Below are 54,886 nucleotides of genomic sequence, written 5' to 3'. Positions count from 1 at the left end.
GCACCGGCACCAGCGAGGCGACGGTCGTGCGCACCGCCCGCCTCCTGGGCTACCCCGGCTACCGCGACCTGCGCCTCGCCCTGGCCGGCCTCGCCGCCCAGCAGCAGTCGGGCCGCGCGCCCACCATCACCCCCGGCATCTCGGTCGACGACCCGATCGCCGACGTGGTCGCCAAACTCGCCTGCGAGGAGCGGCAGACCCTCGCGGACACCGCCGCCGGCCTGGACACCGCCCAGCTCGGGGCCGCCGTCACCGCCGCGGCCGCCGCCCGCCGTGTCGACGTGTACGGCATCGGCGCCTCCGGACTGGTCGCCCAGGACCTCGCCCAGAAGCTGTTGCGGATAGGGCTGATAGCCCACGCCCACGGCGATCCGCACCTCGCCGTCACCAACGCCGTCCAACTGCGTTCCGGGGACGTGGCGATCGCCATCACCCACTCCGGTTCCACCGGTGACGTCATCGAACCACTGCGGGTCGCCTTCGAGCACGGCGCGACCACCGTCGCCATCACCGGGCGGCCGAACAGCGCCGTCACCCAGTACGCCGACCACGTGCTGACCACCTCGACCTCCCGGGAGACCGGGCTGCGCCCCGCCGCGATGTCCTCGCGGACCAGCCAACTGCTGGTCGTGGACTGCCTCTTCGTGGGCGTGGCGCAGCGGACGTACGACACCGCGGCACCGGCGCTCGCGGCGTCGTACGAGGCACTGGCGCACCGGCACCGCAAGTAGCCCGCAGGCCCGGCGGGTTCCGGGTCGCCGCGGGCTCGTGTGGCCGGTCGCGCAGCCACCCGAGCCCGGGACGGACATCTCACCGCACCCAGAAAGAGCCGCTCCCTCATGACCTCCACCCCCGGCCCCCGCGACCTCCTCACCGAACTCTCCGCCCTCACCACCGAGGCGTTCCGTCCCGAGTTCGCCGACATCGACCTGCTGCCGACCCTGGACCTCGCCCGCCTGATGAACGCCGAGGACGCCACCGTGCCCGCGGCGGTCGCCGGGTGCCTCCCGCAGATCGCCTCCGCGATCGACGCCGTCGCCGAGCGCATGGGGCGCGGCGGGAGACTCCTCTACGCCGGTGCGGGCACCGCGGGCCGGCTGGGCGTCCTGGACGCCTCCGAGTGCCCGCCCACCTTCAACACCGACCCGGCGCAGGTCGTCGGCCTGATCGCGGGCGGTCCGCGGGCGATGCTGACCTCGGTCGAGGACGCCGAGGACTCCGGGAAGCTGGCCAGGGCCGACCTCGACGCCCTGGGGCTGACCCCGGACGACAGCGTGGTCGGCGTCTCCGCCTCCGGCCGCACCCCCTACGCCGTCGGCGCAGTGGAACACGCCCGCGCACGCGGTGCCCTGACGATCGGGCTGTCGTGCAACACGGGCAGCGCGCTCGCGGCCGCGGCCGAGCACGGCATCGAGGTCGTGGTGGGCCCGGAACTCGTCACCGGCTCCACCCGGCTGAAGGCCGGAACGGCGCAGAAGCTGGTCCTCAACATGCTGTCGACGATCACGATGATCCGGTTGGGCAAGACCTACGGGAACCTGATGGTCGACGTCCGCGCCTCCAACGACAAGCTGCGCGCCCGCTCCCGGCGGATCGTCGCCCTGGCCACCGGGGCCGGGGAGGACGAGGTCGAGGCGGCGCTGGAGGCCGCCGGCGGCGAGGTGAAGATCGCCGTCCTGGCCCTGCTGGCCGGTGTCGACGGCCCGACGGCCGCCCGCCTTCTGGTGGAGTCCGGCGGCCGGCTGCGTGCCGCGCTGGCCGCGGCGAGGGGCTGAGCCGCACGCTCTCAGGGTGCGCATCCATCCCCGTGAGACGGCCGCCGCGATCCTCCCGCTGGTCGGCGGCACCGCCAACATCACGTCCGTCGCCCACTGCATGACCCGCCTGCGCCTGGCGCTCGCCGACCCGTCGCTCGTCGACGAGGAGGCGCTGCGGGCCGTGCCCGGAGTGCTCGGCGTGGTGGCCGACGCAGGCTGCCAGGTGGTCCTGGGCCCGGGGACGGTGGCGGCGGTGACGGCGCAGGTCGAGGCGCTGACCGCCCCGGCACCCGGAGGCGCGGCTGTGCTGCCCCCGGCGGTGGGCGAGTCGGTCGCGGCGGGGACGGGGACGGCACGGGGCGGGGTGCCGGCCCGGCCGGGGACGGCGCCCGCGCTGGCGGCGCGCGGCGCACGGCTGCGGGAGCAGCGGCGGCGGCGCAACGCCACCCCGCTCAAGCTCGCCCTGCGCCGCGTCGCCGACGTCTTCGTGCCGCTCATCCCGGCTCTGGTCGGCTGCGGCATCCTCGCCGGCCTGAACGGGCTGCTGGTGAACGCCGGCCTGCTGCCGGGCCTGACCCCGGCGCTCGCGGCGGTGGCGTCGGCGTTCATGGCGCTCGTCGCGGTGTTCGTCGGGCACAACACGGCGAAGGAGTTCGGCGGCACCCCGGTGCTGGGCGGCGCGGTCGCCGCGGTGGTCGTCTACCCCGGCGTGGCGAAGGTGACGGTGTTCGGGGTGGCCCTCTCCCCCGGTCAGGGAGGCGTCCTGGGCGCCCTGGCGGCGGCGCTGCTCGGGACGTACGTGGAGAAGTGGTGCCGGGGCCGCTTCCCGGACGCCCTCGACACGCTCCTCACCCCCACCGTGACGGTCCTGGTCGCGGGCCTGGCCACGCTCTACGGCCTGATGTACGCCGCCGGGGCGGTCTCCACCGCGATCGGCACGGGGGCGACCTGGCTGCTGTCGACGACCGGCGCCGTCGCGGGCCTGGTCCTGGGCGGCCTCTTCCTCCCCCTCGTCATGCTGGGCCTGCACCAGGCGCTGATCCCCCTCCACGCCACCCTCATCGACGAGCAGGGCGCCACCGCCCTCCTCCCCGTGCTGGCGATGGCGGGCGCGGGGCAGGTCGGCGCGTCCCTGGCGGTCTACGTCCGGCTCCGCCACGACGCCTCCCTGCGCGCGACCATCAGGTCCGCGCTGCCGGCCGGACTGCTGGGCGTGGGCGAGCCGCTGGTCTACGGGGTGTCCCTGCCGCTCGGCCGCCCCTTCCTGACGGCGTGCGCGGGCGGGGCGGCCGGGGGTGCCTTCATCGGCCTGTTCGCCATGCTCGGCGACCGGGTCGGCGCCACGGCGATCGGACCGTCGGGCTGGGCCCTGTTCCCGCTGCTGGCGGGCAACCGCGGGCCGGCGGAGACGGCGGCCATCTACGCGGGCGGTCTGCTGACCGGGTACGCGGTGGGCTTCGTGGCGACGTACGCGCTGTTCCGGCCGGACGGGGCCGCCCGCACCACGAGGGACGCGCACCGGACCGGAAGCGGTGGTGGCCGTGGTCCGCGGTCGCGCACACTGGCCCCATGAACCATGCCCAGCTGACCGCCCTCGGGCGCGCCCTCCGGCTGCTCGGGGAGCACGGGGAGTCCCTGTCCGCCGACACGCCGGACGCCCGGCTGCACGAGGTCGGGGCGGATCTGCGGCGGGCCCTGGACCTGCTGGAGGACGGCCTCACGGGTGCCGCCGCCCGCACCCGCTGCGCCGAGCACCCGACCGGCCCCGTCGACGAGAGCGCCCCCGACCTGTGCCTGCTGTGTGAGACGCGGCGCCGTGCCGCCCGCCGCTCGGAGGTCAACGGTGCCTACGCCCGGCCCCGGCAGCCGGCCGGGGCCGTGGAGCGGGTCCCGACCCGCTACGGCGTCCGCGGCGACCGCCCGCAGCCGCAGCAGCGCTGGCTGCCGGAGATGTGGAACGGGCGCGAGTGGCAGCTGTGCGGCACACCGCGCCACGACCGCCGCGAGGCCGAGCTCTACCTGGCCGCGCAGCGGCGCGGGCCGCGGGCGGCGACGGCGTACCGGCTCGTGCACGAGTTCACCGACTACGAGGTGCTGCGGGTGTGGGGCACGCCCGTGAAGGTGGACATCGAGCCCATGGGCAGCCCGTGACGGCGGCAGCCCTGGCGCCGCACGCCGCCGTCCCGCCCGGTCCGGCGCCCGGCGCGGCCGGGACCGCCGGCGCTTCGCCCGCGTCCCGCTGCCGTGGGATGGCGCCGCCCCGCCGGGAAACAGCGGACGGCCGGGGCGCGGGACGCGCCCCGGCCGTCGCCGGACCCGTGACGGGTCAGCTGAGCGTCTTCAGCGCGGCGGCGTCGTACGGCTTCAGCTCGTCGTAGCGGCCCGCCAGCACCTTCTGCGCCCACAGCGGGTCCTGGAGGAGCGCCCGGCCGACGGCGACCAGGTCGAACTCGTCGCGCTCCATCCGGTCGAGGAGGTTGTCGAGGTCGCCCAGCTCGGCACCCTGGCCCTGGAAGGCCTTGATGAAGTCGCCGTCCAGGCCGACCGAGCCGACGGTGATGGCCGGCTTGCCGGTCAGCTTCTTCGTCCAGCCGGCCAGGTTGAGGTCGGCGCCCTCGAACTCCGGCAGCCAGTAGCGCCGGGTGGAGGCGTGGAAGGCGTCGGCGCCGGCCGCGGCGATCGGGGCCAGGATCGCCTCCAGCTCCTGCGGAGTCCCGGCGAGCCGGGCGTCGTAGGCCTCCTGCTTCCACTGCGAGTACCGGAAGATCACGGGGAAGGACGGGGAGACCGCGGCCCGCACGGCCGCCGTGACCTCGGCGGCGAAGCGGGTGCGGGCGACCGGGTCGCCGCCGTAGGCGTCGGTCCGGCGGTTGGTGCCGGACCACAGGAACTGGTCGATCAGGTAGCCGTGGGCGCCGTGGATCTCCACCCCGTCGAACCCGATGCGCTCGGCGTCGGCGGCGGCCCGGGCGAAGGCGTCGACGACGTCGTCCAGGTCCTGCTGCGTCATCGCCCGGCCGGTGCCCTCGGTGCCGTCGAGCCGCAGCCCGGACGGTCCGACGGCGGGGGCCTCCGGGTACGGCGCCCGGCCCGGCTTGCGCACCATGCCGATGTGCCACAGCTGCGGGACGATCGTGCCGCCCGCGGCGTGCACGGCGTCGGCGACCTTCGCCCACCCGGCGAGCTGCTCCGTACCGCTGAACCGCGGCACCCGGTCGCTCTCGCCGGCCGACTCGTGCCCGACGTAGGTGCCCTCCGTCACGATGAGCCCGACGCCCGCGGCGGCACGGCGGGCGTAGTACGACAGCACGTCCTCACCCGGGACACCGCCGGGGGAGAACATCCGCGTCATCGGCGCCATGACGATGCGGTTGGGCACGGTCAGGCCGTTGAGGGAGACCGGTCGGGAGAGGATCTCGGCGGCGCGCGAGGCGGCGGCGTCGGGGGTGGAGGTCACGTGGGGCTCCTCGTGGGGCGACAGGCAGACCGAACAGTATGTGCACGCGCATTGTTGCACCTGCTTAAGTGAACGGAAGTATCGGCGACCCGCATTCCGCCCCCACACCTCCCTGCGCTGTGATCCGTGCCACTCACCCGTCCGTCGCGGGGGCAAGGTCCTGGCAGCGCCCTCCCCCTCCCGCCCCCCGGGAGCCTTCAGGAGGGCGCGGGCCCGAGCCGCTCAGGCGGTCGCGCGGGGACGGCGGGTGGTCCGGCCCCGGCCGCCGGCCCGGGCCGGACGGCCCCTCACCCGGACGGTCGCGAGCGCTGGTGGACGGTCCGGGGCGGTGGTGCGCTGGTGACATCGCCCCGCGTTCACCAGGAGGTCCCGCCATGACCCGCCCGTTCCGCCCCGCCCGCGTCCTCGCCGCGCCCGTGGCGGTGGGAGCCCTGCTGGCCATCGGGGCCTGCTCGAACGGCGACGACGAGACCACGAGCGCGCAGGCCACCGCCTCCCCGGCCGCGGCCACCTCCCGGGCCGCCGCACCCGCCGCCCGGGCCACGTCCTCCGCCTCGGCCTCCGCCCCCCTCACCGAGGCCGGGGCGAAGGCGGCGCTGATCACCGAGGCGGACATCGAGGGGGACTGGCAGCAGGTGGACGACGCCGACCAGTGGAAGGACGACCTGGTCGCCGGGAAGGTCGACGTCGACGCCTTCCTCACCGCCAAGGCGGACGCCGCCGACTGCCAGCGGCTGCTGGACGGCCTCTACAGCGAGGACCTGCTCGGCAAGCCCTCCGGCGCATCCGCGCTCACCGGCTTCGAGGAGGGCGACTCCCGCCTGCTGTACCAGGTCGCCGCGTACGACAAGAAGGCTCTGGACGACTCGATGAAGTGGCTGGCGTCCCTGCCCGACACGTGCGACCAGTTCACCGCGACCGACTCCCGGGGCGGCACACGCACCGTGCAGGTCATCGAGACCTCGCTGCCGAAGGAGGGCGACGCACGGCAGGGGCTGGAGGTGACGGTCCAGGGCACGGCCGACGGGGAGCCCACCACCCTCACCCTCGACGTCGGCGTCGTGCGCGTCGGCAACAACGCGATCACCGTGACGGCAGGCGGCCCGGACGGCGGCGACCAGGACTCGGTGAACGCCGCGGTGCAGCAGGGAACCGGGCGGCTCCAGGACGTCCTGGCCGGCCGCACCCCCGCCGCGTCCCCGACGCCGGGCGAGTGACACCGCCTCCCGAACCCCCGAACCTCCCGGAACGCCCGAGGGCGGCACCCCCCTGCGGGGAGTGCCGCCCTCGGTCCGAAGGACGGTCGACCGGCCGGAGGCCGATCAGAAGTCCATGTCACCGCCCGGCATGCCGCCGCCGGCCGGGGCCGCGGCCTTCTCCGGCTTGTCGGCGATGACGGCCTCGGTGGTGAGGAACAGCGCGGCGATGGAGGCGGCGTTCTGCAGGGCAGAGCGGGTCACCTTCGCCGGGTCGATGATGCCCTCGGCGATCATGTCGACGTACTCGCCGGACGCGGCGTTCAGGCCGTGGCCGACCTGGAGGTTGCGCACCTTCTCCACGACGACGCCGCCCTCGAGACCACCGTTGACGGCGATCTGCTTCAGCGGGGCCTCCAGGGCGAGCTTCACGGCGTTGGCGCCGGTCGCCTCGTCACCGTCGAGCTCCAGCTTCTCGAAGACCTGGGAGGCCTGGAGCAGGGCGACGCCACCACCGGCGACGATGCCCTCCTCGACGGCCGCCTTCGCGTTGCGGACGGCGTCCTCGATGCGGTGCTTGCGCTCCTTGAGCTCGACCTCGGTGGCGGCACCGGCCTTGATGACGGCCACGCCGCCCGCGAGCTTGGCCAGGCGCTCCTGGAGCTTCTCGCGGTCGTAGTCGGAGTCGCTGTTCTCGATCTCGGCGCGGATCTGGTTCACCCGGCCGTTGACCTGGTCGGAGGAGCCGGCACCGTCGACGATGGTGGTCTCGTCCTTGGTGATGACGACCTTGCGGGCGCGGCCCAGGAGGTCCAGGGTCGCGTTCTCCAGCTTGAGGCCGACCTCCTCGGAGATGACCTCGCCGCCGGTGAGGATGGCGATGTCGCCGAGCATGGCCTTGCGGCGGTCGCCGAAGCCCGGGGCCTTGACGGCGACGGACTTGAAGGTGCCGCGGATCTTGTTGACGACCAGGGTCGACAGGGCCTCGCCCTCGACGTCCTCGGCGATGATCAGCAGCGGCTTGCCCGACTGCATGACCTTCTCCAGCAGCGGGAGCAGGTCCTTGACCGAGGAGATCTTGGAGTTGGCGATCAGGATGTACGGGTCGTCGAGCGACGCCTCCATCCGCTCCATGTCGGTGGCGAAGTACGCCGAGATGTAGCCCTTGTCGAAGCGCATACCCTCGGTGAGCTCCAGCTCCAGACCGAAGGTCTGGGACTCCTCGACGGTGATGACGCCTTCCTTGCCGACCTTGTCCATGGCCTCGGCGATCAGCTCGCCGATCTGGGTGTCGGCGGCGGAGATGGAGGCGGTGGAGGCGATCTGCTCCTTGGTCTCCACGTCCTTGGCCTGCTCCAGCAGGGCGGCGGAGACGGCCTCGACGGCCTTCTCGATACCGCGCTTGAGGGCCATCGGGTTGGCGCCGGCGGCCACGTTGCGCAGACCCTCGCGGACCAGCGCCTGGGCCAGGACCGTAGCGGTCGTCGTGCCGTCACCGGCGACGTCGTCCGTCTTCTTCGCTACTTCCTTGACCAGCTCGGCGCCGATCTTCTCGTACGGGTCCTCGAGCTCGATCTCCTTGGCGATGGAGACACCGTCGTTGGTGATCGTGGGGGCGCCCCACTTCTTCTCGAGGACGACGTTGCGGCCCTTGGGGCCGAGGGTCACCTTGACGGCGTCCGCGAGCTGGTTCATGCCGCGCTCGAGGCCGCGCCGCGCCTCCTCGTCGAACGCGATGATCTTGGCCATGTGAAGTGGTCCCTCCAGGACTGGGGGTGATTCCTTCGGACCGCGCCCGCGCCCGCGACGGACGGCTCGCCGACCTCGTGGTTCCTTGCCCCACCCGGCCTGCGGGCCTCACCGACCCGGTCCTTCGCTGTCACTCTCACCTTCAGAGTGCTAACGCCAATGATTAGCACTCGCCCGGTCCGAGTGCAAGGCGCGCCCGCGAAGCGGGCCCGTTGCGGGGTGGCGGCCGGGTGACGGGGGGCCGCCCGTGCCCGCCGGGTGCGGGCGGCCCACGGGCAGGCCGGCGCGTGCGGACAGCGCGAAGGGCCCGCACCCTGCGGGTGCGGGCCCTTCGTCCTGAAATGTTCAGGCGGTGACGCGAACCATGTCGGCCTGCGGACCCTTCTGGCCCTGCGAGATCTCGAACTCGACCCGCTGGCCCTCTTCCAGGGTGCGGTAGCCGTCCATCTGAATCGCGCTGTAGTGGACGAAGACGTCCGCACCACCGTCGACCGCGATGAAGCCGTACCCCTTCTCCGCGTTGAACCACTTGACGGTGCCCTGAGCCATGCCTAACTCCCCTATTACTGGCCCTTGCACAGATCCGCACTTCGCGAATCCGGGTCAGACCTCACCCCCCAGTCGTCGGGGGCGTGCGCCGGAACGCGTCGACCGCGGCTGAATGTATCTGCCCAACTGCCGTCTGCAACAGGTCAATCGGACGAGAATTCTGGACGGACGCCGTCCGGAATGTGCCGAGAATTCGGCTGAATTCAGGTCAAGTCGGGCGGGGCGAAAGGCGCAAAAGGCGCGTTTGCGGCGCATAGTTTGGCTGCTTCTTGACGGACCGACGGCAGGATCCGATGGCCCCCGAACTCTCGGATCGGGAGCGCGTTCCCCAACTGTACCGTGCTCAATCACGCAGAATTGCCCCCTCCGCTTCTCTCACGGAGAGGGCAATCCGGTGAACTCTTCGTCATCTCGTCACCGAGAGCAACGAGATCGCGCGCGAGGACGCGCGCCCGGTCAGCCGCCGGCGACCGCCGGGATGATCGACACGCCCGCCCCCTCCGGCGTGGGCGTCTGCAGTCCCTGCTCGAAACGGACGTCGTCGTCGTTCACGTACACGTTCACGAACCGGCGCAGCTTGCCCTGGTCGTCCAGGACCCGGGCGGAGATCCCGGTGTGGTTCTTCTCCAGGTCGGCGATGACCTCGGCGAGGGTCCCGCCGTCGGCGGCGACCTCGGCCCGGCCTCCGGTGTAGGTGCGCAGGATGGTGGGGATGCGGACGGTCACGCTCATGCGAGGCCAGCCTCTCGGAAGGAGTCCAGGTTCGGGCGGATGGTGGCGGTGAGACCGGTACCGGCCACCGCGTCGAGGGTCTTCAGGCCGTCGCCGGTGTTGAGGACGACGGTGGTCTTCTCCGGGTCGAGGACGCCGCTCTCGATCAGCTTCCTCGTCACGCCCACGGTCACACCGCCCGCGGTCTCGGCGAAGACCCCCTCGGTGCGGGCCAGCAGCCTGATGGCGTCGACGACCTGCTCGTCCGTGACGTCCTCCACGGCACCGCCGGTGCGGCGCGCGATGTCCAGGACGTAGGGGCCGTCGGCCGGGTTGCCGATGGCCAGCGACTTGGCGATGGTGTCGGGCTTCTGCGGGCGGACGACGTCGTGACCGGCCTTGAAGGCGGTGGACACCGGGGAGCAGCCCTCGGCCTGGGCACCGAAGATCTTGTAGGGCCTGTCCTCGACCAGGCCCAGCGCGATCAGCTCCTGCAGACCCTTGTCGATCTTCGTGAGCTGCGACCCGGAGGCGATGGGGACGACGATCTGGTCCGGCAGCCGCCACCCGAGCTGCTCGCAGACCTCGTACGCGAGCGTCTTGGAGCCCTCGGCGTAGTACGGCCGCAGGTTGACGTTGACGAAGCCCCAGCCCTCACCGGCCGGGTCGCCGATCAGTTCGCTGCAGAAGCGGTTGACGTCGTCGTAGTTGCCCTCGATGCCGACGAGCTCGCCGCCGTAGACGGCGGCCATGACGACCTTGCCCTGCTCCAGGTCGTGCGGGATGAAGACGCAGGAGCGGAACCCGGCGCGGGCCGCCGCGGCGCCCACGGCGCCGGCGAGGTTGCCGGTGGAGGAGCACGACAGCGTGGTGAAGCCGAAGGCACGCGCGGCCTCCAGCGCCTGGGCGACGACGCGGTCCTTGAAGGAGTGCGTCGGGTTGCCGGAGTCGTCCTTGACGTACAGCCCGCCGGTCACGCCCAGCTCGCGGGCCAGGTTGTCGGCCTTGACGAGCGGGGTCCAGCCCGGGTTCAGGTTGGGCTTGCCGGCCACGTCCGCGGGGACGGGCAGCAGCGGCGCGTAGCGCCAGATGTTCGCCGGGCCCGCCTCGATCCGCTTGCGCAGCTCGTCGGCACCGTAGGACGAGAAGTCGTAGGCGATCTCCAGCGGGCCGAAACACTCCTCGCAGGCGAAGAGGGGACCCAGCGGCACGCGGTGGCCGCACTCGCGGCAGGAGAGGGCGGCGGCCGGCCCGAGGTCGACGGCGGTGGAGTCGGTGGAGGTTGCAGCGGTCTGCACAGCCATGTGAGGCGAGGCCCTTTCTCCTCATCTTCCTCACGGCGCATCTCGCCGTGAGACGGAATTGGCACCTTCCCTGGCCGGGAGCCCCGCGCGAACGAGTCCGGTGATCAGGGGGGTTGCCGGGGCTTCGTCGGGCCGTGTCCCTCTGCCCCTCTGGATGAGCGGTATGCGGTTGTGAACGCGTGGTGGCCCCCGACATGCGATGGTCATCAGCGTTGTTCAAGACTGTAACCGAAGGCCAGGACAGTTGAGATAGTCGTCCGAACCGCGAGATGGATCACCCGGTTACCAGGCGTGATCACAACAGTGAGGAGCCGCAGGCTGTGCTGGAAGAAGTCGAGCGCTGGCTGAGCACCCGCTCCTGGTCCGTGACCGATCGTCCCCTTCACAAGATCCTGGCCGCCAAGCAGCGGACGGGCCAGTCGGTGTCCGTCGTGCTGCCCGCCCTCAACGAGGAGGAGACCGTCGGCGACATCGTCGCCGTGATCCGCCACGACCTCATGCAGCAGGTCCCGCTCGTCGACGAGATCGTCGTCGTCGACTCGGGGTCCACCGACCGCACCTCCGCCGTGGCCGCGGCGGCGGGCGCCCGGGTCGTCCACCGCGACGACATCCTGCCGCGCATCCCGGCCGCGCCCGGCAAGGGCGAGGTGCTCTGGCGCTCGCTGCTGGTCACCCGTGGGGACGTCGTCTGCTTCATCGACGCCGACCTGAAGGAGTTCTCCTCCGACTTCGTCTCCGGCATCGTCGGCCCGCTGCTCACCGACCCCGGCATCGACCTGGTCAAGGGCATGTACGACCGCCCGCTGGGCGGCGCGGCCGGGCAGGGCGGGCGGGTCACCGAGCTGATGGCACGCCCGCTGCTGAACATGCACTGGCCGCAGCTGGCCGGATTCGTGCAGCCCCTGGGCGGCGAGTACGCCGCCCGCCGGACCCTCCTCGAACAACTCCCCTTCCCCGTCGGATACGGCGTGGAGCTGGGCATGCTGGTCGACTCCCTGCACCTGGTGGGGCTCGACGCCCTCGCCCAGGTGGACGTCGGGGTGCGCAAGCACCGCCACCAGGACGGCCAGGCGCTGGGCCGGATGGCGGCGGCCATCTACCGCACCGCCCAGCTGCGCCTGGCCCGCGGCCACCTGGTCCGCCCCGCCCTCACCCAGTTCGAACGCGGCGAGGACGGTTTCGAGCCCCGCACCTACTCCGTGGACACCGAGGAGCGCCCACCGATGGTCGAGATCGCCGAGTACGCGTCACGCAAGGTGGCGTAGCAACTCCGGAGAGCATCGAAATCCACCGGTTGTATACGGAATTGCCCGCATGGCCGGTGTGACTCATCCGTACGTTTGAGCGTTTCCGGGCCGGGCTAGGTTGAGGCGTATGGCTTCCACGGACGGTGCTGAGGTACTGGTCGCGTCCAATCGCGGCCCGGTTTCGTATCAGGTGCGTGAGGACGGCTCGCTGACCGCCCGGCGCGGCGGCGGCGGGCTCGTGTCGGGTCTGTCGGCGATCGGGCCGGAGACGGGCGCCCTCTGGGTCTGCTCGGCCCTGTCCGACGGGGATCGGGAGGCGGTGCGGCGCGGGGTCGGCGAGCCGGGCGTGCGCATGCTGGACATTCCGGCGGACGTCCACGCCGACGCCTACAACGGCATCGCCAACTCGGTCCTCTGGTTCGTCCACCACCTGCTGTACCAGACGCCGCTGGAGCCGGTCTTCGACGCGGAGTTCCGGCGGCAGTGGGCGTCCTACGAGGCGTACAACCGCGCCTTCGCCGAGGCCCTGGCCGAGGAGGCCGCCGAGGGCGCGGCGGTCGTGGTCCAGGACTACCACCTGGCGCTGGTCCCCGGGATGCTCCGCGCCCTGCGCCCGGACCTGCGCATCGGCCACTTCTCCCACACCCCGTGGGCACCGCCGGAGTACTTCCGGATCCTGCCCGACGACATCGCGCGGCAGCTGCTGGCCGGCATGCTCGGGGCGGACCGGCTCGGCTTCCTCACCCAGCGCTGGGCGCGGGCGTTCCGGGCGTGCTGCGAGGAGTTCGCGGGCGGGCTCGGTACCACGCGCGTCGGCGTGCACGGGCTGGGTGCGGACCCGGACTTCCTGCGCGGCCGCGCCCACGAGGACGATGTCGCCGACCGGATCGCGGCCCTGCGCGAGGAGATCGGAGCGGGCCGCCGGACCATCGTCCGCGTCGACCGCACGGAGCTGTCGAAGAACATCGTGCGCGGCCTGCTGGCCTACCGGCAGCTCCTCGACGACCGCCCCGAGTGGCGCGAACGGGTCGTGCACGTCGCCTTCGCCTACCCCTCCCGCCAGGACCTGGCCGTCTACCGCGACTACACCGCCGAGGTGCAGCGGGTGGCGTCGGAGATCAACGAGCGGTACGGCACCCCGGGCTGGACCCCGGTCGTGCTGCACGTCGAGGACGACTTCGCGCGTTCCCTGGCCGCCTACCGCCTGGCGGACGTGGCTCTGGTCAACCCCATCCGCGACGGCATGAACCTGGTCGCCAAGGAGGTGCCGGTCGTCTCCGACGAGGGCTGCGCGCTGGTGCTCTCCCACGAGGCGGGGGCCTACGAGGAGCTGGGGGAGGACGCGATCGGCGTCAACCCCTACGACGTCGTCGGCACCGCCCGGGCCCTGCACGCGGCGCTGACCATGCCGGCGGAGGAGCGGGCCGAGCGGGCCAAGCGGCTGGCGGCAGCGGCGACGGCGCTGCCGCCAGCGCAGTGGTTCCTGGACCAGCTTCAGGCACTGCGGGGCGAGCCGAGCTGAGCGGCGAGCGCCGCCAGCAGCCGTACGACGCCCTCCGGGCCGTCGACCACCAGGTCGGCCCGGCCGGTCAGCTCGGTGACCTCGGCGCTCCCACTGCACACCAGCAGGCCCGGCACGCCGTCGGAGCGCAGCTTCTCCACGGCGGCGAAGGCGGGGATGTCGCCGAGGTCGTCACCGGCGTAGAGCACGCCCTCGGCGCCCACGCCGCGGAGGTACTCGGTGAGCGCCACGCCCTTGTCCGTGCCCGGCGGGCGCAGCTCCAGCACCAGGCGGCCGGGTTCGACGACGAGGCCGTGCCGGCCGGCGAGGGCGGTCAGCGGTGCGCGCAGGGCCTCGAACGCGCCCTGGGGGTCGACGGCCCGCCGCGTGTGCACGGCGACGGCCCGCCCCTTCTCCTCGATCCAGGTGCCCTGCCAGGCGCCGACGGAGTCCAGGACGCCCGGCAGCTCGGCTCGGACCGCGGCGACGCCGGGGTGGGGTGGTGGGGCGGTGATCTCCCCGGTCGCGGCGTCCCAGCGTTCGGCACCGTAGTGGCCGAGGACGACGAGATGCTCCAGGCCGGGGACACCGGCGAAGCCGCCGTGGCGGACGGCCACGCCGGCGGGCCGGCCGGTGATCACGGCGACGGCGGCGACGTGCGGGGCGAGCGCCGCGAGCGCGGGGACCGCGTCGGGGTGGGCCCGGGCCTGGGCGGGGTCGGGGACGATCGGCGCGAGGGTGCCGTCGAAGTCGAGGGCGACGACGGCTTTTCCGGGCCGCGCGAGCAGGGCGCTCAGCCCGTCGCGGCCGGCCCGGGTGGTAGGGGTCGGGAGCTCGTCTGCATGGTGACTGCCCATGCGGTGACCCTATCCGGCGCGGGCCCCTCCGAACCGGCCCGCGGCCGACGCGGCCCGGCACGGGGTCACCGTTCCTCCCGGCGCGCCTCCCGCACCCGGCGGAGCCGGTTCACCGTCACCGGGTCGTGGGCCAGCGCGCGCTCGTCGTCGAGCAGGGCGTTGAGCAGCTGGTAGTAGCGGACGGGCGACAGGCCGAGATCCTCGCGGATGGCCCGCTCCTTGGCGCCCGGTCCGGGGAAGGGCCGCCGCTCCAGGGCGAGGACGGCCCGTTCCGTGGCACCCAGTCGTTCCTGCTCCATGGGCCGCACCGTAGCGCGGCCCGCTGACAGCCGTCGCGCGCCCCTACTCCGCGCTCTGTGCCGCCGTCGCCGAGGCCTGGAGCCGGTGCAGCACGGCGGAGGGGCTCGCGCCGGAGGACACCGCGGAGCCGATCTGCTTCTTGATGTCGGCGCTCACCGACGCCCACGAGGTCTTGCCCACGGGGTAGAGCTCGGACACGGGCAGCTGCTCCAGGAACGGCTCCAGGTCCCGGTCGGCCGGGGTCGACGTCATCACCGAGGACGCGGAGGTGGTGACGGGCAGCAGGTCGTACTCGCGGGAGAAGGCGAGGACGTTCTTGTCGTTGTAGACGAAGTCCAGGAAGGCGCCGACCTGTTCGCGGTGCCGGTTCTGCTTGAAGGCCGTCATCCAGTCGGCGACGCCCATCACCGACCGGCTGGGCCCGTTCACACCCGGCATCGGCACCATGCCGAACTTCACGCCCTTCTTCTCGGCCATCTTCATCAGCGAGGGATGGCCGTTGAGCATGCCCACGTCACCGTCGGCGAAGGCGGCGAAGGCGTCGGCGCGGTTGAGGCTGCCGGGGGCGACCGGGCCGGTCAGGTCCTTGCCGACCAGTTCGTTCTTCAGCCAGGTGAACGTCTCGACGTTCTGCTGGGTGTCGATGTTGTACGAGCCGATGGTGTCGGTGTAGCCACCACCGCCGCTGAGGAGCCACTGCATCGTCTCGGCCTGCGCCTCCTCCGGGCCGAGCGGCAGCGCGTACGGGTACTTCACACCGTCCGCCTTCAGCGCGGCCGCGGCGTCGGCCAGCTCGGTCCAGGTGGTGGGCGGGGTGAGGCCGGCCTTCCCGAACAGGTCCTTGTTGTAGAACAGCAGCCGCGTCGACGCGGCGAACGGCATGCCGTACTGCTGTCCGTGCACCTGCCCCGCCTCCACGAGCTGGGAGGCGAAGTCGGCCTGGGTGGGGATGGAGAGCACCTGTTCGGCCGGGTAGAGCAGCCCCTTGTCCGCGTAGTCGGCGTACGCGCCGATCTGCGCCATGTCGGGGGCGTGGCCGGCGTCGACCATCTCCTTGACCTTGCGGTCGACGTCGTTCCAGGAGTAGACGCCGACCTCGATCCGTACCCCGGGGTGTTCGGCCTCGTACGCCGCGACGAGGTCGTCCCAGTACTTCCGGGTGGTGTTGGACTTGCTGTCGCCGTAGTCGGCGGCGACCAGTTTCAGGGTCACGTCCCCGGAGCCGCCGGTGAGGCCGCAGCCGCCCAGGAGCACCGTCATGCCCAGCGCGGACCCCGCCGCGATCGCCGTCGTCCTTCGGCGCTGCCGCCGCCGCACTGTCCTGTTTCCCAACGCTCGCCGCCCCATGGCCCGCCGTTCAGCTTCCGCTCAACAATTCCGATTAACGGATTATGGTCTACACCATGCAAGTGGACTAGACCTCTTGCGGGTCCTCGGTCCACACTGTCCCCGTGAGACATGTCATCGCGCTGGATGTGGGCGGCACCGGGATGAAGGCCGCCCTGGTCGGGGCGGACGGCGAGCTGCTGCACGAGGCCCGCCGGCCGACCGGACGCGACCGCGGACCGGACGCGGTGGTCGACGCCGTCCTCGGCTTCGCCACCGAACTGCGCACCCTGGGCGAGCGGCGGTTCGGCGAGCCCGCGAGCGCGGCCGGCGTCGCCGTGCCCGGCATCGTCGACGAACGGCACGGCATCGCCGCGTACTCGGCCAACCTCGGCTGGCGCGACGTGCCACTGCGCGTCCTGCTGGCGAAGCGGCTCGGCGGCATCCCGGTCGCCCTGGGCCACGACGTGCGCGCGGGCGGACTCGCCGAGGGCCGCATCGGTGCGGGCCGAGGCGCCGACCGCTTCCTCTTCGTCCCCCTCGGCACCGGCATCGCGGGCGCGATCGGCATCGACGGCCGGGTGGAGGCCGGTGCCCACGGCTTCGCTGGCGAGATCGGCCACGTCGTCGTACGCCCCGGTGGCGCCCCGTGCCCGTGCGGGCAGCACGGCTGCCTGGAGCGGTACGCCTCGGCGGCGGCCGTCAGCGAGGCCTGGGCGACAGCCGTCGGCGACCCGGGGGCGGACGCCGCCCACTGCGCGAAGGCCGTCGCGTCCGGTGACCCGAACGCCGTCCGGATCTGGCAGGAGGCCGTGGACGCCCTCGCCGACGGCCTGGTCACCGCACTCACCCTGCTGGACCCCGGCATGATCGTCATCGGTGGCGGACTCGCCGAGGCCGGGGAAACCTTGTTCACACCGCTGCGGGACGCCGTCCGGCGGCGGGTCACCTTCCAGAAGCTGCCGCCCGTCGTCCCGGCGGCCCTCGGGGACACGGCCGGATGCCTGGGTGCGGGCCTTCTGGCCTGGGATCTCCTCGACACCACCGACCGCAAGGAGGAAACGGCCTGATGGCAACCGCCCCAGGGGCGCGGGCAACTGCGCGAGAGACCACCGGTGTCCCGCAGCCCGCAGCGGACAGCACCCCCCTGATCCTGTCCGGCGCGAACGTCGTCCTGCCCAGCGGCACCGTCACCGCCGGCCGGGTGGTCGTGGACGGCGCCCGCATCGCCGCCGCCGCCCCGGGCAACGCCCGCCTCCTCGACGTACGGGACCACTGGATCGTCCCGGGCTTCGTCGACCTGCACAACCACGGCGGCGGTGGCGCCTCCTTCACGTCGGGCACCGTCGAGGAGGTCCTCGCCGGCATCGAGACCCACCGCCGGCACGGCACCACCACTCTGGTCGCCTCCACCGTCACCGGCGACATGGACTTCCTCACCCACCGCGCCGGGCTGCTGAGCGAGCTGGCCGAGCAGGGCGACATCGCGGGCATCCACTTCGAGGGACCGTTCATCTCGCCGTGCCGCAAGGGCGCGCACTCCGAGGAACTGCTGCGCGACCCGGACCCGGCCGAGGTGCGCAAGCTGATCGACGCGGCGCGCGGGCAGGCGCGGATGGTCACCCTCGCCACCGAACTGCCGGGCGGCACCGACTCCGTGCGGCTCCTCGCCGAGCACGGCGTGATCGCCGCGATCGGGCACACCGACGCCACGTACGAGCAGACCGTGGAGGCGATCGAGGCGGGCGCCACGGTCGCCACCCACCTGTTCAACGCGATGCCGGCGCTCGGCCACCGCGCCCCCGGCCCGATCGCGGCACTGCTCCAGGACGAGCGGGTCACCGTCGAGCTGATCAACGACGGCGTCCATCTGCACCCGGCCGCACTGGAACTGGCGTTCCGCCACAAGGGCGCGCAGCGGGTGGCGTTCATCACCGACGCGATGGACGCGGCCGGCTTCGGCGACGGCCGCTACATGCTCGGCCCGCTGGAGGTCGAGGTCGCCGACGGCGTCGCCCGGCTGGTGGAGGGCGGCTCCATCGCAGGGTCGACGCTCACCCTGGACCGCGCCTTCAAGCGGGCGGTGACGGTCGATCGGCTGCCGGTCGGGGACGCGGTCGCGGCCCTGTCGGCCAACCCGGCCCGGTTGCTCGGCCTGTCCGACCGCGTCGGCTCCCTGGAGCCCGGCAGGGACGCCGACCTGGTCCTGCTGGACCGCGCCTTCGACGTGCGGGGCGTGATGCGGCGCGGAGTCTGGGTGGTTGCCCCCGAACTGGGCTGATTCATCCGCCCGTCGGGAGACGGTGGCCGACCCGGGGGCTGGGCCGACCGCCGTCTCTTTGGCATGATCGGGTCCGGCGGAAGCCACGCCAGCACGCGCATTCCCGGGGGAGGTCGGCCCAGGTGATCCTCACGGTCACGCTGAACACCGCTCTCGACATCACCTATCGGGTGCGGTCCCTGCGCCCGCACGCCTCCCACCGGGTCTCCGAGGTCACGGAGCGGCCGGGCGGCAAGGGCCTCAACGTGGCGCGGGTGCTGTCCGCCCTGGGCCACGAGGTGACGGTCACCGGCTTCATCGGCGGCACCACCGGGCGGGTCGTCCAGGAGCAGCTCACGGCGGCGCCCGGGATCGTCGACGCCCTGGTGCCGGTCGCGGGCGTGACGCGCCGCACGATAGCCGTCGTGGACGAGCGGTCCGGCGACACCACCCAGCTCAACGAGCCCGGTCCGGCGATCACCCCGGGCGAGTGGTCCGCCTTCCAGGAGGTCTACGAGGAGCTGCTGGCACCGGCCGCCGCGGTGGCCCTGTGCGGCAGCCTGCCGCCGGGCGTGCCGGTCGGCGCGTACGCGGGCCTGGTCCGCACGGCCCGGGCCGCGGGCGTCCCCGTCCTGCTGGACACCGGCGGGGAGCCGCTGCGCCGCGCGGTGGCGGCCCGGCCGGACCTGATCAAGCCGAACGCCGAGGAGCTGGCCGAGCTGACCGGCTCCCACGAGCCCGTCCGCGCCACGCGGGACGCCCGCCGCCGCGGCGCCCGCACGGTGGTCGCCTCGCTCGGCGCCGAGGGCCTCCTGGCGGCCACGCCGGAGGGGCACTGGCACGCTGTCCCGCCGGCCCGGCTGCGCGGCAACCCGACCGGCGCGGGCGACTCCGCGGTCGCGGGCCTGCTGTCGGGCCTGGTCGAGCACCTTCCGTGGCCGGACCGCCTGGCCCGCGCCGTCGCCCTGTCGGCGGCGACGGTGGCGGCCCCGGCGGCCGGCGAGTTCGATCGCGGCACGTACGACCGGCTGCTGGGGCAGGTCGCGGTGACGGCGGAGGCCAGCGCGGCCTGAGGCGCTACCTCGTCACCTGGCCCGACTTCAGCCAGAACTGGTCCAGGAGCACGTTGCACTTGTCGCCGTCCGCGCAGGAGAGCGAGATCGTGTTGGTGCCCTTGGCCAGCGTCGGCCAGGCGTAGGTCTGCGTCCAGCCCTTGGCGAAGTCGCCGTCGGCGGCGTGCGTGAAGTTGCCCAGGTTCAGCTTGCTGCCGAACTCCTTGCCGTTGACGGTGAGCGTCATCGACTGGTCCTCGCCCGTCGCGCTGAAGCGCGCGAAGAGGGTGTAGACGCCGTCCTGGGGGATGCCGTTCACCGTCCAGGTCACCGAGGAGCCGACCTGGTCGAGGTTGCCGACGTAGATGCCGCCGTCGGACTGGGCGCCCTGGACGTCGGAGGCCAGCGCGGCGCTGCCGCCGAGGCGGAGCGCCTTGGCGGCGATGGTCGGCAGCGGGGCATCCGGCTCAGCGCTGCTGCTCGCCGACGGGCTGGAGTCGCTGGTCTGCGCCTGGGACTGGGTCGGGGCGGCCTGGGCGCCGCCCGGGTTCCCGCCGGAGTCGCCGTTCATCATGGCGACGCTGATGCCGATCACGACCGCCGCGACCACCGCCACCGCGCCGATCAGCAGGCCCTTGGTGTTGGGGCCACGGTCCCGGCCGGAGCCGCCGGGGTGCCCGCTCTGCTGCTGCGGGCCGGAGGGGGCGCCGCCGGGAAACGTCTCGGGGGCGGCGTAGTGCGGGTGGGGCCGGCCGTAGCCGCCCTGCTGCGGTGGTACCTGGCCGTGCGGAGGAGCCGGCTGCTGGCCGGGCGGGGCGGACGGCGGCTGCTGGCCGTACTGCCGCTCCCCGACCGTGCGCACCCTGCTGACCGCGTTGGGGTAGCCGTAACCGCTGGAGGGCGGCTGGGCGCCCTTGGCCTGGCCGTCGGCGTAGAGGTAACCGAACGGGTCGTCGTCCTCGGGCGTGCCAGAGCCGTTGTTACCGGGCGTCATCCCTTCGTACTCCTCAACAGGTGCGGGGCGGATGCGGTCGTGCGTCGATAGGTGTGGCAGAGGGCGAGCCTACCCGCTTCTGTGGGCCCGATCGGGTGACCCGGACCGCATCAACTCGCTGACCTGGGCACTATCCCGCACGTCTGTGTTGTTTGGGACGAGATCGTTTCTCGACGTACATGCGTTCGTCGGCAGACTTGAGCACTTCGTCCGCCGTCATGCCGCAGTGGGCCCATCCGATGCCGAAGCTGGCGCCCACGCGCACGGCCCTGCCCTCGGCGCGGATCGGCTGGATGATCTCGCTGCGCAGCCGTACGGCGAGGTCCTGGGCATCGGCCCGGCCGAGCCCGTCGGCAAGGATGACGAACTCGTCACCGCCGAGCCGGGCGACCGTGTCGCCGTCGCGGACCCCGCGCGAGAGGCGGCGCGCGACCTCGATGAGGACCGCGTCGCCCGCGTTGTGCCCGAACCGGTCGTTGATCGACTTGAAGCCGTCGAGGTCGCAGAAGAGCACCGCGAGCCCCTTGGTCCCGTCATCCCGTTCACCCTCGGGGGCGACGGTGTGCACGTGGTGGTCGTAGGCGTCGTAGGGCTCCGCGCCGGGCCGGAGGTCGAAGCCGTGGCCGCCGGTGTCGTAGGCGGCCGGGTGCGTGTGGGCGGCGTCCTGGAACTCGTACGCCTCCTGGGCCTCGAAGGGCTCGTACGCCTCGTAGGCGTCCACGGCGGCCGGGTGCGCGGTCTGGGGCCGGCGGCACAGGCGGGCGGCGAGGCGGGAGCGCAGCTCGGCGGAGTTCGGCAGACCGGTGAGCGAGTCGTGGGAGGCGCGGTGGGCGAGCTGGAGCTCGCGGCGCTTGCGCTCCTCGATGTCCTCGACGTGGGTGAGGAGGAAGCGGGGGCCGTCGGCGGTGTCGGCGACCACGGAGTTCCGCAGGCTCACCCAGACGTACGTCCCGTCCCGGCGTCCCAGCCTCAGCTCCGCCCGGCCGCCCTCGGCGGAGGTGCGCAGCAGGGTGCCTATGTCCTCGGGGTGGACGAGGTCGGAGAAGGAGTAGCGGCGCATCGCGGAGGAGGGGCGTCCGAGCAGCCGGCACAGGGCGTCGTTGGTGCGCAGGATCCGCCCGTGCTGCTCGCCTCCCATCTCGGCGATGGCCATACCGGAGGGGGCGTACTCGAAGGCCTGCCGGAAGCTCTCCTCGCTGGCCCGCAGCGCCTGCTGCTCGCGCTCCAGGCGGACCAGGGCCCGCTGCATGTTGCTGCGCAGCCGGGCGTTGCTGACGGCGATGGCGGCCTGGAAGGCGTACATCTGGAGGGCCTCGCGACCCCAGGCACCGGGCAGGCGGCCGTTGCGCGGCCGGTCCACGGACAGGACGCCGACCAGCTCGCCGTGCGGGTTGCCCTGCCCACCGGGGGCGTACATGGGGGCGAAGAGGCGGTCGGAGGGGTGCCACTCGTCCTCGAAGCGGGGGGCGGGGCCGTCGGTGTACCACTGCGGTACGTCGTCGTCGTCGAGGACCCAGCCCTCGGTGTGGGGGATGAACACCAGGTCGCCCCAGGTCTCGCCCATGCTCAGCCGGCGCTCCCAGGACGCGCGGGATCCGACCCGGCCGGTGATGAGGGCCTCGGCGGCGGCGTTCCCGGCGAAGGCGGCGACGACGAGGTCGCCGTCCGGCCGTACGAGGTTCACGCACGCCAGCTCGTAACCGAGGGCGGTGACGACGCCGTCCGCGACGGTCTGCAGTGTGTCGGCCAGGCTGCGTGCGGTGTTCATGTCCGCCATGGCCTGGTGCAGCTGCCGCAGGGACGCAAGACGGACGTAGGGCTCCGACTCGGTCTCCATGCTCGCCCTCCCCCCGAGACCTCGCAGCGATTCAAAGGGTCATGTATCGGCGTACTGTCCTCGAAGTGTGATTACGGCGTCTCAGCCACTGAATCACAGCGCGCTGCCCACTCGGTACACAGGGTCAACAATTAATGGCACTTGTGACTCAAGTCACAGTAAAAGGTGAACAATTGAGTGCAGTTTCTGTGTTTCTCCCGTGCGCCAATTGAACACGCCCTTCGCGAGTATGCGGTACGCGGCGGACTTTCGGGGACGCCTGTTCCGCCGGGAGTCCTAGGTCCCGTCTCGGGCCGGGGACCGATGTGTGTGCCGTGCGGCGGAGACTAGCGTTTCCGGCGTGCTGAAAACTCCCCCCGCCCTCTCGTCCCCCTCCCGCTCCGCAGCGTCCTCCCCCTCCCGCCCCGCCGCGTACTCCCCCTCCCGCCCCGCCCTGTCGTCCCCCTCCCTTTCCGCACCCGCGGGGCATGCTGAGGGCGTGACCGCCGACGAGTTCCGTGCCGCCCTGTCCCGGCTGGCCGCCGGCGTGGTCCTGGTGACCGCGCAGGAGCCGCCGCTCGACCCCGACGACCCGAACGCCCCGCTGGGCGAGGACGTCGGCATGACGGCCACCGGATTCATGTCGGTCTCCCTGGACCCGCCGCTCGTCCTGGTCAGCCTGCGTACCGGCGCCCGCATGGACGACCTGCTCGCCGAGCAGCCCCTGTGGGCGGTCTCCGTCCTCTCCGAGAGCCAGCGCCACATCGCGGGCCGCTTCGCCATGAAGGGCCGCGTCAGCGACCGCCTCCTGTTCGAGGACATCCCCTACGTCCGCGGCGAGGCCGTCGGCGCCCCCCTGGTCGGCGGCGCGCTGGCCACCCTGGAGTGCCGCACCGAGCAGCGCGTACCGGCCGGCGACCACACCCTGGTGGTCGGACGGGTCCTGACGGCGGGGGTGCCCAGCGCGGACGGCGGACCCCTGACCTACTTCCGGGGGCGGTACCGGCAGCTGAGGTGAACCGGCGGGCGGGAACGGCACGGACCCGCTCCGGCCCGTCACCGCACCGCTCCGGGCCGTCCTACGCCTCGTCCGGGCCGTCCTGCACCCGCCCCGGCCCCGTCCCGAAGGCGTCCGGGACGGGGTGGATCCCGATGCGCGCCAGCCGCTGCGGGTCGAGCACGACCTCGATGACCGCGATGCGGTCGCGGACGAAGGTGAAGGCCAGAGCGCGTTCGGGCCGCCCGCCGGCCGGGACGACGAGGCCGGGGCAGCCGTCGACCAGCGCCGGCCGCGCGACCCCGGCGAGCCGGGCGTACGTCATGGCGCCGGCGGCCACCGCCGCCGCTCCCGCGTTCACCCCGGCCTCGGTACGGGCCACCACGTCCGGGTCGAGCACCCGCAGCAGCCCTTCGAAGTCGCCGTCCCGCGCGGCCGTCAGGAAGGCCTCCACGATCCGCCACCGCCGGGCGGGGTCGGCCTGCGGCTCCGGGGCGCCCTGCACCCGTCGACGGGCCCGGCTCGCCAGCTGCCGGGCCGCCGCGGGGCTGCGGCCGAGGATCGCCGAGACCTCCTCGTACGGCACGGCGAACAGGTCGTGCAGCACGAACGCGAGCCGCTCGGCGGGGGTGAGCGTGTCCAGGACCACGAGGAGGGCGGCGCCTACCGAGTCGGCGAGCAGCGCGTCCTGCTCGGGACCGGTGCCGGCCTCGGCGAGAGGCGCCGCGAGGGTGGAGTCGAGCGGCTCCTCGGCCCGCGAGCCGCGCGAGCGCAGCATGTCCAGGCAGACCCTGCCGACCACGGTCGTCAGCCAGCCGCCGAGGTTGTCGATACGCCCGGCGTCGGAGCGCCCGAGCCGGATCCACGCCTCCTGCACGGCGTCCTCGGCTTCCGCGGCCGAGCCGAGCATCCGGTGGGCGACGGCCCGCAGCCGGTCGCGGTGCTCCTCGAACCGCCGAACCAGAAGCTCGTTCCCGTCCTCTGCGTGCCCGGTCATCCGTCCTCAGCCCTTCGTCGGTCCTTGTCGGTGCGATCCCTCACCGACAAGACGGACGCGGGACGGGGAATGTGACAGGGGGCGCCCCGTCCCCGGTGACTCAGCCCCAGTCCCGCCCGGACCGGCCCCGCTTCACGTCGGCGCGCTGCTTCTTCTCCCGCAGCCGCCGCTCGTTGATCCCACGGGGGATGCGGGTGGGCCGACGCGGCTTGGGCGGCGGCGCCGTCGCCTCGGCCAGCAGTGCGGCCAGGCGCACGGCGGCGGCCTCCCGGTTGCGCCACTGGGAACGGTGCTCCGAGGCCCGCACCGAGACGACCCCGTCGACCAGGCGCGGGGCGAGCCGCTGGAGGGCGCGCTGCTTCCACACCTCGGGCAGGGACCCGGTGCCGCCCAGGTCGAACCGGAGTTCCACCTGCGAGTCGGTGGTGTTGACGTGTTGTCCGCCGGGCCCCGAGGATCGCGAGAAGCGCCACATCAGCTCGGCCTCGGGGAGCGCGACGGAGCCGCGGATGACATAGGGACCGGACATGCCGTCCATGGTCGCGCCCCGATCCGGTCCGCGTCACCCCGATATCGGCGGCGGGCCCCCGGGTGCGGTGGGTGCGGCGGTGCCGCGGGGCCCGCGGACGCGGCCGGAGCGCAGCGCGAGCGGGCCCGCACCACCCGGAAGGTAAAGAAAGTAAAGCCGCACGGAACCTGCGGCACCCCTCTCGGCGTTCTTACCGGTAGCTGTAGCTTCATGCCGTACGCATTCAAGGGAAAGGACTCCCCATGGCTGTAAGCCTGTCCAAGGGTGGCAACGTCTCGCTCACCAAGGAGGCTCCGGGCCTGACCGCCGTCACCGTGGGCCTCGGCTGGGACGTCCGCACCACGACCGGCACCGACTTCGACCTCGACGCCTCCGCGATCGCGGTGAACGGGCAGGGCAGGGTCTACTCCGACCAGCACTTCGTCTTCTTCAACAACAAGCAGACCCCGGACAACTCGATCGTCCACACCGGCGACAACCGCACGGGCGAGGGCGCCGGCGACGACGAGGCGATCAACGTCGACCTGGCCGCCCTGCCGGCCGACATCGACAAGGTCGTCTTCCCGGTCTCCATCTACGACGCCGAGAACCGCGGCCAGAACTTCGGCCAGGTCCGCAACGCCTACATCCGGATCGTCAACCAGGCCGGCGGTGCCGAGATCGCGCGCTACGACCTCTCCGAGGACGCCGCGACCGAGACCGCCATGGTCTTCGGCGAGCTCTACCGCAACGGCGCGGAGTGGAAGTTCCGCGCCGTCGGCCAGGGCTACGCCTCGGGCCTGGTGGGCATCGCCCAGGACTTCGGCGTCAACGTCTGAGGACGTCGGCGGTAGAGCCCCCGGCCGGACATCAGCCGGGGGCTCCGCGGTCCCCCGGGTCACCGTGCCCGTGTGATCCTCGAACACCCCTCCGTCCCGCTCCCACCTCTTCCGCGCCGCCGGGCGGACCGGCGTGCGACCGACCGTCCCGGAGAACACCCCCCCGGCCCCGGCCTTCCGGACGGCCAGGCCACACGGGGTGAGGCGGTCACCGCCGGACCGGCAGCCGGGCCGTCCCCGCGCGGTGCCGCGCAAGGCGGTGCCGCCCCTGCGCGGCACCGCGCCGCGCCGCCCGCGTCGCCGTGGCCGATCCCGGTACTCCGCCCCGACGGGGCCGTGTTCGTCCTCCGCTACGACAACGTCGGGGCCGGCGACCACCGGGCGCTGCCCGGCGGCGGCCCGGGGGCCGGCGGGAGCCCGCGCGCGGACGCGCTGCGCGAGCTCCGGGAGGCGACCGGCTGGACGGACCTGGAGCCCGGCCCACTGCTGTGCACCCGGGAACACGCCTTCACCCACAGCTACTTCACCCACAGCGGCGTTCCCGCCCGTCGGCACGAGCACCCGTACATCACCCGCGGCCCGCGCCGCGAACCCGCCGGCCCCCAGCCGACCGCCGCGCACGCCGCCGGCGGGATCCCCGCCTGGCGCCGATGGTCCCGCGAGGAACTCCCGCCGTTCCCGGACCGGTTCGGCTGCCGGACCTGGCGCGGCTGCTCGGCGAAAGCGCGCATTTCTGACCGCACGGGCGGATCCGCTATTCGGGTGTGACATTCGACGGCCCAACTCCGCTGAATTGAAAGAAAGTTGACGAGCCCTTCAGTCGTCCGAATACCGGATCCGCAGCACCGCCATTCGGAAACGAACACGTAAAATCTTGACTGCCCTCTGTCAAATGAACGGAGCAGGTGCCACTCTCTCCTCACTCGCCGCTAACTCTGTGCCCCACCTGAGCCTCAACCACGAGGCCAGCGACCTAGGAGACCGAGTGAGACAGCAGTCCCCCCGCATCGCCCGTACCACCACGCTCCGCGCCGCCGCCCTGATCGGCTCGGCGGCGATGGTGGTCCTCGCCCTGCAGAACGGCGCCGCCACCGCGGCTCCCGGGCAGCGCACCCCCTCCACCCCCCTCAGCCTCTCCCCCTCCGCCCGAGCAGCCGCACTCCAGTCCGCCCAGGACGCCGCCGGCGCCACCGCCCGCCAGCTGGGACTCGGCAGCCAGGAGAAGCTCGCCGTCCGGGACGTCGTCAAGGACGCCGACGGCACCGTCCACACCCGCTACGAGCGCACCTACGCCGGGCTCCCCGTCCTCGGCGGCGACCTGGTCACCCACTCCAAGGGCGGCAGGCTCAAGAGCACCAGCAAGGCCACCACGGTCCGGATCTCCGTGCCGTCGACCAACGCGGCGATACCGGTCACCGCCGCCAAGTCCGGCGCGCTGAAGGCCGCCGCCGCCGACCACGGCGCCGCCGCCAGGGCCACCGCGTCCAGCGCCCGCAAGGTCGTCTGGGCCGCCGGCACCAAGCCCGTCCTCGCCTACGAGACCGTGGTCAAGGGCTTCCAGCACGACGGCACCCCGAGCGAGGTGCACGTCATCACCGACGCCACCAGCGGCAAGGAGCTGTACTCCTACGAGGCCGTCGAGACGGGCATCGGCACCAGCGAGTACAGCGGCACCGTCACCCTGGGCACCACCGCCTCCGCCTCCGGCGGCTACGACCTCATCGACGGCGGTCGCGGCGGGCACACGACGTACGACCTCAACGGCGGCACGAGCGGCACCGGCACCCTCTTCCACGACGCCGACGACAAGTGGGGCGACGGCACCGTCTCCAACCGCCAGACCGCTGCCGTGGACGCCGCCTACGGCGCCCAGGTCACCTGGGACTTCTACAAGAACGCCTTCAACCGCACCGGCATCCGCGGCGACGGCAAGGCCGCCTACTCCCGCGTCCACTACGGCAACGCCTACGTCAACGCCTTCTGGTCGGACTCGTGCTTCTGCATGACCTACGGCGACGGCGTGAACAACACCCAGCCGCTGACCTCGCTCGACGTGGCCGGCCACGAGATGAGCCACGGCCTGACCGCCGCCACCGCCGGCCTCAACTACCGCCGCGAGTCCGGCGGTCTGAACGAGGCCACCTCCGACATCCTCGGCACCTCGGTGGAGTTCTACGCCAACAACTCCACCGACGTCGGTGACTACCTCATCGGCGAGAAGATCGACATCAACGGCGACGGCACCCCGCTGCGCTACATGGACAAGCCCAGCAAGGACGGCGGCTCCGCCGACTACTGGTCCAGGCGCGTCGGCCGCCTCGACGTCCACTACTCGTCCGGCGTCGCCAACCACTTCTTCTACCTGCTGTCCGAGGGCAGCGGCGCGAAGACCATCAACGGCGTCAGCTACGACTCGCCCACCTACGACGGCTCCACCGTCACCGGCATCGGCCGGGACAAGGCCGTCCAGATCTGGTACCGGGCCCTGACCACGTACTTCACCTCCACGACCGACTACGCGGACGCCCGCGTCGCCACCCTGCAGGCCGCCGCCGACCTCTACGGGTCGGGCGGCGCGGAGTACGCGGCGGTCGCGGCGGCCTGGACGGCGGTCAACGTCAACTAGTGCCGTTGCCGCTCGCGGCACTAGCGCCGCGAGCGGACTCCGGCCGGCGGGCTCGGCTCCCGCCGTGAGGCCGCGCCGGGCCGCCCGTCACGGGCGGCCCGGCTTCCCGTCGCCGTACAGCCAGTCCTCCCAGACTCCGGCGAAGTCCTCGTCGGGCGCCTGCCGCTCCACGAACGCGGTGAAGTCGTCCGTGTCCGCGTTGCCGTGGCGGTGCGCGGTGGCCCAGCCCTGGACGATGTCGTAGAAGGCGTCGTCGCCGACGGTCTGCCGGATCCTGTGCAGGACCATCGCGCCGCGCTGGTAGACCGGGGAGTCGGAGATGTGCGCGGCGCTGCTCGGCTCGGCGGGCGGGAAGTCCCACAGGTCCTCGTACTCGTCCTCGCCGTGGTCGTAGAGCTCCTCGAAGGTCTCCTGGGCGGTGTCGCCCCCGTGGTCCTCGAACCACAGCCACTCCGCGTACGTCGCGAAGGACTCGTTGAGCCACATGTCCCGCCAGCTCTTCGGTGTGACCGAGTCGCCGAACCACTGGTGGGCCAGTTCGTGCACGAGGGTGCGGATGTCGGTCGGCCCGGGGAACACGGGCCGGTTCTGGGTCTCCAGGGCGTAGCCGGCGTCGTCCTCGCGGTCGACGATCACGCCGGTGGAGGAGAACGGGTACGGACCGAGGTTCAGCTCCAGCCAGTCCATGATCTCGGGCAGCCGCCCGAGCACCTCCTCGCTGTCCGCAGCACTGACCGGGTCCACGGCGACGTACGCCGGCAGCCGCCTCCTACCCACGGTGGGCCGGGAGACGTCGAAGCGGCCGATGGCGAGCGTGGTGACGTAGCTCGCCATCGGCTCGGCGGTGTGCCAGACGAAGGTCCTCGTCCCGTCGTGGGTCGTCTCCCCGCGCAACTCCCCGTTGGAGACGGCCGTCAGCTCCTTCGGAACGGTGACGGAGATGTCGTACGACGCCTTGTCCGAGGGGTGGTGGTTGCCCGGATACCACGTCATGGACCCCGTGGGCTCCCCCAGCGCCAGCGCACCGTCGGCGGTGCGCAGCCAGCCCTCCTGCGAGCCGTCGGGGTCGGTCAGGGTGAGCGGCGTGCCGGCGCAACGGACCGTGACCCGGAAGGTCTCGCCCCGGTCGAGGTCGCGGCGGGGGCGGACGGTCAGTTCCTGCCCGGCGCGGTGGAAGCGGGCCGGGCTGCCCTCCACGGTGACCGCCTCCACCGTGAGGCCCTTCAGGTCCAGGTCGAACGCGGAGAGGTCCTCGGCCGCCTTCGCCGTGATCTCCGCCGTGCCGGTCAGGTGGTGGCGGGCGGGGTCGTAGGTGAGGTCGAGGGCGTAGTGGCCGACGTCGTAGCCACCGTTGCCCGCCTTGGGGAAGTACGGGTCGCGCACCCCCGTGCCGCCAGGGGTGCCGTGCACTCCCCCACCGCCCGGCGCACCCGTGCACGAGGTCAGGGCGAGGACGAGCAGGGCGGCGGGGACAACGGGCGCGAATCGGGACACGCCTGAGATCCTATGCGGGCATGACACCATCACCTGCGTGCTCGACATCGGCTACGCCCTCTCCACCCGCTTCCCGGACCCGCCCCAGACCGACTACCGGCGCGCGGACGTCCACGCCCTGCGCCACGACCTGTTCTGCGGGGACGTCTACCTCGCCGACACCCGGGCCGACCGCGAACTGTCCACATCCTGGGGATGGGTGCCCGTGCTGGACTTCGCCTGGGCCCTGTGCGACATCGTGGAGCGCCTCGACCGGGACCCGGCGGGCTCCCGCGCCTCCCGGCCCCAGCGCGCGGAGCTGGACTTCACCGAGTCCACCGACCGCATGCTCTTCGAGCGCCGCTTCGGCTGGGTCGACATCGAGTCCGACTGGATGCCGGCCGAGGACCCCCCGCTGACCTTCTCCCACGCCGAACTGCGCCGTGAGGCACGCGACTTCCTCCACGACCTGGTCGCCGACCTGTGCGACCTGCACGAGGAGCTCGCGGACAACCCGGCGATCTGGACCCTCCAGGCCAGGTTCCCCCGGCTGCCCTGACCCGCGCCCCGCCCGTCCCCGGGCCCCTCCCCACCCGCCCTCCTCCCAAGGAGCCGCCCGCCGTGGCCGCCCGCCCGGCCGGCCGCCCCCTCAGTCCTCCACCCTGACGCCCAGCTGCGCCGCCAGCACCGGCGCCAGGTCCAGCAGCTGAGCCGTGCTGATCACGGCACCGGCCAGCCGGTCCACGCCCCGGACGATCTCCAGCGGCGCGGCGGCCCGGAGATCCACGTCCGTCAGGACCGCCTCCCCGAAGTCCGCGCCCTTCACCGCGCAGTCGACGAACGCCACCCGCTCCAGGCGTGCCCCGGCGAAATCGGGTTCCACCAGCACGCAGGACTCGAAGACGACGTCTCTCAGGCGCGCCTTGCGCAGGTTGAGGAAGTCGATCTTGCCGCCGCGCACCAGTACCCGCTCCAGCACGGCGCCGTGCATCTGCGTCCCGCCCAGCCGGGCGTCGACCACCTCCACGTCCCGCAGCGTCGACTCGGCGAGATCCGTACCCACCCCTCGCACACCGGTCAGCACCGAGTCCAGGAGACGGGCCCGCCGCAACCGGGTCTCGTCCAGGCCGCACCCGGCCAGCCGGCAGTCCATGAACCGGGCCCCTGCACCGTCCTGACCCCCCAGATCGGCGTCCCGGAACTCCAGCCCGTCGTAGTCCCCGTCGGGCGCCAGCCCGCCCCCACCGTGCTCCTGCAACTCCGGCAGCCTCACCTCCGGCCGCCGAGCCGCCTTCACGCCCCTGCCGTTCCTCGCACCTGCCATGCCCCCATGCTGCACCCCGCCTCTGACAAGTGCGCGGACCAGGGAAGATGCCGCCACTGTCACCTTCCGGCCCGCAGATCCGCCGCACCTGCGCAGGACCCACCGCCGCTGGCCCGCCGGAACACCGCCCCGACACGCACGGCACCGGACGGAACGCGCCGCCGAAGGGCGCGGACGGCACGGACGATCCGAACGACACTCCGAAACGGACGGCACGGCACCGCTGCACGGCGCTGGCCGGGACGGTTACCCGTGCCACCCGTCACTGTCTCCTTCGGGTTTCGTGGTTCTTCCGAGGCCCCGGCACCAGGGGCCGGCACGCCAGCCCGATCAGCACGGAGACGACGTGCCCGAGATCGGTGAAGGTCGGCCGGAGCACCAGAGGAGCGCCGTACACGAGAAGCACCGCCGGCAGGTACCCGTACCGCCAGGGCGCCGGAACGCGGTACGTCAGCACCCCCACGACACCCGCCAGCGCGTAGCTGACCCCGACATCCATCGTGTCGACCGCCGTGGACGGCACGAGCCCGGCCCGGATCGCGACCAGCAGTGCCCCTTGGCTGATCAGCGTCGCCAGCACGTGCGCCGCCGCACAGACGGCGAGCCAGCGCAGCGTGCCGAGCCAGCGCTCCGCCTGCGCGTGGAAGACGCTGTACAGCACGGCGTACGGCAGCCAGCGCCCCCCGGCGATCCACATCGCGCTCGCGACGAGCACCCGCACCGGGTTGCTCGCCAGCTCCCTGAGGTTCGTCGACCGTGCCCGCAGAAACTCCCGCTCGAACTCCGGCGACATGCGGTGCAGCGCCACCGTCGTCACGAACAGGACCCCCAGCCACACGTAGGTTCCGGGAGCACTGCGGACGTACGCCCACACCCCCGCCCCCGCCCCGCGCAGCGCCCGGTTCATTCGCATGACGCGATTCACCCACGCCGCACTCCCCCACCCGGTGACCGACATCGGCCTTCGCCCTCGCGCGCAGACGGAGACATGCGCGTCGTGAGCCCGTACCCTCCCCTCGCCCTGATCGTTGCGCCGGGCATGCGAAAGATCATCACGACTGCCGTGCTGGCTCTGGCCGCCGCGGCCATGGCCGCACCTGCCCACGCCGACGACGACGGCACCTTCGGTGAGGGCGTCAACGCCGCGAACAACTGGAACTTCAGCGCAGCGCACGTCTGTGCCCAGGAACTGTCCGTCGTGCCCAGCGCGTCCGGGTGGACCGGCGATCCCCTGAACAACTGCTCGAACGGCAACGTCCTCGACGACGCCGCCCGCTGATCCGGGCGGCCCCTCGGTCCCCGGGGCTCCTTGGGGGACCGCCCTCGCGCCGCCCTCCGGCGTCGATGCCCTCCGATCGATGCCCTCCGATCGATGTCAGGCGATCGATGCCGGCGGCGGACGCCGCCCCGGCGATGCGGCCCGTCGACCCGGTCGGCCCACCCGGGCGGCACGGACGGAGGAGCAGATCTTGCCGGCCCGATCACTCGGGGAAAGCCTGGGAAGGACGTCCCCCTGTCCCAGCGAGCGCGCACCAGGCCGCGCCGGCAGCGGCGGGCGGAAGGAGGAAGTGCGATGAGGGTCATGCTCAGAGCGCGGATGGACACCCAGGTCTCGAACGAGGCGGTCAAGAACGGCACACTGCTGAAGGTCATGGAGTCGACGATGGAACGGCTCAAGCCCGAGGCGGCCTACTTCGGCCCCAGCGAGGGCGGGCGGGCGTGCACCTTCGTCTTCGACATGGCGGACAGCTCGGTCCTGCCCACCATCGCCGAGCCGCTCTTCGAGGAACTCGGCGCGGAGATCGAGATCCAGCCGGTGATGAACCGCGAGGACATGCAGAAGGGTCTCGCCGCGCTGCAGCACGGCTGACCTGTCCGGCCGCCTGGCGCCCGGTCCGCCGACCAGGCGCCGTGACACGCGCCGGAGCCCGGCTCCCCGGTCCTCGTACGGCGGCCGCGGCGCCACGCCGCTCACCGGCGGCCGATGGCGCGCCGCGCGTCGTGAGGGAGATCCCCGGCCACCGCCGGATCGGCATCGCGACGGACGTCCACACGCACGTGCCCTCCGGCCCCGGAGCGACGTCATCGGCCGCACGAACCCCCTGCTCAGGCGCCGCGCGACCCGCGAGCGACCGGCCCGGTTGCCGTCACCCCCGGATGCCGGAACGCCCCGGACGGATCACCGTCCGGGGCGTTCGTGCTGCTCGGAGGAAGAGCCCCCTGTCGGAGCGGCCGCGGCGCTGGCCGGTCTGGGCACGCTGCTGTGGCGGGTGCTCCGGGCGGTCCTGCGGATCGCCGACCGGGTGGACGCGGCGTGGGAGGACTGGGCGGGCGCCGAGGAGCGGCCCGGTGTTCCGGCGCGGCCGGGGGTGATGGCCCGGCTGGGGCAGCATGACGAGCGCCTCGCCGACCACGAGGTGCGGATCGCGCATGTTGAGGGCCAGCTGCCGGACGGCGGCCGGTCGTGAGCGGGATGGACGTGGTGTGGGGCGGCATGCTGGCCGCGCTCGGTCTGCTGGTGGCGCTGTGGGCGGGGTTCGAGGCGCGGGGCGTCCTGAATCGGCGGCCGGGTGACACGTTCTCGGAGTGGATCCGACCCTGGGCGCGCCGGCACCCGAGGCTGTTCCGGACGCTATGTGTGGTGGTGCCCACGGGGATGGGCGTGGTGGGTGCGTGGCTACCGGGCCACATCCTGGGATGAACGATCGGTGAGCCCCCTCTCGGCCTGCGGGCCGGGAGGGGGCCCTTTCGTCATGCCCGGGATTGACGGCCGCCGTACTCTGGCGACATCAGCACCGGCACCCGAGGGGGCACGCGTGGACCTGTCAGGAGACCTCAGCGTCGGCGAGCGGATCAAGGTACTGCGAGAGTCCCGCGGTATGTCCCGAGGCGCCCTTGCCCAGCTGTGCGGGCGCGGCCCCGACTGGCTCAAAAAGATCGAGAGCGGCGAGCGCGAACTGCGCAGCCATCAGCTCCTGCTGGCCCTGGCCTCCGCGCTCCAGGTGCACGACCTGTCCGTCATCACCGGCGCCGAGAACGCCCCGGCCGCCAGCGTGCCGCTCGGCCGGCTGAATCACCCCGTCATGCCGGACATCTGGGCCGCCGTCATGCAGCGCACCGTGGCCGCCCATGGCACCACGCCCGCCGACCCCGCCGTCCTCCAGGGTCGTGCGGACCAGAGCTGGCGGCTGTGGCACACCTCCAGCCGCAACCGGACCGAGGTGGGCTCGCTGCTCCCGGGGCTGATCCGGGACGCCGAGGCCGCGGTGCGCTCCCTCGACGGGCCGGACCGGCGCGCCGCGCTGGTGGCCCTGTCCGACGTCTACCGGCTCACCGGCCAGGCAACCGCCTACGTCGCCCCGGCTGAACTGGCGTGGGTCGTCGCCGACCGTGCCCTGTCTGCGGCGCAGGACGCCGACCAGCCGGCCGCCATAGCTGCCGCTGCCTGGAACATGGGCAACATCCTGCGGGAGACGGCCTACCCGGAGGAGGCGCTGCGCGTCGTCGACGAGGCCGCTGGCCTCCTCCGTCCGCATCTCGACGACGCCCCCAACGACTGGCGCGGCATCTACGGCGCGCTACAGCTGCACGCCGCGGTGACGGCCGCCCGCGAGGGTCGGGAGGGGGACGCCTGGCGGTACTGGGACAAGGGCGACCAGGTCGCGAAGAGCCTGCCTGCCAGCTACGTGCACCCGAGCACGGTGTTCGGCCGGGCCAACGTGGATTTCCACGCGGTCTCCGTTGCGACCGACCTGCGTAAGGCGCAGAAGGCGATCGGTCTCGCGGACGACATCGACCCCGACGTGATGCCGTCCGTGGAGCGCCGGGCCCGCCTGTGGGTGGAGGTCGCGCGCGGGCACCTGCAACGCGGCGATCGAACGGCCGCATTGCACGTCATGCAGATGGCGCACCGGATTGGCGCTGAGACGGTCGCGTTCACGCCGTCCGCCCGGCATGTGGCCGCGGACCTGTGGCGAAGTGCCCCGCGCGCCATGCGCGGAGAGGCGAGTCAGCTGGCCGAGGCGGTTGGTGTGGTCACGGTCTGACCAGAGGGACAGCCGGGGACAGGGGGACACTTTGTCCCCCTCCTCGTGCGTGTGCGCTCTTACGGTGACTGTCCGTTCCTGTTCCCCTACTGAAACGGGGTCACGACATGACAGTCCCGGCCCGCCTGCACGCGTCCACACGGCGCGACGAACCGCCCAGCTCTGACGCTGACACGGGCGAGGTACGCGTGCCGATCGCCCTGTACGCCCTCGATGAGCACCGCGGCGACACCGACCTGGTCCTCTCCCGCGCGGACGCCGACCGGCTGCTTGCCGAGCTGGCGCAGGCCTTGGGCTACGGCGTCACGATGCCGCGGCGGTCACTGGAGGCTGTGCGGTGACAACCCCCACCGAGGTCACGTCCACGGTTCAGAGGTCGCTGGACGTGCCATCGCTGGACGAGCAGACCGAGGCCCAGCAGCGGGGCGCCGGGTGCGTGTGGTGCGATACGCCGCTCACGGCCGAGACCGCCGTCGACCTCGGCGAGCGCCGACACCGGCTCCTCGACGGCCACTTCCACACCTACCCTCGTGGATGCCGCGCCTGCACCCACCAGGCGGCGAACCGCGGGCTCCAGGCCCACGTCGCCGAGTGCGAGCAGTGCGTGGACGACGTCGGCCAGTGCGAGACCGGGCTGGCGTGGACGCGACTGATGCGGGAGACGCGATGATCTGCGTGCGCTGCGACAAGCCGATCCGGCCGGGACAGAAGTACGTGGCGGTGGACCACCACAGTGCGAGCGGCGCCGGCACGACGGTCCACGTCCACGCCCAGCGGTGTGTGCCGGTCCCGCAGCAGACGTACTCACGCGGCCCCTACGGCCGGTAGAGACCGGCGGGCGTCCCTGCCCCGTAGGGGACGGCCGCCTCACGCTCCCTGCGCTGGCCATCGGGTGAGGCCGTAGGCGTGGGGACGGGGGCGGCCCGCCCGACGGCAGATCAGGGGGCGGGCCGCTGAACGGACGAGTGATGTTCACTACTGGCCCATTGATCACCGGGCTCCTCGAAGCCCAAGATTGTCTACCCTTGAGGATCGGCCGCTGGCCATCCCCACAGTCGTGCCGGGCGTCACAAGGATGGTGCCCCCTCCAGTGACGTTCCCGGCGCGGGCGCCCCCATCCTCCCCGTGGAGGGCGGGGGCTGCTGGTATCCCGGATGACCTGCACGATTGCAGTGATCGGTTGGGAGAGTTTTAGGAGATCGACTCCAGCAGTGAGGGTGCATCGAGCCTGTAGGCAAGGTGTAGTCATGTTGGGGCCGACCTCACAAAAAGCCCCGGAACCTCCCTGACCTGGGCGTTCCGGGGCCACACTCTGCTGCTTCTCGGAGCCCCCTGTCGGATTCGAACCGACGACCTTCGCTTTACAAGAGCGGCGCTCTAACCAGCTGAGCTAAGGAGGCAGGCGCGCGGGCGGGGCCCACGCGCCTGTGCAGTGTACCCACGTCCCGAGGGGGCTCTGTCGAAAGTTTCCGCGAAGTTCACAGGGGTCCAGGTGCTGACAGACCAGGTGGGAGCCGGGTACCGTCCTGATTCGGTTCACGCGAGTGGACTACACCTACCACCTTCCTACAACGGATCGTCCGGCACGTTCCTGCCGGTAGAAGGGGGCCCATTCACCATGGCCACTGTCACGTTCGACAAGGCGACCCGGATCTACCCGGGTTCCGACAAGCCCGCCGTCGACGCCCTGGACATCGAGATCGCCGACGGGGAGTTCCTCGTCCTGGTCGGTCCGTCCGGCTGCGGCAAGTCCACCTCCCTCCGGATGCTCGCGGGCCTGGAGGACGTCAACGGCGGCGCCATCCGCATCGGCGACCGCGACGTCACGCACCTGCCGCCGAAGGACCGGGACATCGCCATGGTGTTCCAGAACTACGCGCTCTACCCGCACATGACCGTCGCCGACAACATGGGCTTCGCGCTCAAGATCGCCGGCGTGCCGAAGGCGGAGATCCGCAAGAAGGTCGAGGAGGCCGCGAAGATCCTCGACCTCACCGAGTACCTGGACCGCAAGCCCAAGGCGCTCTCCGGCGGTCAGCGCCAGCGTGTCGCGATGGGCCGCGCGATCGTGCGTGAGCCGCAGGTGTTCCTCATGGACGAGCCGCTGTCCAACCTGGACGCCAAGCTCCGCGTCTCCACCCGCACGCAGATCGCCTCGCTCCAGCGGCGTCTCGGCATCACCACCGTCTACGTCACCCACGACCAGGTCGAGGCCATGACGATGGGCGACCGCGTGGCCGTTCTCAAGGACGGTCTGCTCCAGCAGATCGACACCCCGCGCAACATGTACGACAAGCCGGCGAACCTGTTCGTGGCCGGCTTCATCGGCTCCCCGGCGATGAACCTGGTCGAGGTGCCGATCACCGACGGCGGTGTGATGTTCGGCAACTCCGTGGTGCCGGTGGACCGGGACGCGCTGTCGGGGACCACTGACAAGACGGTCACCGTGGGCGTCCGTCCCGAGCACTTCGACGTCGCGGGCGCCGACTCGGACAAGGGCCTCGCGGTCACCGTGAACGTCGTCGAGGAGCTGGGCGCCGACGCGTACCTGTACGGCACCGCCCACGTCGGCGGCGAGGCCAAGGAACTCGTCGTCCGCGTCAACGGCCGTGACGTGCCGGAGAAGGGCGCCACGGTGCACGTCGTGCCGCGCCCGGGCGAGGCCCACGTGTTCTCGACCTCGACCGGCGCGCGCCTGTCCGGCTGACACCGGGGAAGAAGACCCGGGCAGTTCACCCGTATTGACGGCAAGGGGCCCCGCAGGCTGCTGCGGGGCCCCTTGCCGTTGCCCACAAATACCCCGGCATAGCGGACGTTTCGAGCGGTACGCGTCAACCCGTTACCCCGAAATCAGCACCTCCCCATCCCTCGAACCGGTGACTAAATGTCGCCAAATCATTACCGGGCGCTACCCTCACACGCGTGAAGCACTCCACCACCCCACAGACGCGTCGCAGCCACCGGGGCCCAGCCCGCCGGATCGGCCGCTCCCTCGCCCTCGTCCTGCCCGTCGTCCTGGTGCTCTCCGGAACCCTCGCCGTGACCCGGGTCAACTGGTCGGGGAACCCCCAGGACTCGGTGCTCGCCGCGACGGACGTCTCGGTCGCGAGCGACGCCAAGAACGCCGCCCCGCGCGCTCCGCAGGACGTGCTGCGCGACCAGTTGCTGACCGAGCTGCAGCAGAAGGATCCGGGCGTGGCCCTGACCCATCTCCAGCAGGCCGTCAACGGCCGCCCGTCCCTGGCGAAGCACTGTGCGTCCATCGCCCGCGCTCTGGGCCGCGCCGCGGTCCGTGTGTACGGCCCCTCCCGCGCCCAGTCGTTCGCCCGGCCGGTCTGTGACACGTCGTTCGCCTCGGGTGTCCTGGCGGCCCACCACTGACGTCCATCCGTACGCCCCGTGCGCCCCGGACCGCCCGGGGCGGACGACGGTGACGGCGGTACGGGAGAACCGCCGGCGGCTCGGGCCGCCGGCGGGGCGCCGCGTACGCTTCGGGCATGACCGATCCGCATGCCGCGTCCCGCCCCACGCAAGCCGTGATCCTGGCCGGGGGCCAGGGCTCCCGACTGCGCCCGTACACCGACGACCGGCCCAAGCCGATGGTCGAGATCCCCGGGACGGGGACGCCGATCATCGGCCATCAGCTCGTCTGGCTCGCCGAGGAGGGCGTCACCGACGTCGTGGTCTCCTGCGGCCATCTCGCCGACGTGCTGGAGAAGTGGCTCCGGACGGCGGATCTGCCGGTCCGGGTGACGACGGTCGTGGAGAGCGAACCCCTCGGCCGCGGCGGCGGTCTGAAGTACGCGGCTGCCCGTCTCCCGCACGCGGACCGGCCGTGGTACGCGACGAACGGTGACATCTGGACCCGTTTCTCGCTGCGCGACATGGCGGACTTCCACACCGAACGCGATGCGGTGGCGACCCTTGCGCTGGCCCGGCCGCGCATCCCGTGGGGCGCCGTGCAGACCGACGGGTTCGGTCACATCACCGACTTCATCGAGGCACCGCCGTCGACGTTCGAGATCAACGCGGGTGTCTACGTGTTCTCCCCCGAGTTCGCGGCGCTGCTGCCCGAGCGTGGCGACCACGAGCGGACCACCTTCCCGCATCTGGCCCGGGAGCGGCGCCTGGCCGGGTTCCCGATCCCGCAGGGCGCGTACTGGCGGGCGATCGACACGGCGAAGGACCTGACGGAGGCGGCCAGGGAACTGGCGGCACTCAGCCGCTGACACCGTCCGGCCGGCCCCGCCCGGCGCGCCGGTCCCCGTGGCCTCCCCCGCGCCGGCCCCACGCGGACCCGCACACCCCGTGCGCGCCCACGTCCCGCGGCTCCGGAACCGCCCGGGGTGACCCGCGGCAAGCACCACCGGGCACCTGCCGGCTCCCTCTCACCCCACGCCGTCGCACCCGCCCCGCTCTTCGACGAACGAGGCCCCGCTCGTCGAAGAGCGGGGCCTCGTCCTGTGGGCGATGGTGTTCAGCCGGTGGGCCCGCCCAGGATGCCGCCCACCGGCCGGGTTACCCCAACAGGCCGCCCACGAGGCCGGACTGGTCGGAGGAGGAGGGGCCGGGGTCGGTGCCGCCGCCGGACGTGCCGCTGGTGGCGGTGCCGCCGGAGGTCGGGCCGGAGCTGGTGCTGGGCGCCTGCCCGGCCGGCGAGGACTGCTGGGGCGGGGCCTGACCCGTGGTGCCCTGCGTCTGGCTGGGGGCGCCGGTGGTGGCCGTACCGGGCCCGCGGGTCGCGCCGGGCGCGGTGGCGGCTTCCGTGGCGGGGGCGGCCGAGGTGGCGTCCTGGGTGGGGGTGGTGGCCGCGGAGGGCGACCTGGTCTGCCGCTGCCTGCCGGGCTCCTGCGGAAGCGGGGAGCCGGGCAGTTCGTTGCGCGGGGCCTCCCCGGGCCCCGGCACGACGACCCGGTCGGAGTCGCGGACGGCACCGCCGAGGAGGGACCCGAGGAGCAGGGTGAGACCGGTGACGATGGCGGTGATCAGGGCGCCGCGCCGCAGGACGTACCGGCGCAGCTCCCAGATGTCCGAGCGGGGCCCGAGACGGCGCCAGGCGCTGGCGGCGAGGCGGCCGTCGATCGAGTAGACCGGGGCGCCGGCGATGATCAGCGGCGACCAGGCGGCCAGGTAGATGATGTCGGGGGTGTCGTAGACGGGAACGGACTTCCAGCTGACGGTGACGAGGAGCGCGGCCGACAGCAGCGCACCGACCACCGCGGCGACCCGCTGCCAGCAGCCCAGCACGGTCAGGACCCCGACGACGACCTGGAGGAAGGCGATGACCAGGCCGGAGCCGACGGGGTGGTGCAGGGCGAACTGGCGCAGGGGCTCGGCGACCTGCCAGGGGTGCAGGGTGTTGAGCCAGGTGACCATGGAGCCTCGCTTGCCGCCGTCGAAGTAGACGGGGTCGCAGAGCTTGCCCATGCCGGCGTAGACGGAGATGAAGCCGAGGAAGATGCGCAGCGGGAGGAGGACGACGCCGAGGTTCATGCGGCGACCCGGGTAGTAGGCGTGCCGGGCGGGGTCGTCGACGTGCCGCTTGCCGTGGGCGGGGGACCGCGCGTCGTCGGTCTCGTCGAAGTCCTCGAACTCCCCGTCGCCGTAACCGGGTTCCTCGTAGGCGCTGCCGACCGTGCGCATGGCGGGCAGCAGCCGGGCGCCGGACGCGTCGACAGGGGTGCGCTGGGCGCCGACGACGGGGGTCTCGACGGTGGCGTCCAGATCGCCGTAGCCCGGGTCGGTTCCGTCGACGCGGGGGATGACCTGCGTGGCTCCGGCGTCGGCGGGTTCGTCGTGGCCGACGCTGCCGGCCCGCACGGCCTGGAGGAGGCGGTGGGCGCCGGTGTCGTCGGGGGCGGACCTGCCGCTCCAGACGACGGGGCGGCGGCGGGCGCCGGCGGCGGGCGTCCGGCCGGCCGTGGCACCGGCGAGGGGGATACGGGCGGTGTCGTCGGTGGCACTCGGGTGCCGCGCGACCCGCGGGGATTGGGTGCGCTTGGCCGACGCGCCCAGCTGCACGCGGAAGCTCGCGTGGTTCACGATGATCTGCGCCGGGTCGCTCGGCACCTTCACCATGCTCAGCGCGGGAGCGTCGTCGAATCCCGACGAGCGGTCCCCCGTGGGTGTGCGGGGTGTTCTGGTGTCCACACTCATCTAACCGAGTGACGTGTGTTTAGGACACTGCTTTGACCCGCCGGATCTGTCCGGACCCCGTCAAGGTTGTCCGGACAGCCCCGAACCGCGCGTGTGGGTGACCTCCGCGAACGCGGGTTCAGGCGCGGCGGCGCGCCGCCTCGTACAGCACGACACCCGCCGCGACACCGGCGTTGAGCGACTCGGCGCCGCCCGGCATCGGGATGCGCACGCGGAAGTCGCAGGTCTCGCCGACCAGCCGGGACAGGCCCTTGCCCTCGCTGCCGACGACGATGCAGACCGGCCCGTCCAGCGCCTGGAGCTCACCGAGTTCGACCTCGCCGTCGGCGGCGAGCCCGACCACGACGATCCCTGCCTTCTGGTACGCCTCCAGCGCCCGGGTGAGGTTGGTGGCGCGGGCGACGGGGGTGCGCGCGGCCGTGCCGGCGGACGTCTTCCAGGCGCCGGCGGTCATGCCGGCGGCCCGCCGCTCGGGGACGACGACGCCGTGGCCGCCGAAGGCGGAGACGGAACGGACGACGGCACCGAGGTTGCGCGGGTCGGTGACCCCGTCGAGGGCGACGATGAGCGGGTCCTCGCCCGCTTCGGCGGCGGCGTCGGCGAGGTCCTCGGGGTGGGCGTACTCGTACGGCGGGACCTGGAGGACCAGACCCTGGTGGTTGAGCCCGTTCGTCATGCGGTCGAGCTCGGGCCGGGGGGCCTCCATCAGGTTGACCGCGCCCCGGTCGGCGACGAGCTGGAGGGCCTCGCGGACGCGCTCGTCGTTGTCGATGAACTGCTGGACGTAGAGGGTCGTGGCGGGCACGCCCTCACGCAGGGCCTCGACGACGGGGTTGCGGCCGACGACGAGTTCGGCGGTCGACCGGCCGGCGCCGCGACGCTGCTGCGGACGTCCCTGGGCACGGCGCGTCTTGGACTGGGCGGCGCGCTGCTTGGGGTGGCCCTTGCGCATCTCGGCGGGGGGCGTCGGCCCCTTGCCCTCCAAGGCCCGGCGCCGCTTGCCGCCGCTGCCGACCTGCGCGCCCTTCTTGCCGGACATGCGGCGGTTGTTCGCGGCCATGACTGACCTACCTGTCTGTCGTGTGCTGTCGTACGTACGTCTGTGAAGTGTGCCGCCCGGAGGCCCGGACGGCACTGTCGATCTTCTGCGGACCTGTTGCTCCGGGGTCCGGCTCAGTGCGCCCCGAGGCTCCAGCGCGGGCCCTGCGGGCCGTCCTCGATGACGAGCCCGGCCTGTCCCAGCCGGTCGCGGATGGCGTCCGCGGTCGGCCAGTCCTTGCGGGCGCGGGCGGCCTCGCGCTGGTCGAGGACGAGCCGTACGAGGCTGTCGACGACTCCGTGCAGTTCGGCGCCGCGGTCGCCCTCGGCGGCCCACCGCTCGTCGAGCGGGTCCAGCCCGAGGACGCCGAGCATGGCCCGGACCTCGGCGAGCCGCGCCACGGCGGCGTCCTTGTCGCCGGCGGCCAGCGCGCTGTTGCCCTGCCGGACGGTGTTGTGCACGACGGCGAGAGCCTGCGGGACGCCGAGGTCGTCGTCCATCGCCTCGGCGAAGGCGGACGGCACCCGGCCGGCGGGATCGACGGTCTCGCCGGCCAGCTCGGTGACGCGCTGCACGAAGCCCTCGATCCGCGCGAAGGCGGCCTCGGCCTCGCGCAGGGACTCCTCGCTGTACTCGATGGTGGAGCGGTAGTGCGGGGTGCCCAGGTAGTAGCGGAGCACGATGGGCCGCCACCGCTTGACCATCTCGGCGACGAGGACGGAGTTCCCGAGCGACTTGGACATCTTCTCGCCGCTCATGGTGACCCAGGCGTTGTGCACCCAGTAGCGGGCGAACGCGTCGCCGAAGCCGCGGGCCTGGGCGATCTCGTTCTCGTGGTGCGGGAAGATCAGGTCGATCCCGCCGCCGTGGATGTCGAACGCGCTGCCCAGGTACTTGTGCGCCATGGCGGAGCACTCCAGGTGCCAGCCCGGCCGGCCGCGTCCCCACGGGGTCTCCCAGCTGGGCTCGCCCGGCTTGGCCGCCTTCCACATGGCGAAGTCCCGCGGATCGCGCTTGCCGGTCTCGCCCTCCTCGGAGGGCTGGAGCAGGTTCTCCAGTTCCTGGTTGGACAGCGACAGGTAGCCGGGCAGGGAGCGGACGTCGAAGTAGACGTTGCCGTCGGACTCGTAGGCGTGGCCGCGCTCGATGAGCGTGCGCATCATCTCGACCATCTCGGTCACGTGCCCGGTGGCCCGCGGCTCGTAGGTCGGCGGCAGGCAGCCGAGCGCGGTATAGGCGTCGTCGAACGCGCGCTCGTTCTCGTAGCCGATCGACCACCAGGGGCGGTTCTGCTCGGCCGCCTTCCTGATGATCTTGTCGTCGATGTCGGTGACGTTGCGGATGAACGTGACGTCGTAACCGCGGTGGGTGAACCAGCGGCGCATGATGTCGAAGTTCAGCCCGGAGCGGATGTGCCCGATGTGCGGAGCCGCCTGCACGGTGGCGCCACACAGGTAGATCGAGACGCAGCCCGGCGTGAGCGGGGCGAAGTCGCGGATCTGCCGGGCGCTGGTGTCGTACAGGCGAATAGTCACCACTCAAGAGTAGTGGGCCGCGGGGGGTGCGACCGACGCCCTGTCCGAAGTGCTACCGGCCCACGCCGCCGCGGGCGGTTCAGCCGGTCTTCACCACCAGGGCCGTGGCCACGGCCATCAGCCCCTCGTCCCGCCCGGGGAAGCCCAGTCCGTCGGTGGTGGCACCGGAGACCGACACCGGCGCCCCCGCCGCCTCGGACAGCACCTTCTGCGCCTCGTCGCGCCGTTTGCCGATCTTCGGCCGGGACCCGACGACCTGGACGGCGACGTTGCCGATGGTGAAGCCCGCCTCACGCACGATCCGCGCGGCCTCGGTCAGCAGCACCGTGCCGGAGGCACCGGACCACTCGGGCCGCCCGGTGCCGAAGTGCTGCCCGAGGTCGCCGAGGCCGGCGGCGGAGAACAGGGCGTTGCAGGCGGCGTGCGCGACGACGTCGGCGTCGGAGTGGCCGGCGAGGCCAGGGCCCTCGCCCTCCCACTTCAGCCCGGCGCACCACAGCTCCCGCCCGTCCTCGAAGGCGTGGATGTCGGTGCCGATGCCGACCCGGGGCAGCGGCGGGACCACGGGGGCGTCAGAAGCCATCGGTGAGCCTCCTGCGGGCCAGGACCGCCTCGGCCAGGACCAGGTCGAGCGGGCGGGTGACCTTGAAGGCCTCCTCGTGCCCGGGGACGACGACGACGCGCTCCCCCAGTTGCTCGACCATGCCGGCGTCGTCGGTGACCGCGCCGGTGACGGTCCCGTGGGCGCGGACCAGGGTCGCCCGGTCGAACCCCTGCGGGGTCTGCACGGCCCGCAGCCGTGCCCGCTCGGGCGTGGCGAGGACCGGTTCCGGGTCGCCGTGGACGGCGGCCGGCTCGACCTCCTTGACGGTGTCGGCGAGCGCCAGGCCGGGCACGACGGCGACGGCGCCCTCCCGTACGGCGTCGATCACGGCGTCGACGGTGTCGACGGGGACCAGCGGGCGGGCCGCGTCGTGGACCAGCACGATGCCGTACTCCGGCGGCAGCACGTCGAGCCCGAGCCTGACGGACTCCTGGCGGGTGTCCCCGCCGGGCACGACGAGGACGTCGGTGCGCTCGGGCAGCGCGTGCCCGTCCAGCAGCGACTTCACCTCGGCGGTGCCGTCGGGCGGGGCCACGACGACGACCAGGGAGACGGCGCGCGAGGCGGCCATCGCGTGGACCGCGTGGACGAGCATGGGGACGCCGCCGAGTGTGCGCAGGGCCTTGGGGGCGCCGGGCCCGAGCCGCACGCCCCGGCCGGCGGCCGGGATCACGACGGCCGTGCGGGCGGCCTCGGCGGGGGGAGCACTGGAAACGTCAGACATCGGTTCCTGTCAGGTTTGTGTGCCGGCCTGGCGTGGGTATGGCCTGGAGGAGTGCGCGGGGGTGGGGCACCGCAGACCGGACCCTTTCCGTGACCACGGTCGAGCCGATCACCCGGCCCCGGCGCACAGGGCCGGGGGGATCACTCCCCTCGGTGCCGGGGTACCTCCCCCGTTGTACGGTACGGACGCGGCGCATCCGCGTACGAACATGCCGCAGCGCCCGGCGACGGAATTCACCGTCATCGGGCACCGCGGACAGCCATGTACGAAGCGTTCCGGGCAGCGTGCGCCTGCGTCAGGACGCAAGAACCTCGTCGAGCAGAGCCTCGGCCTTGTCCTCGTTCGTGTTCTCCGCGAGGGCCAGCTCGCTCACCAGGATCTGCCGCGCCTTGGCGAGCATGCGCTTCTCACCTGCGGAGAGTCCGCGTTCGCGCTCACGGCGCCACAGGTCGCGCACTACTTCCGCGACCTTGATGACGTCGCCGGAGGCGAGCTTCTCCAGGTTTGCCTTGTAGCGACGCGACCAGTTCGTGGGCTCCTCCGCATACGGTGCGCGCAGCACCTCGAAGACCCGGTCCAGCCCGTCCTGACCGACCACATCACGCACGCCGACGAACTCCGCATTGTCCGCTGGCACACGTACCGTCAGGTCACCCTGGGCGACCTTCAGCACCAAGTAGGTCTTGTCCACGCCTTTGATCTGGCGAGTTTCGATGGCCTCGATCAGCGCGGCCCCGTGATGGGGATAGACCACGGTGTCGCCAACCTTGAACGTCATGTGACAGGTACCCCTTCCGTGGCTATCCAGGGTAACACGGATACAGCGTCTTCTGAATGGCGTTTTCGCAGGTCAGGGCATATCTCGGGGCTTGACAACAGCAACAGGAACGTGCTGCGCCACGGGAGCGGAAGCGGGTATTCGCAGGTCGGAGCCGCTTCACGGGCGGGGTGAAACACGTACGTCACACGCACCCGGAGACCCGTCCGGACGACCGAACGTCCACAAATGTCCGGTTCCAGGTGTGCGACTTACGCTACTCCGTTCGGTGGCTCCGCGGTGGATACGAGACGAATCCGGAATTGATCACGGCCGCCACAGAAGTACCGGACGCTACCCGCGTTGATCAATTTCCGGCTCCCACACCGGGGAGCCGCGCATTCCTTCACGGAAAATTCGCCGGGATCCCGGCCGGAGCCCGACGGCGACTTATGTGAATGGCGGACGAGCCGTGCGCCGAAGTGTCTCCGGTGGCCGCGCGAGTCACTCGCCGTGAGCAGTGCCCGCCCCCGAGGGGCACCTGCTCGGGCGAAGCCGAACCGCTCGGGGGAGGGTCGGGTGCGGCGGCCGGAGAACAGCTCGGTAACCTGAAGCCGCTGACAGACCCTTAGGGCGGCTTTACCAGGAGAGCTGCCTTACCCTGCGTTCAAGGAGTTGCCGCCGCCGTGAGCAGCAGCCTTCGACGCGGCGCCCTCGCCGCCTCCGTCATTGCCGTCTCGATCGCCTCGCTGGCCGCCTGCGGCGCCGGAAACGACGCTCAGACCCTTCAGGTCAAGCCGGACAACGCGGCCACGAGCGTCGGCGCCGTCAAGATCCAGAACGCGCTGGTCATCACCCAGCCCGAGCGGGATGCGAGCGGCCCGGCCGTGGTCTCCGCCACCGTGTTCAACACCGGCACCGCCCCCCAGACCCTGGACGCCGTCAAGGTGAACGGCGTCGACCGGACCGCCGAGCTCAAGCCCGCCGAGGGCAGCGGCAAGCTCAGCATCCCCGCCGGCGGCTCCCTCGTCATCGGCGGCAAGGGCAACGCCGCGGCCTCGCTGCCGGACAGCAACGAGGCGCTCCAGGACGGCAACGTCGAGAAGGTCACCTTCACCTTCAGCGAGACCGGTGACGTGAGCCTGAACGCCTTCGTCGTCCCGGCCACGAGCTACTTCTCCGCGTGGGGCCCGAGCGACGTCCCGAGCGCCACGACCGCCGCCCCCTCCGGTACGCCGTCGGAGGGCGTGTCGGCCTCGCCTTCGGAGTCCGCCTCGGGCTCCCCGGCCGGCGAGGGCTCCAGCCCGTCGGCCTCGGCCTCCGAGTAGCCCCGGCCGCCGGAGCTCCCGACGGTGGAGCTCCGGTCACCGGGCGGTCCGCAACGCCGCGAAGGGCGGCACCCCGTGGGGTGCCGCCCTTCGCGGCAGGTCCGGCCCGGGCCGGCCGAGTCCGGCCTACGGCTCGAACTTGTAGCCGAGGCCGCGCACCGTCACCAGATAGCGCGGCGCGCCCGGGTCCGGCTCGATCTTGGCGCGCAGGCGCTTGACGTGGACGTCGAGGGTCTTGGTGTCACCGACGTAGTCGGCACCCCAGACGCGGTCGATGAGCTGCATGCGGGTGAGGACGCGGCCGGCGTTGCGCAGCAGCATCTCCAGCAGGTCGAACTCCTTCAGCGGCAGGTCGACCTTGGCGCCGCCGACCGTGACGACGTGCCGGTCGACGTCCATGCGGACCGGGCCCGCCTCCAGCGCGGCCGGAGTGACCTCCTCCGGCTCGCCGCGGCGGCGCAGCACCGCGCGGATGCGGGCGACCAGCTCACGGGAGGAGAAGGGCTTGGTGACGTAGTCGTCGGCTCCTATCTCCAGACCGACCACCTTGTCGATCTCGCTGTCCTTGGCGGTCACCATGATCACGGGGACGTTGGAGCGACCGCGCAGCTGGCGGCACACCTCCGTGCCGGGCAGCCCCGGCAGCATCAGGTCGAGGAGGACGAGGTCGGCGCCGTTGCGCTCGAACTCGTCGAGTCCATCGGGGCCGGTCGCCGCGACGGCGACCTCGAATCCCTCCTTGCGGAGCATGTACGACAGGGCGTCGGAGAAGGACTCCTCGTCCTCGACGACGAGCACACGGGTCACGGAAGGACCTCCGGGGCGGAAAGCGTTTCGTACGCGTTTGAGTCGGGGGATGAGGGGGACGAACGGTGGCCGTCGCCGTTCCCGTCCTCGTCGTCGAGGTCGGGGTGCTGCTGGGCGCGGTCCCGTGCCGCGCCGGCCTCCGGCAGCCGGAGTGTGAACGTGGAGCCCTGTCCCTCTGCGCTCCACACCGTGACCTCCCCGCCGTGCGAGGCGACCACGTGCTTGACGATGGCCAGGCCCAGGCCGGTACCACCGGTGGCCCGGGAACGGGCCGGGTCGACCCGGTAGAAGCGCTCGAAGATGCGCTCCTTGTCCCGGTCGGAGATGCCGATGCCCTGGTCCGTCACGGCGATCTCGATCATGTCGCCGCCGGGTGCGGAAACCCGCCGGGCAGCGATGCCGACGCGGGTACGGGCCGGGGAGTAGTTGACGGCGTTCTCGACGAGGTTGCCGAGAGCGGCGGCGAGCTGGCCCCGATTGCCGCGGACCTGGAGGTCCGCGGTGCCGCCGGTGGCCATGGTGATCTGCTTGGTGCCGGCCGCGTGCCGGCAGCGGTCGATGGCCTCGTCGACGAGTTCGTCGATGCCGACCGGCTCGGCGTCCTCCAGCGGGTCGTCGTTCTGCACCCGGGAGAGGTCGATGAGCTCCTGGACCAGGTTGGTCAGCCGGGTCGCCTCGATCTGCATCCGGCCCGCGAAGCGCTCCACCGCCTCCGGGTCGTCGGAGGCGTCCATGACGGCCTCGGACAGCAGCGAGAGGGCCCCGACCGGTGTCTTCAGCTCGTGGCTCACGTTGGCGACGAAGTCCCGGCGTACCGCTTCGATGCGCCGGGACTCGGTGAGGTCCTCGACGAGCAGGAGCACGAGCCGGGAGCCGAGCGGGGCCACTCGGGCGGAAACCGCCAGGGCCTCGCCCCGTCCGGCCCCGCGCCGCTGCAGGTCCAGCTCGACCTGCCGTATCTCTCCGTCGCGCCGCGTGTCCCGGGCCATCTGGAGCATCGGCTCGACGGCCAGTCTGCCGCCGCGGACCAGGCCGAGCGCGTACGCCGCCGAGCTGGCCTTGACCACGGCGTCGCCCTCGTCGAGGACGACGGCGGAGGACCGCAGGACCGACAGGACGGTGTCCACACCCGGTGGGAGCACCGGGTCGGTGTGCAACGAGGTGCGGGTCGGGCGCCTGAGCTCCCGCTCGCTCCAGCGGAACGCCAGCATGGCGATCACGCCGGTGAGCACCCCGGCGATCGCTGCCGCTGCGGCGACCGCCGCGTTCACGTCCATGCCTCCAGGTTAGGCACGGGATCCGCACTGGCCACAGCCGTCCGCGTGCGACCTCGAACACTCGTCGCCCAGAGTTCACCTCAGAGCCAGTGATGGTTCATTCGGGGTGGCGGAAACCGACGCGTCGGGGGCCGAACGTGGGAACGTGGGGTTCGCACGGCCGGTACGTCACCACCGTCCCGTGCCGGTCGCGGGCCGTCTCGACCCGGTCGCAGAACCGTTCGAGCCGGTCCTGGCGGCCGTCTTCTGGCCCCCGGAACCCCAGCTGCAGACGTGAGAGAGGGACCCTGATGCGGGACGCGTACCACGAGGAACTTGATTCGATCGGCGACGGTCTGGTGGAGATGGCCAGGCTGGTCGGCTCGGCGATCGGGCGCGCCACGACCGCCATCCTCGACGCCGATCTGAAGCTGGCCGAGAGCGTGATCGAGGCCGACCAGAAGGTCGACGAGCTGCACCACGACCTGGAGGCGCGGGCGATAGCGCTGCTGGCCCGGCAGCAGCCGGTGGCGACGGATCTCCGGATCGTGGTCACGTCGCTGCGCATGTCCGCCGACCTGGAGCGTTCCGGCGACCTCGCCCAGCACGTGGCGAAGCTGGCGCGGCTGCGCTTCCCGGAGCGGGCGGTGCCGCACGACCTGCACGCCACCATCCTGGAGATGGGCCAGCTCGCGCAGCGCCTGATGGCCAAGGCCGCCGAGGTCATCATCACCAAGGACGTCGACCTCGCGCTCCAGCTGGAGCAGGACGACGACGCGATGGACCTGCTGCACCGCACCCTCTTCCAGCACCTGATGGACGACCGCTGGAAGCACGGCATCGAGACGGCCGTCGACGTCACCCTGCTGGGCCGCTACTACGAGCGGTACGCCGACCACGCGGTCGCGGTCGCCAAGCGGGTGGTGTACCTGGTGACGGGCGAGCACGCGGACGAACTCCAGTCGGACGGGCAGCAGCCGGTCGCCGGGGTGGAGGGCGTCTGAGCCCTTCCGGTCGTGCACCGGCGGGACTCGGACAACGCCCTGAGCCCCCGCCCGCCGGTGTTCGGCGGGCGGGGGCTCAGGGCGTCCGTGTGCTCCCGGCCGTACCCCGGCGTGCGCGCCGAGGCGCGGGGGGGACGGCAGCGCGCTGATGTGCGCCGTTGATGCGCCGTGCCGGATGGGCATGCAATGAGCACAGGACCCATGCCTTGAGGAGGGACCATGCCCGAATCCCCCAGCACCCCCGCCGCACCGCCCGACCCCACCCGGGAGCGCACCACCGAGCAGCCCGCCGAGATCAGGGCCCTGCCCCTGATCGGCGCGTGCGGCTGCGGTTCGGGGTGCGGCTGCGGATGCCAGTCGGGCGGCCCCTGCCAGTGCGGCTGAGCGCCGTGGGGCGGATACGACGGTGAGGGCCCGGATCCGCCGGAAGGCGCCGGGGCCCTCACCCGCCCGTGCCGCCCCCACCGCGCCGTACCGGGCCGCGCCGGGCGGTCCACAGGAGTGCCGGGGCGGGGGCCGTCCACCGGGCACCGGTCCGGAGGACCCGCCGCCGTGCCCCCTGGGCGCTCGTGGCCGACGCCACTCTCGCTGGTACACGGCGGACCACCATGCCCGGCGAGCGGGACAGCCACCGGCCACGCTTGACGAGCCAGGGGACGAACTCGTGGGTGCACGGCATGAACGCGCGGGTGCTCGCCGATCCGCACGGCCGACGGCTCTGGGCCTCACCGGCGCTGCCCGGCGCCACCCAAGACGGCCCCGCTCGTGAAGATGCCCCCTGGCAGCGGAGAAACCGCAGGCAGGGGGCTTGATCAGTACCGGTTACTTCTTCTTTCCCTGGGTCTTGCCGGAGATCTTGGTGAACTGGGTTTTTGCTGGTCAGGGCCGGTGGACTCGTGCGCCTGGTGGTCGTCGTTGGTCGTCATTGGCCACTGTTGAGCGACGTCGGACGGCCCAGAGACGGCCCAGCTTTGCCGCGCTCGGCTGACGGCCGGCACCCTCGATACGCGCCGCCTGAACCTCAGCCGACGACAGTCAGCCACGACGGCGGGCGCGTCGACCGACTAGGCGCGCGTGGCCTCGCTGCACCCCCACCAGCCTCAGCCACGCTGCTGGTGCCGTCGACCAGAGCAAGCTGTGACGGCCGGCCCGTGACGACAACGCCTGAGCCATCAGCTTGGGAAGCTGAGGTGATCTGGGGAGCGCTGCGGGGCTGACCTGCGGCGAAGGGCGTCGACGACCCGGTGAGCGGCCCGTTCGTTCCCCGCTGTTCCCCGTGACTCCCTGCCGAATCTGGCACGCGTCTGGCACGAGCCATCTCCCTTCAGGTGATCACGAAGTTGGCTTCACCACATGCCCCAAGGCGACAAGGCCAATTCCGACCGCTGTCAACGACGGATGCTGGAACCCGCCGCATGCAACGAGGAGAGCACCCGCTCCCCAGAGTCTCGGCTGGCGAACGTGGCGCTGTAGCCATCAGCCCGGCATGTGCCCGAGGAGCAGGCCATGCAGGCCGAGCACGACACATGCGAGCCGGAGTGTCCCGACCAGAATCAGCAGCGAAAGCAGGGAGCCAGCGAATGATGTTGACATGGTCGCCCCCCGTGAGCTGGTTGCTCGTTCTCCTCACGGAAGTCTGGCACGTCGGTGCGGGCAAGAACCGTTGGACCTCTTCGTCCCGAAATATCGAAGTCGGCAAGGCATGATGAACATTCAATGGCGTTCCGGAAATGCTGCCACCGTCCGGAACTCCCCTTCCTCCGCGACTGACGTTATGGAGAAAGCGTGACTCGGTCCATTAAATCGACCAAATCGGGGCGAATAGTGACCGGATCGCGACCCTGAACTTCGACGCCAAAGACGGCCTGATTTTGACTTTCGAGTCGCTCCATATAGGCAATAGGGCAAGAAACTTTATGGCCGCCCAAAAAGCCGCAATCGGTCCAAGTCGTCCACGTCACTTCAGCTTTGGCGGGCCAGGGGTTGTAGCGAAATTCCCCCTTTACGCCTAAGAAGGTTTTTTTCGCCTCCGCTCTGGCGACGACATCCAGATCGCTTTTGCCGTATTGCCTGATCGCGTAGGTAGGGCCGGAGGGGGAACTGACCCGCAGTTTGCCGCCATCATCACGACTAGCGATCCAACCATCTTTGAGGTCAATCGTTATTTCGTCGCTCCGAAATAGTCCACCCGTTTGCAGAAGTTCAACGGATGATTTGTTGATTGGCGGCGGGGTTTTCGATTTTCCAGAAAGGGTAGGTTCGGGGCTTGGCGAGTGAGCTGCCCTAGGCGCAGTTCCCGACTCCTTGGCCCCTGAATGAATACCGTTCATGGATACTACTATCGCGGCAAAAGTTGTCACCGCAACGGCAACGCTGGCCGAAATTAGGCGGTTCCTGCTGTCGCGGCGCCAAGCCGTGTAAACAGGTTTGCGCTCAAGCCGTTTTTTATCCACGGCATGTCGAGTCGCAAGCTCACCCTTACGCGACGCTGCATTCAGGTATTTGACTGCCTTGCTCAGCGTCCAGCGATGTTCGGGATTAACTGCCAACATTCCCATGATCGCTTTTTCGGTGGGTGTACCACCTTGCAGAGGCGGGATCTTGTGCCGCTGGGGTGGCAATTCACCGGTGAGCGCCCAGTACAGGGTCATCGCGACCGACCATGTGTCGGTCAACTCTGATGCCTCTCCGGTTGCCAGATGCTCTGGCGCCATGAATGCCACTGTCCCCATCGCCCCCTGGGCAACTGTCCGCGTGTCATCCACCGCCCTGGAGATACCGAAGTCGAGGATGGTGATGCGGCTTGCCTCGGGAAACACAAGCAAATTTGCGGGCTTGAAGTCGCGATGGAGGATCTTCTGGCCGTGAATCTCCTGCACCGTCTTCAGCAGTCGCAGCGCCGTGGGAGCGAAAGCGCGAGCCTCCAAGATCCCGTTTTCGGCAACATACGCCGCCAAGTTCGGATATTCTAGATACTCCATGATGATGAGAGGCTCGCCGTCTTCTTCGATCGTTCCGAAGACTTGGACAACATCAGGGTGCTTAATTCGCGCTGCATTGCGCGCCTCCTTGATGAGGCGTTGGTGCAATGTTCGGCGAGTCATCTCGTCGAAGTCTGGCATGAACATGCGCTTGATTGCTACGTGGCGGCGCAGATGCTCATCGAATGCCAACCAGACTTGTCCCATACCGCCTTCGCCGAGCTTCCGGACGAGCCGGTAGTGGCCACCGATGACGACGTTGGGCATGAAAATCATCGGAGACCCCCTGACGGCATGGACGCCACACATCTTGCGGCATGCCAATAAAAACAGATTGAGGTTCGGGTTGGCAGGCGTAGCTAATTTTCATGAAGGCTTTCCATGATCCCCGCCAAGAGGGAAGGGTACACCTGGCGCAGCCACGCTCACCCGCTTTCTACGATCCCATCGCTCTCTCTCCCCCCCCATTTATCCCGTCCGCCGTCGACCCACACACCTGGAGCGGGCGTGGTTCCTGGTGTCCAGGCAGAGCGCGCCACTGTACGAACGACCTGGACGCCATGGGCCGCGTCTACTCGGCTCTGCCTGGGGCGACGGTGGACGGGATGGGAACTCCCCGCGCACACCACTACGGGCCCGCGGTCGACGACGGCGCCCCCTCCATCCCGGTGCCGGCCGATCCCCCGCCGGAGGCATCGCCTTGACCGTTGGCAGCGCTCTGCGGTGATCGACTCATGGCCACCGGCCCTATCCACATGTGGGCGCGCGTCGGCGCAGCGCGGGCAGAGCGGGCCGAAGGCAGGAGCGCCGCCCGCAGCGGAGCCGGGAGCGCGCCCGGCGGAGCGGAGCGCAGCCGGGTGCCTTGAACCAGTAGAGAAAGTTGTAACTCAGTCGGGCACGTGGGGCTTGAAGTCGTATGCGCAGGCCGGGAGTTCTACGCCTTGTCGGTGTGCGAGCGGCAGGAAGATCACTGGCCGGATGGTCCACGTGATGCGTGTGTCGGCCTGGGTGACGGTGACCGCACAGGGCTCGGATCGCAGTAGAGCGTGCCGTGTAGCTACGCGGCCTTGGTAGAGCCAGGCCCACGCCTGGTCGGAGGCGTCGGGGTCCAGGGCGGGGGAGATCGTGCGGAGTGTGACCGCCACCCATCTGTCTGCCTGGGGTGCCGAGTAGGCGTCGAACGATGCGCGGAGTGCCGGCGGCTGCTGTTCGTCGGCATCGTGTGTCCAGCACTCGCACCAGTAGCCGCGGCGGGGCTCGTTGCTCAGCACAGGTGCTCTCCCTTGCGGCCGTCCGTGAAGAGTTCTGCGGTGACCGTCCTGCCCCCGTCGCTGTCGTGGACCACAACCCGGTGGGCGATCACGCTGACCAGGCGGAGGCCTCGGCCGTGCTCGGCATCGTCGGCCTGGTCCTCCTCGGCCTTGGGGGTCGTGGTGGCTCCTCCGTCGTCCGTGACCGACAGGGCGATGGCTCGTCCGGAGACCGCGAGGGCCAGGTGGAACCTGCCGGACTCCAGGCCGCTCGCCGTGTGGAGGATCGCGTTCGCGCTCAACTCGCTCACGATCAGTTCGGCATCGTCGGCTAAGGGGGACCCGCGCAGGATGTCCCGAGTCCATCGGCGGGCTCGGCTGACCTCTTCGGGAAATCCTGGGCAAGTGAGCCCCCAGACCCGGGTGCTACTCGTATACTCGTGCATACAAGTTCCTTCATACTGGTAGGCCGCCATGTGCAGCGGGTTCGGGCTAGGGCCTGTTCCAGGTTCGGATCATTGGTTTGGGGATTCGCCGGTGCCGGGCGGCTGGGCCCTGG

The 54,886-nt window shown here is 71.8% G+C and carries 55 protein-coding genes, 1 tRNA gene, 1 pseudogene and 1 riboswitch (1 of these 58 cut by a window edge); of the genes and pseudogenes, 30 read left to right on the top strand and 27 right to left on the bottom strand.

Annotated elements, in window-relative coordinates; translation table 11 throughout:
- The 4 genes from I3F54_RS02120 to I3F54_RS02105 form a co-directional block, all read left to right on the top strand.
- A protein-coding gene (locus tag I3F54_RS02120; RefSeq protein ID WP_240116808.1) for a MurR/RpiR family transcriptional regulator crosses the window boundary here: on the top strand, positions 1-731 show its 3' portion. Its footprint begins 157 nt before the window's first position; only the last 731 of its 888 coding nucleotides appear in the window; its start codon lies beyond the left edge, outside the window; the stop codon is at positions 729-731.
- A gap of 108 nt (positions 732-839) precedes the next feature.
- Complete coding sequence (gene murQ, locus I3F54_RS02115; RefSeq protein WP_240116807.1) at positions 840-1,775, top strand: N-acetylmuramic acid 6-phosphate etherase; 936 nt, start codon at positions 840-842, stop codon at positions 1,773-1,775.
- Between the two features lie 16 nt (positions 1,776-1,791).
- The gene (locus tag I3F54_RS02110; protein WP_374205838.1) at positions 1,792-3,330 is read left to right on the top strand and encodes a PTS transporter subunit EIIC; all 1,539 of its coding nucleotides are present in this window, start codon (positions 1,792-1,794) and stop codon (positions 3,328-3,330) included.
- On the top strand, positions 3,327-3,908 hold the full coding sequence (locus tag I3F54_RS02105) for a hypothetical protein (RefSeq protein WP_240116806.1): 582 nt from the start codon (positions 3,327-3,329) through the stop codon (positions 3,906-3,908). Before I3F54_RS02110 ends, I3F54_RS02105 begins: the two co-directional genes overlap by 4 nt.
- Positions 3,909-4,083: 175 nt before the next feature.
- Here the strand turns inward: I3F54_RS02105 and I3F54_RS02100 are convergent, their stop codons facing one another.
- The gene (locus I3F54_RS02100) at positions 4,084-5,214 is read right to left on the bottom strand and encodes an NADH:flavin oxidoreductase (protein ID WP_240116805.1); all 1,131 of its coding nucleotides are present in this window, start codon (positions 5,212-5,214) and stop codon (positions 4,084-4,086) included.
- 374 nt (positions 5,215-5,588) lie between these two features.
- Here I3F54_RS02100 and I3F54_RS02095 point away from each other — a divergent pair, with 374 nt between their 5' ends.
- Positions 5,589-6,431 (top strand): hypothetical protein, encoded by an 843-nt coding sequence (locus I3F54_RS02095; protein WP_240116804.1) that lies wholly within the window; start codon positions 5,589-5,591, stop codon positions 6,429-6,431.
- A 105-nt stretch (positions 6,432-6,536) separates the two neighbouring features.
- On the opposite strand, the gene groL is transcribed toward I3F54_RS02095, so the two are convergent.
- From groL to thrC, 4 genes are all read right to left on the bottom strand, one after another.
- On the bottom strand, positions 6,537-8,159 hold the full coding sequence (gene groL, locus I3F54_RS02090; protein ID WP_240116803.1) for a chaperonin GroEL: 1,623 nt from the start codon (positions 8,157-8,159) through the stop codon (positions 6,537-6,539).
- A gap of 345 nt (positions 8,160-8,504) precedes the next feature.
- Positions 8,505-8,708, bottom strand: a complete 204-nt coding sequence (locus I3F54_RS02085) for a cold-shock protein (RefSeq protein ID WP_004986573.1) — start codon at positions 8,706-8,708, stop codon at positions 8,505-8,507.
- A gap of 456 nt (positions 8,709-9,164) precedes the next feature.
- Positions 9,165-9,440, bottom strand: coding sequence for a MoaD/ThiS family protein (locus I3F54_RS02080; protein ID WP_240116802.1), 276 nt, complete (start codon positions 9,438-9,440; stop codon positions 9,165-9,167).
- Positions 9,437-10,723, bottom strand: a complete 1,287-nt coding sequence (gene thrC / locus I3F54_RS02075) for a threonine synthase (RefSeq protein WP_240116801.1) — start codon at positions 10,721-10,723, stop codon at positions 9,437-9,439. Before thrC ends, I3F54_RS02080 begins: the two co-directional genes overlap by 4 nt.
- An 18-nt stretch (positions 10,724-10,741) precedes the next feature.
- A riboswitch (SAM riboswitch) is annotated at positions 10,742-10,884 on the bottom strand.
- Between the two features lie 159 nt (positions 10,885-11,043).
- Here thrC and I3F54_RS02070 point away from each other — a divergent pair.
- Both I3F54_RS02070 and I3F54_RS02065 read left to right on the top strand, forming a co-directional pair.
- Entirely contained in the window at positions 11,044-11,988 is a 945-nt protein-coding gene (locus I3F54_RS02070) for a glucosyl-3-phosphoglycerate synthase (protein ID WP_240116800.1), read from the top strand.
- Between the two features lie 109 nt (positions 11,989-12,097).
- Positions 12,098-13,492 carry a trehalose-6-phosphate synthase gene (locus I3F54_RS02065; protein WP_240116799.1) on the top strand — a complete coding sequence of 465 codons (1,395 nt, stop codon included), beginning with the start codon at positions 12,098-12,100 and terminating at the stop codon, positions 13,490-13,492.
- On the opposite strand, the gene otsB is transcribed toward I3F54_RS02065, so the two are convergent.
- The 3 genes from otsB to I3F54_RS02050 all read right to left on the bottom strand — a co-directional run bounded on the left by otsB (position 13,465) and on the right by I3F54_RS02050 (position 15,888).
- Positions 13,465-14,328, bottom strand: a complete 864-nt coding sequence (otsB, locus tag I3F54_RS02060) for a trehalose-phosphatase (protein WP_240116798.1) — start codon at positions 14,326-14,328, stop codon at positions 13,465-13,467. The two genes, I3F54_RS02065 and otsB, sit on opposite strands and share 28 nt — an antisense overlap.
- A 65-nt stretch (positions 14,329-14,393) precedes the next feature.
- Entirely contained in the window at positions 14,394-14,627 is a 234-nt protein-coding gene (locus I3F54_RS02055; protein ID WP_240116797.1) for a DUF3263 domain-containing protein, read from the bottom strand.
- 43 nt (positions 14,628-14,670) lie between these two features.
- The gene (locus I3F54_RS02050; protein ID WP_240116796.1) at positions 14,671-15,888 is read right to left on the bottom strand and encodes an ABC transporter substrate-binding protein; all 1,218 of its coding nucleotides are present in this window, start codon (positions 15,886-15,888) and stop codon (positions 14,671-14,673) included.
- 191 nt (positions 15,889-16,079) lie between these two features.
- Here I3F54_RS02050 and I3F54_RS02045 point away from each other — a divergent pair, with 191 nt between their 5' ends.
- From I3F54_RS02045 to I3F54_RS02035, 3 genes are all read left to right on the top strand, one after another.
- Entirely contained in the window at positions 16,080-17,024 is a 945-nt protein-coding gene (locus tag I3F54_RS02045) for an ROK family protein (RefSeq protein ID WP_240116795.1), read from the top strand.
- A complete protein-coding gene (gene nagA, locus I3F54_RS02040) occupies positions 17,024-18,235 on the top strand; it encodes an N-acetylglucosamine-6-phosphate deacetylase (RefSeq protein WP_240116794.1) in 1,212 nt (403 codons plus the stop codon). The genes I3F54_RS02045 and nagA overlap by 1 nt, the downstream gene beginning before the upstream one ends.
- A 122-nt stretch (positions 18,236-18,357) precedes the next feature.
- Complete coding sequence (locus I3F54_RS02035; RefSeq protein WP_240116793.1) at positions 18,358-19,287, top strand: 1-phosphofructokinase family hexose kinase; 930 nt, start codon at positions 18,358-18,360, stop codon at positions 19,285-19,287.
- A gap of 4 nt (positions 19,288-19,291) precedes the next feature.
- Here I3F54_RS02035 and I3F54_RS02030 read toward each other — a convergent pair whose 3' ends face one another.
- Positions 19,292-20,260, bottom strand: coding sequence for a carbohydrate-binding protein (locus I3F54_RS02030; protein ID WP_240116792.1), 969 nt, complete (start codon positions 20,258-20,260; stop codon positions 19,292-19,294).
- 130 nt (positions 20,261-20,390) lie between these two features.
- Positions 20,391-22,097, bottom strand: coding sequence for a diguanylate cyclase CdgB (cdgB, locus tag I3F54_RS02025; RefSeq protein ID WP_240116791.1), 1,707 nt, complete (start codon positions 22,095-22,097; stop codon positions 20,391-20,393).
- Positions 22,098-22,530: 433 nt separating this feature from the next.
- On the opposite strand from cdgB, the gene I3F54_RS02020 reads away from it, so the two are divergent.
- Positions 22,531-23,094, top strand: coding sequence for a flavin reductase family protein (locus I3F54_RS02020; protein ID WP_240117054.1), 564 nt, complete (start codon positions 22,531-22,533; stop codon positions 23,092-23,094).
- 61 nt (positions 23,095-23,155) lie between these two features.
- Here the strand turns inward: I3F54_RS02020 and I3F54_RS02015 are convergent, their stop codons facing one another.
- Positions 23,156-24,070 (bottom strand): sigma-70 family RNA polymerase sigma factor, encoded by a 915-nt coding sequence (locus tag I3F54_RS02015; RefSeq protein ID WP_240116790.1) that lies wholly within the window; start codon positions 24,068-24,070, stop codon positions 23,156-23,158.
- A 100-nt stretch (positions 24,071-24,170) separates the two neighbouring features.
- Positions 24,171-24,608 (bottom strand): alternative ribosome rescue aminoacyl-tRNA hydrolase ArfB, encoded by a 438-nt coding sequence (gene arfB, locus I3F54_RS02010; RefSeq protein ID WP_240116789.1) that lies wholly within the window; start codon positions 24,606-24,608, stop codon positions 24,171-24,173.
- Positions 24,609-24,841: 233 nt separating this feature from the next.
- Here arfB and I3F54_RS02005 point away from each other — a divergent pair, with 233 nt between their 5' ends.
- From I3F54_RS02005 to I3F54_RS01995, 3 genes are all read left to right on the top strand, one after another.
- Positions 24,842-25,417 carry a TerD family protein gene (locus I3F54_RS02005; protein WP_240116788.1) on the top strand — a complete coding sequence of 192 codons (576 nt, stop codon included), beginning with the start codon at positions 24,842-24,844 and terminating at the stop codon, positions 25,415-25,417.
- Positions 25,418-25,753: 336 nt separating this feature from the next.
- Positions 25,754-26,185, top strand: coding sequence for an NUDIX domain-containing protein (locus I3F54_RS02000; RefSeq protein ID WP_240116787.1), 432 nt, complete (start codon positions 25,754-25,756; stop codon positions 26,183-26,185).
- Between the two features lie 289 nt (positions 26,186-26,474).
- Positions 26,475-28,043, top strand: coding sequence for a M4 family metallopeptidase (locus I3F54_RS01995; RefSeq protein WP_240117053.1), 1,569 nt, complete (start codon positions 26,475-26,477; stop codon positions 28,041-28,043).
- Between the two features lie 87 nt (positions 28,044-28,130).
- Here the strand turns inward: I3F54_RS01995 and I3F54_RS01990 are convergent, their stop codons facing one another.
- Positions 28,131-29,567 carry a M1 family metallopeptidase gene (locus I3F54_RS01990; protein WP_240117052.1) on the bottom strand — a complete coding sequence of 479 codons (1,437 nt, stop codon included), beginning with the start codon at positions 29,565-29,567 and terminating at the stop codon, positions 28,131-28,133.
- Positions 29,568-29,574: 7 nt separating this feature from the next.
- Here I3F54_RS01990 and I3F54_RS01985 point away from each other — a divergent pair, with 7 nt between their 5' ends.
- Positions 29,575-30,075, top strand: a complete 501-nt coding sequence (locus I3F54_RS01985) for a hypothetical protein (protein ID WP_240116786.1) — start codon at positions 29,575-29,577, stop codon at positions 30,073-30,075.
- 90 nt (positions 30,076-30,165) lie between these two features.
- On the opposite strand, the gene I3F54_RS01980 is transcribed toward I3F54_RS01985, so the two are convergent.
- Together I3F54_RS01980 and I3F54_RS01975 are read right to left on the bottom strand one after the other, a co-directional pair.
- Complete coding sequence (locus tag I3F54_RS01980; protein ID WP_240116785.1) at positions 30,166-30,840, bottom strand: pentapeptide repeat-containing protein; 675 nt, start codon at positions 30,838-30,840, stop codon at positions 30,166-30,168.
- A gap of 262 nt (positions 30,841-31,102) precedes the next feature.
- A complete protein-coding gene (locus I3F54_RS01975) occupies positions 31,103-31,753 on the bottom strand; it encodes a rhomboid-like protein (RefSeq protein ID WP_308373017.1) in 651 nt (216 codons plus the stop codon).
- A gap of 126 nt (positions 31,754-31,879) precedes the next feature.
- Here I3F54_RS01975 and I3F54_RS01970 point away from each other — a divergent pair, with 126 nt between their 5' ends.
- From I3F54_RS01970 to I3F54_RS01935, 8 genes are all read left to right on the top strand, one after another.
- On the top strand, positions 31,880-32,119 hold the full coding sequence (locus I3F54_RS01970) for a hypothetical protein (protein WP_240116784.1): 240 nt from the start codon (positions 31,880-31,882) through the stop codon (positions 32,117-32,119).
- Between the two features lie 294 nt (positions 32,120-32,413).
- The gene (locus tag I3F54_RS01965) at positions 32,414-32,710 is read left to right on the top strand and encodes a DUF3303 family protein (protein ID WP_240116783.1); all 297 of its coding nucleotides are present in this window, start codon (positions 32,414-32,416) and stop codon (positions 32,708-32,710) included.
- Between the two features lie 400 nt (positions 32,711-33,110).
- The gene (locus tag I3F54_RS01960) at positions 33,111-33,308 is read left to right on the top strand and encodes a hypothetical protein (RefSeq protein WP_240116782.1); all 198 of its coding nucleotides are present in this window, start codon (positions 33,111-33,113) and stop codon (positions 33,306-33,308) included.
- Complete coding sequence (locus tag I3F54_RS01955; protein WP_240116781.1) at positions 33,305-33,541, top strand: hypothetical protein; 237 nt, start codon at positions 33,305-33,307, stop codon at positions 33,539-33,541. Before I3F54_RS01960 ends, I3F54_RS01955 begins: the two co-directional genes overlap by 4 nt.
- A gap of 115 nt (positions 33,542-33,656) precedes the next feature.
- Positions 33,657-34,886, top strand: a complete 1,230-nt coding sequence (locus I3F54_RS01950) for a helix-turn-helix transcriptional regulator (protein ID WP_240116780.1) — start codon at positions 33,657-33,659, stop codon at positions 34,884-34,886.
- Positions 34,887-34,993: 107 nt separating this feature from the next.
- Positions 34,994-35,227 (top strand): hypothetical protein, encoded by a 234-nt coding sequence (locus I3F54_RS01945; protein ID WP_240116779.1) that lies wholly within the window; start codon positions 34,994-34,996, stop codon positions 35,225-35,227.
- Positions 35,224-35,556: a hypothetical protein gene (locus I3F54_RS01940; RefSeq protein WP_240116778.1), complete on the top strand. Its 333-nt coding sequence runs from the start codon at positions 35,224-35,226 to the stop codon at positions 35,554-35,556. The genes I3F54_RS01945 and I3F54_RS01940 overlap by 4 nt, the downstream gene beginning before the upstream one ends.
- Positions 35,553-35,714 carry a hypothetical protein gene (locus tag I3F54_RS01935; protein WP_240116777.1) on the top strand — a complete coding sequence of 54 codons (162 nt, stop codon included), beginning with the start codon at positions 35,553-35,555 and terminating at the stop codon, positions 35,712-35,714. The genes I3F54_RS01940 and I3F54_RS01935 overlap by 4 nt, the downstream gene beginning before the upstream one ends.
- A gap of 498 nt (positions 35,715-36,212) precedes the next feature.
- Here the strand turns inward: I3F54_RS01935 and I3F54_RS01930 are convergent.
- A tRNA-Thr gene (locus I3F54_RS01930) sits at positions 36,213-36,286 on the bottom strand.
- A gap of 218 nt (positions 36,287-36,504) precedes the next feature.
- On the opposite strand from I3F54_RS01930, the gene I3F54_RS01925 reads away from it, so the two are divergent.
- The 3 genes from I3F54_RS01925 to I3F54_RS01915 all read left to right on the top strand — a co-directional run bounded on the left by I3F54_RS01925 (position 36,505) and on the right by I3F54_RS01915 (position 39,115).
- On the top strand, positions 36,505-37,593 hold the full coding sequence (locus tag I3F54_RS01925) for an ABC transporter ATP-binding protein (protein WP_240116776.1): 1,089 nt from the start codon (positions 36,505-36,507) through the stop codon (positions 37,591-37,593).
- Between the two features lie 215 nt (positions 37,594-37,808).
- Complete coding sequence (locus I3F54_RS01920) at positions 37,809-38,267, top strand: hypothetical protein (protein ID WP_240116775.1); 459 nt, start codon at positions 37,809-37,811, stop codon at positions 38,265-38,267.
- A gap of 116 nt (positions 38,268-38,383) precedes the next feature.
- Positions 38,384-39,115, top strand: a complete 732-nt coding sequence (locus I3F54_RS01915; RefSeq protein WP_240116774.1) for a nucleotidyltransferase family protein — start codon at positions 38,384-38,386, stop codon at positions 39,113-39,115.
- A 289-nt stretch (positions 39,116-39,404) separates the two neighbouring features.
- Here the strand turns inward: I3F54_RS01915 and I3F54_RS01910 are convergent, their stop codons facing one another.
- The 6 genes from I3F54_RS01910 to I3F54_RS01885 all read right to left on the bottom strand — a co-directional run bounded on the left by I3F54_RS01910 (position 39,405) and on the right by I3F54_RS01885 (position 45,722).
- On the bottom strand, positions 39,405-41,042 hold the full coding sequence (locus I3F54_RS01910) for a DoxX family membrane protein (protein WP_240116773.1): 1,638 nt from the start codon (positions 41,040-41,042) through the stop codon (positions 39,405-39,407).
- A 118-nt stretch (positions 41,043-41,160) separates the two neighbouring features.
- Positions 41,161-42,102, bottom strand: a complete 942-nt coding sequence (gene rlmB, locus I3F54_RS01905) for a 23S rRNA (guanosine(2251)-2'-O)-methyltransferase RlmB (protein ID WP_240116772.1) — start codon at positions 42,100-42,102, stop codon at positions 41,161-41,163.
- Between the two features lie 113 nt (positions 42,103-42,215).
- The gene (gene cysS / locus I3F54_RS01900) at positions 42,216-43,616 is read right to left on the bottom strand and encodes a cysteine--tRNA ligase (RefSeq protein WP_240116771.1); all 1,401 of its coding nucleotides are present in this window, start codon (positions 43,614-43,616) and stop codon (positions 42,216-42,218) included.
- A gap of 79 nt (positions 43,617-43,695) precedes the next feature.
- A complete protein-coding gene (gene ispF / locus I3F54_RS01895; protein ID WP_240116770.1) occupies positions 43,696-44,199 on the bottom strand; it encodes a 2-C-methyl-D-erythritol 2,4-cyclodiphosphate synthase in 504 nt (167 codons plus the stop codon).
- The gene (gene ispD / locus I3F54_RS01890) at positions 44,189-44,944 is read right to left on the bottom strand and encodes a 2-C-methyl-D-erythritol 4-phosphate cytidylyltransferase (RefSeq protein WP_240116769.1); all 756 of its coding nucleotides are present in this window, start codon (positions 44,942-44,944) and stop codon (positions 44,189-44,191) included. The genes ispF and ispD overlap by 11 nt, the downstream gene beginning before the upstream one ends.
- 295 nt (positions 44,945-45,239) lie before the next feature.
- Positions 45,240-45,722: a CarD family transcriptional regulator gene (locus I3F54_RS01885; RefSeq protein WP_003953493.1), complete on the bottom strand. Its 483-nt coding sequence runs from the start codon at positions 45,720-45,722 to the stop codon at positions 45,240-45,242.
- A 665-nt stretch (positions 45,723-46,387) separates the two neighbouring features.
- On the opposite strand from I3F54_RS01885, the gene I3F54_RS01880 reads away from it, so the two are divergent.
- Positions 46,388-47,029: a DUF461 domain-containing protein gene (locus I3F54_RS01880; protein WP_240116768.1), complete on the top strand. Its 642-nt coding sequence runs from the start codon at positions 46,388-46,390 to the stop codon at positions 47,027-47,029.
- 126 nt (positions 47,030-47,155) lie between these two features.
- Here I3F54_RS01880 and I3F54_RS01875 read toward each other — a convergent pair whose 3' ends face one another.
- On the bottom strand, positions 47,156-47,836 hold the full coding sequence (locus tag I3F54_RS01875) for a response regulator transcription factor (protein ID WP_037653407.1): 681 nt from the start codon (positions 47,834-47,836) through the stop codon (positions 47,156-47,158).
- Positions 47,833-49,113: a cell wall metabolism sensor histidine kinase WalK gene (locus tag I3F54_RS01870; protein ID WP_240116767.1), complete on the bottom strand. Its 1,281-nt coding sequence runs from the start codon at positions 49,111-49,113 to the stop codon at positions 47,833-47,835. Before I3F54_RS01870 ends, I3F54_RS01875 begins: the two co-directional genes overlap by 4 nt.
- A 290-nt stretch (positions 49,114-49,403) precedes the next feature.
- Between I3F54_RS01870 and phoU the strand changes: the two genes are divergently transcribed.
- The 3 genes and pseudogenes from phoU to I3F54_RS01855 all read left to right on the top strand — a co-directional run.
- A complete protein-coding gene (phoU, locus tag I3F54_RS01865; RefSeq protein ID WP_240116766.1) occupies positions 49,404-50,096 on the top strand; it encodes a phosphate signaling complex protein PhoU in 693 nt (230 codons plus the stop codon).
- A gap of 219 nt (positions 50,097-50,315) precedes the next feature.
- Complete coding sequence (locus tag I3F54_RS01860; RefSeq protein WP_240116765.1) at positions 50,316-50,480, top strand: hypothetical protein; 165 nt, start codon at positions 50,316-50,318, stop codon at positions 50,478-50,480.
- A 287-nt stretch (positions 50,481-50,767) separates the two neighbouring features.
- A pseudogene (locus tag I3F54_RS01855) lies at positions 50,768-50,851 on the top strand (IS5/IS1182 family transposase); the annotation flags it as partial.
- A 1,017-nt stretch (positions 50,852-51,868) separates the two neighbouring features.
- On the opposite strand, the gene I3F54_RS01850 reads toward I3F54_RS01855, so the two are convergent.
- From I3F54_RS01850 to I3F54_RS01840, 3 genes are all read right to left on the bottom strand, one after another.
- Positions 51,869-53,344 carry a serine/threonine-protein kinase gene (locus I3F54_RS01850; RefSeq protein ID WP_240116764.1) on the bottom strand — a complete coding sequence of 492 codons (1,476 nt, stop codon included), beginning with the start codon at positions 53,342-53,344 and terminating at the stop codon, positions 51,869-51,871.
- 620 nt (positions 53,345-53,964) lie between these two features.
- Complete coding sequence (locus tag I3F54_RS01845) at positions 53,965-54,348, bottom strand: hypothetical protein (RefSeq protein ID WP_240116763.1); 384 nt, start codon at positions 54,346-54,348, stop codon at positions 53,965-53,967.
- The gene (locus tag I3F54_RS01840) at positions 54,342-54,773 is read right to left on the bottom strand and encodes an ATP-binding protein (protein WP_240116762.1); all 432 of its coding nucleotides are present in this window, start codon (positions 54,771-54,773) and stop codon (positions 54,342-54,344) included. Before I3F54_RS01840 ends, I3F54_RS01845 begins: the two co-directional genes overlap by 7 nt.
- Positions 54,774-54,886: the final 113 nt, after the last annotated feature.

It is taken from the genome of Streptomyces sp. MUM 2J, assembly GCF_022414535.1.
Lineage (GTDB): Bacteria > Actinomycetota > Actinomycetes > Streptomycetales > Streptomycetaceae > Streptomyces.
This window is presented reverse-complemented; position numbering and strand designations above follow the sequence as displayed.

What these genes read in the sequence shown, in the direction of transcription:
- I3F54_RS02030 (WP_240116792.1), bottom strand. Translation starts at nt 20,260, where the DNA reads ATGACGCCCGGTAACAACGGCTCTGGCACGCCCGAGGACGACGACCCG.
- rlmB (WP_240116772.1), bottom strand. Translation starts at nt 42,102, where the DNA reads ATGGCCGCGAACAACCGCCGCATGTCCGGCAAGAAGGGCGCGCAGGTC.
- nagA (WP_240116794.1), top strand. Translation starts at nt 17,024, where the DNA reads ATGGCAACCGCCCCAGGGGCGCGGGCAACTGCGCGAGAGACCACCGGT.
- I3F54_RS02015 (WP_240116790.1), bottom strand. Translation starts at nt 24,070, where the DNA reads ATGACCGGGCACGCAGAGGACGGGAACGAGCTTCTGGTTCGGCGGTTC.
- I3F54_RS01965 (WP_240116783.1), top strand. Translation starts at nt 32,414, where the DNA reads ATGAGGGTCATGCTCAGAGCGCGGATGGACACCCAGGTCTCGAACGAG.
- I3F54_RS02105 (WP_240116806.1), top strand. Translation starts at nt 3,327, where the DNA reads ATGAACCATGCCCAGCTGACCGCCCTCGGGCGCGCCCTCCGGCTGCTC.
- I3F54_RS01975 (WP_308373017.1), bottom strand. Translation starts at nt 31,753, where the DNA reads ATGCGAATGAACCGGGCGCTGCGCGGGGCGGGGGCGGGGGTGTGGGCG.
- I3F54_RS01935 (WP_240116777.1), top strand. Translation starts at nt 35,553, where the DNA reads ATGATCTGCGTGCGCTGCGACAAGCCGATCCGGCCGGGACAGAAGTAC.
- I3F54_RS01970 (WP_240116784.1), top strand. Translation starts at nt 31,880, where the DNA reads ATGCGAAAGATCATCACGACTGCCGTGCTGGCTCTGGCCGCCGCGGCC.
- ispF (WP_240116770.1), bottom strand. Translation starts at nt 44,199, where the DNA reads ATGGCTTCTGACGCCCCCGTGGTCCCGCCGCTGCCCCGGGTCGGCATC.
- phoU (WP_240116766.1), top strand. Translation starts at nt 49,404, where the DNA reads ATGCGGGACGCGTACCACGAGGAACTTGATTCGATCGGCGACGGTCTG.
- I3F54_RS01870 (WP_240116767.1), bottom strand. Translation starts at nt 49,113, where the DNA reads ATGGACGTGAACGCGGCGGTCGCCGCAGCGGCAGCGATCGCCGGGGTG.
- arfB (WP_240116789.1), bottom strand. Translation starts at nt 24,608, where the DNA reads ATGGACGGCATGTCCGGTCCCTATGTCATCCGCGGCTCCGTCGCGCTC.
- I3F54_RS02085 (WP_004986573.1), bottom strand. Translation starts at nt 8,708, where the DNA reads ATGGCTCAGGGCACCGTCAAGTGGTTCAACGCGGAGAAGGGGTACGGC.
- I3F54_RS02080 (WP_240116802.1), bottom strand. Translation starts at nt 9,440, where the DNA reads ATGAGCGTGACCGTCCGCATCCCCACCATCCTGCGCACCTACACCGGA.
- I3F54_RS01995 (WP_240117053.1), top strand. Translation starts at nt 26,475, where the DNA reads ATGGTGGTCCTCGCCCTGCAGAACGGCGCCGCCACCGCGGCTCCCGGG.
- I3F54_RS01980 (WP_240116785.1), bottom strand. Translation starts at nt 30,840, where the DNA reads ATGGCAGGTGCGAGGAACGGCAGGGGCGTGAAGGCGGCTCGGCGGCCG.
- thrC (WP_240116801.1), bottom strand. Translation starts at nt 10,723, where the DNA reads ATGGCTGTGCAGACCGCTGCAACCTCCACCGACTCCACCGCCGTCGAC.
- I3F54_RS02055 (WP_240116797.1), bottom strand. Translation starts at nt 14,627, where the DNA reads ATGGAGCAGGAACGACTGGGTGCCACGGAACGGGCCGTCCTCGCCCTG.
- I3F54_RS01925 (WP_240116776.1), top strand. Translation starts at nt 36,505, where the DNA reads ATGGCCACTGTCACGTTCGACAAGGCGACCCGGATCTACCCGGGTTCC.
- I3F54_RS01840 (WP_240116762.1), bottom strand. Translation starts at nt 54,773, where the DNA reads ATGCACGAGTATACGAGTAGCACCCGGGTCTGGGGGCTCACTTGCCCA.
- I3F54_RS01885 (WP_003953493.1), bottom strand. Translation starts at nt 45,722, where the DNA reads ATGACGTTCAAGGTTGGCGACACCGTGGTCTATCCCCATCACGGGGCC.
- I3F54_RS01910 (WP_240116773.1), bottom strand. Translation starts at nt 41,042, where the DNA reads ATGAGTGTGGACACCAGAACACCCCGCACACCCACGGGGGACCGCTCG.
- ispD (WP_240116769.1), bottom strand. Translation starts at nt 44,944, where the DNA reads ATGTCTGACGTTTCCAGTGCTCCCCCCGCCGAGGCCGCCCGCACGGCC.
- otsB (WP_240116798.1), bottom strand. Translation starts at nt 14,328, where the DNA reads ATGGGCAGTCACCATGCAGACGAGCTCCCGACCCCTACCACCCGGGCC.
- I3F54_RS01850 (WP_240116764.1), bottom strand. Translation starts at nt 53,344, where the DNA reads ATGCCCAACGTCGTCATCGGTGGCCACTACCGGCTCGTCCGGAAGCTC.
- I3F54_RS02005 (WP_240116788.1), top strand. Translation starts at nt 24,842, where the DNA reads ATGGCTGTAAGCCTGTCCAAGGGTGGCAACGTCTCGCTCACCAAGGAG.
- cdgB (WP_240116791.1), bottom strand. Translation starts at nt 22,097, where the DNA reads ATGGAGACCGAGTCGGAGCCCTACGTCCGTCTTGCGTCCCTGCGGCAG.
- I3F54_RS01990 (WP_240117052.1), bottom strand. Translation starts at nt 29,567, where the DNA reads ATGGTGTCATGCCCGCATAGGATCTCAGGCGTGTCCCGATTCGCGCCC.
- I3F54_RS02050 (WP_240116796.1), bottom strand. Translation starts at nt 15,888, where the DNA reads ATGACGGTGCTCCTGGGCGGCTGCGGCCTCACCGGCGGCTCCGGGGAC.
- I3F54_RS01945 (WP_240116779.1), top strand. Translation starts at nt 34,994, where the DNA reads ATGACAGTCCCGGCCCGCCTGCACGCGTCCACACGGCGCGACGAACCG.
- groL (WP_240116803.1), bottom strand. Translation starts at nt 8,159, where the DNA reads ATGGCCAAGATCATCGCGTTCGACGAGGAGGCGCGGCGCGGCCTCGAG.
- I3F54_RS02095 (WP_240116804.1), top strand. Translation starts at nt 5,589, where the DNA reads ATGACCCGCCCGTTCCGCCCCGCCCGCGTCCTCGCCGCGCCCGTGGCG.
- murQ (WP_240116807.1), top strand. Translation starts at nt 840, where the DNA reads ATGACCTCCACCCCCGGCCCCCGCGACCTCCTCACCGAACTCTCCGCC.
- I3F54_RS02065 (WP_240116799.1), top strand. Translation starts at nt 12,098, where the DNA reads ATGGCTTCCACGGACGGTGCTGAGGTACTGGTCGCGTCCAATCGCGGC.
- I3F54_RS01860 (WP_240116765.1), top strand. Translation starts at nt 50,316, where the DNA reads ATGCCCGAATCCCCCAGCACCCCCGCCGCACCGCCCGACCCCACCCGG.
- I3F54_RS01915 (WP_240116774.1), top strand. Translation starts at nt 38,384, where the DNA reads ATGACCGATCCGCATGCCGCGTCCCGCCCCACGCAAGCCGTGATCCTG.